This window comes from Kineococcus arenarius subsp. arenarius (genome assembly GCF_050871845.1).
In the GTDB taxonomy this organism is placed as follows: domain Bacteria; phylum Actinomycetota; class Actinomycetes; order Actinomycetales; family Kineococcaceae; genus Kineococcus.
The window spans coordinates 1-45,719 of sequence record NZ_JBJLSE010000022.1; the positions used below are offsets into that span (position 1 = coordinate 1).

At 75.5% G+C, this 45,719-nt stretch carries 39 protein-coding genes, 1 tRNA gene, 1 pseudogene and 1 riboswitch; of the genes and pseudogenes, 32 read left to right on the forward strand and 9 right to left on the reverse strand.

Annotation, left to right across the window (positions count from 1 at the left end):
- Nucleotides 1-189: 189 nt before the first annotated feature.
- Both ACRYM0_RS07850 and ACRYM0_RS07855 read left to right on the forward strand, forming a co-directional pair.
- Entirely contained in the window at nucleotides 190-318 is a 129-nt protein-coding gene (locus ACRYM0_RS07850; protein WP_432503770.1) for a hypothetical protein, read from the forward strand.
- 131 nt (nucleotides 319-449) lie between these two features.
- Nucleotides 450-1,124 carry a glutaminase gene (locus tag ACRYM0_RS07855; protein WP_432503773.1) on the forward strand — a complete coding sequence of 225 codons (675 nt, stop codon included), beginning with the start codon at nucleotides 450-452 and terminating at the stop codon, nucleotides 1,122-1,124.
- A 20-nt stretch (nucleotides 1,125-1,144) separates the two neighbouring features.
- Here ACRYM0_RS07855 and ACRYM0_RS07860 read toward each other — a convergent pair whose 3' ends face one another.
- Nucleotides 1,145-2,062, reverse strand: a complete 918-nt coding sequence (locus tag ACRYM0_RS07860) for a hypothetical protein (RefSeq protein ID WP_432503775.1) — start codon at nucleotides 2,060-2,062, stop codon at nucleotides 1,145-1,147.
- 312 nt (nucleotides 2,063-2,374) lie between these two features.
- Here ACRYM0_RS07860 and ACRYM0_RS07865 point away from each other — a divergent pair, with 312 nt between their 5' ends.
- Nucleotides 2,375-4,876: a rhamnogalacturonan lyase gene (locus ACRYM0_RS07865; protein WP_432503777.1), complete on the forward strand. Its 2,502-nt coding sequence runs from the start codon at nucleotides 2,375-2,377 to the stop codon at nucleotides 4,874-4,876.
- 16 nt (nucleotides 4,877-4,892) lie between these two features.
- On the opposite strand, the gene ACRYM0_RS07870 is transcribed toward ACRYM0_RS07865, so the two are convergent.
- Complete coding sequence (locus ACRYM0_RS07870; protein WP_432503779.1) at nucleotides 4,893-6,329, reverse strand: DUF2079 domain-containing protein; 1,437 nt, start codon at nucleotides 6,327-6,329, stop codon at nucleotides 4,893-4,895.
- Nucleotides 6,330-6,503: 174 nt separating this feature from the next.
- Here ACRYM0_RS07870 and def point away from each other — a divergent pair, with 174 nt between their 5' ends.
- The 13 genes and pseudogenes from def to ACRYM0_RS07935 all read left to right on the forward strand — a co-directional run bounded on the left by def (nucleotide 6,504) and on the right by ACRYM0_RS07935 (nucleotide 18,868).
- Complete coding sequence (def, locus tag ACRYM0_RS07875) at nucleotides 6,504-7,049, forward strand: peptide deformylase (RefSeq protein ID WP_432503781.1); 546 nt, start codon at nucleotides 6,504-6,506, stop codon at nucleotides 7,047-7,049.
- Nucleotides 7,049-7,978: a methionyl-tRNA formyltransferase gene (fmt, locus tag ACRYM0_RS07880; protein ID WP_432503783.1), complete on the forward strand. Its 930-nt coding sequence runs from the start codon at nucleotides 7,049-7,051 to the stop codon at nucleotides 7,976-7,978. The genes def and fmt overlap by 1 nt, the downstream gene beginning before the upstream one ends.
- Nucleotides 7,975-9,561 carry an RsmB/NOP family class I SAM-dependent RNA methyltransferase gene (locus tag ACRYM0_RS07885; RefSeq protein ID WP_432503785.1) on the forward strand — a complete coding sequence of 529 codons (1,587 nt, stop codon included), beginning with the start codon at nucleotides 7,975-7,977 and terminating at the stop codon, nucleotides 9,559-9,561. The genes fmt and ACRYM0_RS07885 overlap by 4 nt, the downstream gene beginning before the upstream one ends.
- 77 nt (nucleotides 9,562-9,638) lie before the next feature.
- On the forward strand, nucleotides 9,639-10,682 hold the full coding sequence (locus tag ACRYM0_RS07890; protein WP_432503787.1) for an alpha-hydroxy acid oxidase: 1,044 nt from the start codon (nucleotides 9,639-9,641) through the stop codon (nucleotides 10,680-10,682).
- A 95-nt stretch (nucleotides 10,683-10,777) separates the two neighbouring features.
- Nucleotides 10,778-13,084, forward strand: a complete 2,307-nt coding sequence (gene treS / locus ACRYM0_RS07895) for a maltose alpha-D-glucosyltransferase (RefSeq protein WP_432503790.1) — start codon at nucleotides 10,778-10,780, stop codon at nucleotides 13,082-13,084.
- 65 nt (nucleotides 13,085-13,149) lie between these two features.
- Nucleotides 13,150-13,815 (forward strand): ribulose-phosphate 3-epimerase, encoded by a 666-nt coding sequence (gene rpe, locus ACRYM0_RS07900; RefSeq protein ID WP_432503792.1) that lies wholly within the window; start codon nucleotides 13,150-13,152, stop codon nucleotides 13,813-13,815.
- Nucleotides 13,816-13,937: 122 nt separating this feature from the next.
- A riboswitch (FMN riboswitch) is annotated at nucleotides 13,938-14,066 on the forward strand.
- Nucleotides 14,067-14,278: 212 nt separating this feature from the next.
- Nucleotides 14,279-15,370, forward strand: coding sequence for a bifunctional diaminohydroxyphosphoribosylaminopyrimidine deaminase/5-amino-6-(5-phosphoribosylamino)uracil reductase RibD (ribD, locus tag ACRYM0_RS07905; RefSeq protein WP_432503841.1), 1,092 nt, complete (start codon nucleotides 14,279-14,281; stop codon nucleotides 15,368-15,370).
- Complete coding sequence (locus ACRYM0_RS07910) at nucleotides 15,351-15,992, forward strand: riboflavin synthase (protein ID WP_432503794.1); 642 nt, start codon at nucleotides 15,351-15,353, stop codon at nucleotides 15,990-15,992. Before ribD ends, ACRYM0_RS07910 begins: the two co-directional genes overlap by 20 nt.
- A 23-nt stretch (nucleotides 15,993-16,015) precedes the next feature.
- Nucleotides 16,016-16,630, forward strand: a pseudogene (ribB, locus tag ACRYM0_RS07915) (3,4-dihydroxy-2-butanone-4-phosphate synthase); the annotation flags it as partial.
- Nucleotides 16,631-16,659: 29 nt separating this feature from the next.
- Complete coding sequence (ribH, locus tag ACRYM0_RS07920; protein ID WP_432503796.1) at nucleotides 16,660-17,139, forward strand: 6,7-dimethyl-8-ribityllumazine synthase; 480 nt, start codon at nucleotides 16,660-16,662, stop codon at nucleotides 17,137-17,139.
- Between the two features lie 84 nt (nucleotides 17,140-17,223).
- On the forward strand, nucleotides 17,224-17,487 hold the full coding sequence (locus ACRYM0_RS07925; RefSeq protein WP_432503798.1) for a phosphoribosyl-ATP diphosphatase: 264 nt from the start codon (nucleotides 17,224-17,226) through the stop codon (nucleotides 17,485-17,487).
- Between the two features lie 53 nt (nucleotides 17,488-17,540).
- A complete protein-coding gene (gene hisG, locus ACRYM0_RS07930; RefSeq protein WP_432503843.1) occupies nucleotides 17,541-18,386 on the forward strand; it encodes an ATP phosphoribosyltransferase in 846 nt (281 codons plus the stop codon).
- Nucleotides 18,383-18,868: a PH domain-containing protein gene (locus tag ACRYM0_RS07935; RefSeq protein ID WP_432503800.1), complete on the forward strand. Its 486-nt coding sequence runs from the start codon at nucleotides 18,383-18,385 to the stop codon at nucleotides 18,866-18,868. Before hisG ends, ACRYM0_RS07935 begins: the two co-directional genes overlap by 4 nt.
- A 48-nt stretch (nucleotides 18,869-18,916) precedes the next feature.
- On the opposite strand, the gene ACRYM0_RS07940 is transcribed toward ACRYM0_RS07935, so the two are convergent.
- The gene (locus ACRYM0_RS07940; RefSeq protein WP_432503802.1) at nucleotides 18,917-19,555 is read right to left on the reverse strand and encodes a nucleoside/nucleotide kinase family protein; all 639 of its coding nucleotides are present in this window, start codon (nucleotides 19,553-19,555) and stop codon (nucleotides 18,917-18,919) included.
- Nucleotides 19,556-19,597: 42 nt separating this feature from the next.
- Nucleotides 19,598-20,887 (reverse strand): GNAT family N-acetyltransferase, encoded by a 1,290-nt coding sequence (locus tag ACRYM0_RS07945; protein WP_432503804.1) that lies wholly within the window; start codon nucleotides 20,885-20,887, stop codon nucleotides 19,598-19,600.
- A gap of 86 nt (nucleotides 20,888-20,973) precedes the next feature.
- Between ACRYM0_RS07945 and hisF the strand changes: the two genes are divergently transcribed.
- The gene (gene hisF, locus ACRYM0_RS07950; RefSeq protein ID WP_432503807.1) at nucleotides 20,974-21,747 is read left to right on the forward strand and encodes an imidazole glycerol phosphate synthase subunit HisF; all 774 of its coding nucleotides are present in this window, start codon (nucleotides 20,974-20,976) and stop codon (nucleotides 21,745-21,747) included.
- Between the two features lie 43 nt (nucleotides 21,748-21,790).
- Here the strand turns inward: hisF and ACRYM0_RS07955 are convergent, their stop codons facing one another.
- Nucleotides 21,791-22,438, reverse strand: coding sequence for a TIGR03085 family metal-binding protein (locus ACRYM0_RS07955; RefSeq protein WP_432503809.1), 648 nt, complete (start codon nucleotides 22,436-22,438; stop codon nucleotides 21,791-21,793).
- Between the two features lie 177 nt (nucleotides 22,439-22,615).
- Here ACRYM0_RS07955 and hisI point away from each other — a divergent pair, with 177 nt between their 5' ends.
- The 10 genes from hisI (at nucleotide 22,616) to ACRYM0_RS08005 (ending at nucleotide 35,248) form a co-directional block, all read left to right on the forward strand.
- Entirely contained in the window at nucleotides 22,616-22,966 is a 351-nt protein-coding gene (hisI, locus tag ACRYM0_RS07960) for a phosphoribosyl-AMP cyclohydrolase (protein WP_432503845.1), read from the forward strand.
- Nucleotides 22,963-23,556, forward strand: a complete 594-nt coding sequence (locus ACRYM0_RS07965; RefSeq protein WP_432503811.1) for a Trp biosynthesis-associated membrane protein — start codon at nucleotides 22,963-22,965, stop codon at nucleotides 23,554-23,556. Before hisI ends, ACRYM0_RS07965 begins: the two co-directional genes overlap by 4 nt.
- A gap of 59 nt (nucleotides 23,557-23,615) precedes the next feature.
- Nucleotides 23,616-23,894, forward strand: a complete 279-nt coding sequence (locus ACRYM0_RS07970; RefSeq protein ID WP_432503812.1) for an HGxxPAAW family protein — start codon at nucleotides 23,616-23,618, stop codon at nucleotides 23,892-23,894.
- Nucleotides 23,895-23,937: 43 nt separating this feature from the next.
- Nucleotides 23,938-24,762: an indole-3-glycerol phosphate synthase TrpC gene (gene trpC, locus ACRYM0_RS07975; RefSeq protein ID WP_432503814.1), complete on the forward strand. Its 825-nt coding sequence runs from the start codon at nucleotides 23,938-23,940 to the stop codon at nucleotides 24,760-24,762.
- A gap of 59 nt (nucleotides 24,763-24,821) precedes the next feature.
- On the forward strand, nucleotides 24,822-26,081 hold the full coding sequence (gene trpB / locus ACRYM0_RS07980) for a tryptophan synthase subunit beta (protein WP_432503847.1): 1,260 nt from the start codon (nucleotides 24,822-24,824) through the stop codon (nucleotides 26,079-26,081).
- The gene (gene trpA / locus ACRYM0_RS07985; protein WP_432503815.1) at nucleotides 26,078-26,941 is read left to right on the forward strand and encodes a tryptophan synthase subunit alpha; all 864 of its coding nucleotides are present in this window, start codon (nucleotides 26,078-26,080) and stop codon (nucleotides 26,939-26,941) included. The genes trpB and trpA overlap by 4 nt, the downstream gene beginning before the upstream one ends.
- Nucleotides 26,942-27,063: 122 nt before the next feature.
- Nucleotides 27,064-27,924 (forward strand): DsbA family protein, encoded by an 861-nt coding sequence (locus ACRYM0_RS07990; protein ID WP_432503817.1) that lies wholly within the window; start codon nucleotides 27,064-27,066, stop codon nucleotides 27,922-27,924.
- Nucleotides 27,921-28,934: a prolipoprotein diacylglyceryl transferase gene (gene lgt / locus ACRYM0_RS07995; protein ID WP_432503819.1), complete on the forward strand. Its 1,014-nt coding sequence runs from the start codon at nucleotides 27,921-27,923 to the stop codon at nucleotides 28,932-28,934. Before ACRYM0_RS07990 ends, lgt begins: the two co-directional genes overlap by 4 nt.
- A 229-nt stretch (nucleotides 28,935-29,163) precedes the next feature.
- The gene (gltB, locus tag ACRYM0_RS08000; protein WP_432503822.1) at nucleotides 29,164-33,795 is read left to right on the forward strand and encodes a glutamate synthase large subunit; all 4,632 of its coding nucleotides are present in this window, start codon (nucleotides 29,164-29,166) and stop codon (nucleotides 33,793-33,795) included.
- A complete protein-coding gene (locus tag ACRYM0_RS08005) occupies nucleotides 33,788-35,248 on the forward strand; it encodes a glutamate synthase subunit beta (RefSeq protein ID WP_432503824.1) in 1,461 nt (486 codons plus the stop codon). The genes gltB and ACRYM0_RS08005 overlap by 8 nt, the downstream gene beginning before the upstream one ends.
- A 24-nt stretch (nucleotides 35,249-35,272) precedes the next feature.
- Here ACRYM0_RS08005 and ACRYM0_RS08010 read toward each other — a convergent pair whose 3' ends face one another.
- Both ACRYM0_RS08010 and ACRYM0_RS08015 read right to left on the reverse strand, forming a co-directional pair.
- Nucleotides 35,273-36,187, reverse strand: coding sequence for an FRG domain-containing protein (locus ACRYM0_RS08010; protein ID WP_432503826.1), 915 nt, complete (start codon nucleotides 36,185-36,187; stop codon nucleotides 35,273-35,275).
- The gene (locus tag ACRYM0_RS08015) at nucleotides 36,184-36,591 is read right to left on the reverse strand and encodes a hypothetical protein (RefSeq protein WP_432503828.1); all 408 of its coding nucleotides are present in this window, start codon (nucleotides 36,589-36,591) and stop codon (nucleotides 36,184-36,186) included. The genes ACRYM0_RS08010 and ACRYM0_RS08015 overlap by 4 nt, the downstream gene beginning before the upstream one ends.
- Before the next feature lie 154 nt (nucleotides 36,592-36,745).
- Here ACRYM0_RS08015 and pyk point away from each other — a divergent pair, with 154 nt between their 5' ends.
- Nucleotides 36,746-38,185 carry a pyruvate kinase gene (pyk, locus tag ACRYM0_RS08020; RefSeq protein WP_432503830.1) on the forward strand — a complete coding sequence of 480 codons (1,440 nt, stop codon included), beginning with the start codon at nucleotides 36,746-36,748 and terminating at the stop codon, nucleotides 38,183-38,185.
- A gap of 68 nt (nucleotides 38,186-38,253) precedes the next feature.
- On the opposite strand, the gene ACRYM0_RS08025 is transcribed toward pyk, so the two are convergent.
- Nucleotides 38,254-38,327: transfer RNA gene (locus tag ACRYM0_RS08025), tRNA-Leu, on the reverse strand.
- A 111-nt stretch (nucleotides 38,328-38,438) separates the two neighbouring features.
- Between ACRYM0_RS08025 and ACRYM0_RS08030 the strand changes: the two genes are divergently transcribed.
- The 3 genes from ACRYM0_RS08030 to polA all read left to right on the forward strand — a co-directional run bounded on the left by ACRYM0_RS08030 (nucleotide 38,439) and on the right by polA (nucleotide 42,786).
- Nucleotides 38,439-39,056 carry an ANTAR domain-containing response regulator gene (locus tag ACRYM0_RS08030; RefSeq protein ID WP_432498757.1) on the forward strand — a complete coding sequence of 206 codons (618 nt, stop codon included), beginning with the start codon at nucleotides 38,439-38,441 and terminating at the stop codon, nucleotides 39,054-39,056.
- Between the two features lie 243 nt (nucleotides 39,057-39,299).
- Nucleotides 39,300-39,923: a GNAT family N-acetyltransferase gene (locus ACRYM0_RS08035; RefSeq protein WP_432503832.1), complete on the forward strand. Its 624-nt coding sequence runs from the start codon at nucleotides 39,300-39,302 to the stop codon at nucleotides 39,921-39,923.
- A gap of 76 nt (nucleotides 39,924-39,999) precedes the next feature.
- Nucleotides 40,000-42,786, forward strand: a complete 2,787-nt coding sequence (polA, locus tag ACRYM0_RS08040) for a DNA polymerase I (protein ID WP_432503834.1) — start codon at nucleotides 40,000-40,002, stop codon at nucleotides 42,784-42,786.
- Nucleotides 42,787-43,095: 309 nt separating this feature from the next.
- On the opposite strand, the gene ACRYM0_RS08045 is transcribed toward polA, so the two are convergent.
- A complete protein-coding gene (locus ACRYM0_RS08045) occupies nucleotides 43,096-43,962 on the reverse strand; it encodes a class I SAM-dependent methyltransferase (protein ID WP_432503836.1) in 867 nt (288 codons plus the stop codon).
- A 208-nt stretch (nucleotides 43,963-44,170) separates the two neighbouring features.
- On the opposite strand from ACRYM0_RS08045, the gene rpsA reads away from it, so the two are divergent.
- Entirely contained in the window at nucleotides 44,171-45,685 is a 1,515-nt protein-coding gene (gene rpsA, locus ACRYM0_RS08050) for a 30S ribosomal protein S1 (protein ID WP_432503839.1), read from the forward strand.
- Nucleotides 45,686-45,719: the final 34 nt, after the last annotated feature.

Below are 45,719 nucleotides of genomic sequence, written 5' to 3' on the forward strand. Positions count from 1 at the left end.
CGCCTGCACTCCAGCCTGGGCTACATCCCGCCCGCCGAAGCCGAGGCCGCCCACTACGCTGCGATCATCGCGGCCCAACCGGAGCCGCGACCCGTTTGAAGACGGCAGAAAAGCCGTGACGCTTCACAGACCGGTTCCAAGCCGCCGGCCAGCGCGTTGCAGGGCGCGATCAGCTTCATGGTCTTCCTGGTGGCGATGGCTGTCCTGGGTGTGGGCCTGGGGCACCTGCTGCACAGCTACCTCCTCGGTGCGGGTGCTGGAGTGCTGCTCGCCTCGGCCATCACGGCGACCAGCGCGTGGGCGCGTCGGCGCCAGTAGTTCCCCGCACGCTGCTGGTGCGATCACCGGCGGTGGAAAGCGCGCAGCGGTTCCGACGTCGCTCCCGTGCGTGCGACTGCCCCCGCGTGCGGCTGCCTCTTCGATGACGGGGGCCCTGAGAGCACGTGCCCGTGAACCGCACCGCCGATGCCCGCCACCACGACCTCGACGACCTGCGCGAGCGCGTGCGCGTCGAGCGTGGCGGACGGCGCGACGACAGCACCCCGCAGCTCGCGGCGGCCGACGCCGAGCTGTGCGCGCTCGCGCCGGTGCTGTCCGACGGCACCGTGCGAACCGGCGCGCAGGCCGACGTGGCCGTCAGCGTGCAGTCGGCCGTCAAGCCGTTCCTCTTCGCGCTGGCGCTGCTCGACACCCGGGGGCGGGCGCTGGAGCGCATCGTGCGAGGGCTGTCGGCGTTCGCCGCCCGCGACCTCGACGTCGACATCGCCGACAGCGAGCACCTGCTGGGCGATCGCAACCACGCCCTGGCGCACCTCATGCGCGCCGAGGGGACCTTGCGCGTCGGTGCCGACGACGCCGTCGCGGTCCACGCCCGTGCCTGCGCGGTGCTGGTCGATGCGCGCGTGCTGGCCGTCAGGGGCGCGACGTCGGCGTCGGGGGGCCGCAACCCGGTCCCCGGGGAGCAGGTGGTGCCGCCCGAGGTGGCGCGCGACGTCGTGTCGATCATGGCCACCGTGATCAGCCCACCCCTGGACGAGCAGGGCACCAGCGTGCGTGGGCGCATCGCCTGCGAGGAGCTCAGCGCCGACCTCGGCCTGCACGTCTTCGGCTCGCGCGCGCTCTGAGGGCCGGGGGTCGGGAACGCTCACGCAGGGGCGCCGATCGGCGCGCGCCGCCGCACCCGCCGCCGCGTCAGGCGGTGCGCCACCAGGGCCCCGGCCCCGGCTGCGAGCAGGACCCCGGTGGCGTGCAGCAGCAGCGGCGGCTGTCCACGGTCGGCGCGCGGCACCGCGAGGACGTGCTCGGCGCGCTGGGTGAGCCCGGTGGCCAGCTCGAAGTCGACGACCGCGTAGTCCCCGCTGCCGGTGGGCACCCGAGTGAACGGTCGTGCGGCACCGGTGCCCAGGTCCACGCTCGAGACGGTGAAGTCCACGTCCGTGGCGCTGCTGCTGGCGCCCACGTCCTGCACCAGCACCTCGCCGGACGAGCGCCACGCCAGCAGCGCGTCGCCTGCCACCGGCGCGGGCACCGTGGCGGCCTCCTCCTCGGAGGCGGCGAGGAAGGCCACCTCCCCGTCGCGCTGCACGGCCAGCAGTCGCCCGTCGGGGGAGAAGGCCGCGGAGATCGCCTCCCCGGCTCCCGGCACCGGCTCGGTGCGCCCGCTGGCCACGTCGAGCACGAGGAGCTGCCCGGAGTGGCCGGGGCCGCCGAAGGGGTGCGCCGGGCCGGTGGGGGACAGGTACGCCAGGCGCCGCGAGTCCGGCGACCACGCCAGGGGCAGCGCGGCGCTCGCGTCGGGGAGCGGGAGGGTGCGCACGTCGCCGGTGGCGGCATCGACCAGGGCGACGTCGGCCGGCTCGGGTGCACCGGTTCCCACCACGCTGGTGGGAGCGCCGGCGTCCCAGTCGCCGACCGCGACGGTGGAACCGTCCGGGGACAGCGACATCGGCGCCGCATCGCCCTGGGTGTCGGGGGCACCGCGCTCCATCGCGGTGCTCAGGCGGCGGGCGCTGGCGCCGTCCGCCCCCAGCACGAGGGCTTGCGGGACGTCCATGAACTCCACGCCCAGGCCCTACTGGTGGACGGCCAGGACGCGTCCCGCCGGCGCGGCGTCGAGCGAGCCCGTGCGGTAGCTGTAGCCGGGCAGTCGCGCGGGCACGATCGCCCCGGCCCACCCGCGCACGGCGAGGAAGTGATCACCGTCCGTGGTCAGTGATGCAGCACTCCCCGAGCCCCGCACCGCTCGGGCAAGCGCTTGCCAGGACGGTTCGCGGCCTCGTACGGTCGATCGCACCGGGAGGGCCGTACGCCGCTGAACCGTTTCGCGACGACGGCGTCGCGTGGACCGGGCCCACCCACGGACGAAGGACGGGCGATGAGGCTTCTCCCACGTGCGAGCACCGGCCGGGCGCTCCTGTGCGGCGGCGTCGGCGCCGCGCTGCTGCTGGGTTCGGCCACCGGCACCGCCGGCGCGAACCCCGCACCGCAGCACGCGGGCGCCAGCACCGGCGTCCAGCTCGAGTGGCTCGACCGCGGCCTGGTCGCGGCCGCCACCGAGCGCGGCGTGTTCCTGTCGTGGCGGCTGCTGGGCCACGAGGTCACCGGCGCCACGGCGCAGGGCGACACCGGCCCCGCGTTCCGGGTCTACCGCGACGGTGCGCTCGCGACGACCGTCACCGGCAGCACGAACTGGCTGGACACCGCCGGCGGCGCGAGCTCGCGCTACCGCGTGGTGCCCGTCGTCGACGGCCGCGAGGCCGGCCCGGTGGGGGAGGCGACCCCCTGGGGCGGGGCGTCCCTGGACGTGGCGCTGCGCAAGCCGGCCGACGGAACCACCCCGGCGGGGGAGGCGTACACCTACTCCGCCAACGACGTCAGCGCCGCGGACGTCGACGGCGACGGGCAGCTGGAGCTCGTCGTGAAGTGGGACCCCTCGAACTCCAAGGACGTCTCCCAGGTCGGCTACACCGGGACCACGTACCTCGACACGTACGAGCTGGACGGCACCCTCCTGGCCCGTTTCGACCTCGGCGTGAACATCCGCGCCGGCGCCCACTACACCCAGTTCCTGGTGCAGGACTTCGACGGCGACGGCCGCGCGGAGCTGATGCTCAAGACCGCCCCGGGCACCTCCAGCACCCGCTACATCCACGGGGAGGCGGCCGGCACCCGGCCGATCACGCTGCTGCCGCAGGACGTGGCGGCGGGCGTGACCCACGCCGACGACTACCGGCTCAGCGCCGCCGGCTACCGCGAGCACCTCATCGGGGTGCTGCGCGGCTGGCACGCCCACCCCGAGGTCGTCGCCGGGCGCTGGCCGGCCACGGTCGAGCAGGCCCTGGGCCTCGAACCCCGCTACTCGTACCCCCTCTCGCAGGCCGACGCCGCCGCGCTGGCCGACCACTTCATCGACGTCTACGCACCCGCCCGCTCCTCCCGCAACGCGCTGCGGGCCTTCGAGGGTTTCGTCCTCACCGGCCCCGAGTACCTCACCGTCTTCGACGCCGGCACCGGCGATGAGCTGCAGACCGTCGCGTACGAACCCGGCCGCACCGACGGCGGGCTGATGTGGGGCGACTACGCCATGTCCCGCATCGAACCGGGCAACCGCGTCGACCGGTTCCTCGCCGGCGTCGCCCACCTCGACGGCGAGCACCCCTCGGCGGTCTTCGCCCGCGGCTACTACACGCGCACCGCCCTGGTCGCCTACGACTGGGACGGTGAGCGGCTGAGGCGGCGCTGGTCCGTCGGCAGCGGTTTCACCCCCATGACCAACCCCTTCGACGACAGCCCGCACGGGCGCGACGGCACCGACCCGGTGTACGGGACCCTCACCACGCAGGGTTTCCACTCCCTCAGCGCTGCCGACGTCGACGGCGACGGCCGGCACGAGATCGTCTACGGCTCCGCCACAATCGACGACGACGGCTCCCTGCTGTACTCCTCCTTCGACACGCTGCCCGAGGGCTCGGCGGACCCCGGTGCGAACGCCAGGCTCGGCCACGGCGACGCCCTGCACGTCACCGACATCGACCCCGACCGCCCGGGCCTGGAGATCTTCACCGTCCACGAGGGCGGCACCTCGGCCCCGTACGGCAACGCGCTGCGCGACCCCGCCACCCGCGGCATCGAGGTGTGGGCCTCCATGCCGAACGGCACGGACGGTTCCGGCCTGCTCAGCGCCCGGGGCGAACAGATCGCCCCCACCACGCCCGGGACCAACCAGTCGATCCGCTGGGCCGCCGACGGCACCACCCAGATCGTCGAGGGCTCCGGCGACGCCACCCCCGTCGTGGTCGACCGCGACCGCGGGGTCCTGCTCACCGCGACCGGCACCCGCACGAACAACGGCACCAAGGGCAACCCGGCCCTGGTCGCCGACGTCCTCGGCGACTGGCGCGAGGAACTGGTGCTGCGCACCACCGACAGCACGGCGCTGCGGATCTTCCTCAGCACCGAGGTGAGCGACCGCGCGGTGCGCACCCTGCTGCACGACGCGCAGTACCGCGACGAGGTCGCCCGGCAGCAGACCGGCTACGACCAGCCGACCCACCCCGGCTTCTACCTCGCCTCCGACACCGACTTCACGCAGGTGCCCGCACCGGACGTGCTCGCCCCCACCCCGGCGGTGCTCGGCAACCGCCTGGCGCAGCTGTCCACCGCCGGCGAGGTCACCGGACCGGTGGTGAAGATCCTGCGCGCGCACGCCCGCAACGCGCAGCGCCACCTCGAGCGCGGCCGCACGGACCAGGCCGGGCGCGAGTTGCACCGCTTCCTGGACCGGCTCGAGCAACCCCCGGGCAGCAGCCGGGTCGATGAGCACGCGCAGCGGGTCCTGCGGTACACCGCCACCTCCGCGCTCACCGCGCTGGGCTGAGCGCCGGGCGCAGCCCTCAGCCCGGCAGGTGCACCACGACCGTGTCGCCGGTGCGCTGCACCCGCACCCCCGGCAGCGCGGCCACCTCCGCCAGCCACGCCAGCTTCCCCGCGCGCGAGACACCCGTGGACGCGCGCGAGGCGTCCAGGACCACCACGTCCGGCAGCCGCTCCAGCGGGGCGTCCACCGACCAACCCACCACGTCGTGCCCACCGCCGGCCTCGCCCAGCAGGTACGGGCCGGAGGTGTTGTCCGCCGCCAACCGCGAACCGGCCGGCAGGGCCGCGGTCGCCGCACGCACCTGCTGCACGTACGGGCCCGCCCGCCAGGTCGACGCCTGCCACGGCACCGACAGCGACCCCACCGGCAGCACCCACGCCGTCGTGGCCGCGCTCGCCGCCGCCGCCAGCACCGCCAGGGGCACCACCGCCCGCGGCCGGCGAGCGCGCACCCGGCGCAGCACGTCCACCAGCGCCACCGCGGCCACCGGCACCAGCACCGCCCCGTAGTGCAGCCCCGGCGACCAGTACGACGGCGTCACCGAGACCAGCCGCCACGCCAGCGTCGGCACCGCCAGCAGCGCCACCGGCGACGCCACCCACAGCACCCCGGCCCCCACCACGGTGGTGAGCACCAGCACCGCCCGCGCGCGCAGCGCCTCACCGGCCGGCACCGGATCCGGCGCGACCGCGGTGCGCGCGCTGCCCCCGAACGCGGCCAGCCGGCTCAGGTCGTGCGCGGGGTCCACCACCAGCATCGTCGCGAACGCCACCACCACCCCGACCGCCGCCGCCGCAGCCACTGCCAGGCCCAGCCGGCGCCGCCCGCGCAACCACAGCAGCACCGCCACCACCGCCACGGTGGCGCCCATGTCCTCCTTGACCAGCAGCAGCGGCAGCGACCACAGCGCCGCCGCGCCGTGCCGGCCCTCCAGCAGCGCGGTGGCGCACAGCGCCAGCAGCGGCACGGCCAGGCACACCTCGTGCACGTCGAAGCGCGCCGCCGCCAGTGCCCCGTGCGCCAGCGCCGTGCCCACCGCCACCGCCGCCGCGGCCGGCCGCGGCAGGTGCCGCACCGCGCAGCGCGCCACCAGCGCCGTGCCCAGCCCCAGCAGCAGCGCCTGCGCCAGCACCAGCGCCCGCGGGTCCGGCCAGAGCGCCCACACCGGCCCGAACACCGCCGTGGCGGGGGAGAAGTGGTCACCCAGCAGCGGCGTGCCGCCCAGCACCGAGGAGGTCGGCAGCTGCAGGCGCGCCCACGAGGCCGCCGACTGGCTGAAGATGCCCAGGTCGTAGTTCGTGGCGTCCCCGCGGTGGAAGTGCCCCAGCCCGATGCTCGCGCACAGCAGCGCCGACAACGCCCCGGCCAGCACCACCAGGACCCCACCGGCACCGGTGAGCGGCCGCGGGACCGGGGCGCGGGGGACGGGCAGGGGGCTGCGCAGCGCGGTCATCGCCGTCGATGATGCCGCCGCCGCGACGCGCGGCCGACCACGGCCCCACCCCGGCCCCACCACGGCCCGCCCGGGCCCACCCCCGCCGGCACCTAGACTCCTGGTGCCGCCCGCGCCCGCAGCGCCGGCCGGCACCCCAGCACACCCACCCAGCCCCAGCCCGCGAGGAGCCCCGTGGCAGTCCAGCCGATCCGCCTGTTCGGCGACCCGGTCCTGCGCCAGCGCGCCGAGGAGGTCACCACCTTCGACAAGGAGCTGCGCAAGCTCGTCAAGGACCTGGAGGACACCATGCTCGCCGCCCCCGGCGCCGGGCTGGCCGCCCCCCAGCTGGGCGTGGGCCTGCGCGTGTTCACCTACCACGCCGACGGCGAGCTGGGCCACCTCGTCAACCCCGTCCTGGACCTGTCCGAGGAGTGCCAGGACGGCGACGAGGGCTGCCTGTCCTTCCCCGGCATCGTCGCCGACACCCGCCGCTCCCTGCACGTGGTCGCCAAGGGCTTCGACCAGCACGGCGAGCCCATCACCGTCACCGGCTCGGAGTTCAAGGCCCGCGCCATCCAGCACGAGACCGACCACCTCGACGGGGTGCTGTTCATCGACCGCCTCGACAAGGCCCAGCGCAAGCTCGCCCTGAAGGCCGTGCGTGAAGCCGAGTGGCTCGGCCAGGGCACCCCCCGGGTCAAGGTCTCCCCCCACGCCACCTTCGGGCAGGCCCGCTAGTGCGCCTGGTCGTGGCCGGCACCCCCGACGTCGCCCTGCCCTCCCTGGAGGCGCTGCTGGCCTCCACCCACGAGGTCGCCGCCGTCGTCACCCGCCCCGACGCGCGCGCCGGGCGCGGCCGGCGCGCCGCCGCCTCACCCGTGGCCACCCGCGCCCGCGACGCCGGCCTGCCGGTGCTGCAACCGCCCACCCCGCGCGACCCGGCGTTCCTGGCGCAGCTGGCCGAGATGGCCCCCGACGCCTGCCCCGTGATCGCCTACGGCGCCCTGGTGCCGCCCGCCGCGCTCGGCGTGCCCCGCCTGGGCTGGGTGAACCTGCACTTCTCCCTGCTGCCCGCCTGGCGCGGCGCCGCCCCCGTCCAGCGCGCCCTCATGGCCGGCGACGACGTCACCGGCGCGTGCGTCTTCCAGCTCGAGCAGGGCCTGGACACCGGCCCGGTCTACGGCTGCCTGACCGAACCGGTCGGGCAGCGCGACACCGCCGGCGACCTGCTGACCCGCCTGGCGCGCAGCGGCGCGCAGCTGCTGCTCGACGTGCTCGACGCGATGCAGGCCGGCACCGCGCACGCGGTGCCGCAACCGGCCGACGGCGTCAGCCTCGCCCCGAAGATCACCGTGGAGGAGGCGCGCGTGGACTGGAACGCCCCCGCCGCCGCCGTGGACCGGCACGTGCGCGCCTGCACCCCCGACCCGGGCGCGTGGACCACCTTCCGCGGCGAGCGCCTGAAGCTGGCCCCCGTGCTGCCCCTGCCGCCCGGGGACGAGCAGGCGCCCGCACCGGGCCGCGTCGCGGTGGGCAAGCGCCGGGTCCTGGTGGGCACCGGCGCCGGAGCGGTCGAGCTGGGGCACGTCCAGCCGGCCGGCAAGCGGGCCATGCCCGCGCTGGACTGGGCCCGCGGCGCGCGGCCCGAGGACGAGGAGCTGCAGTGACCCCCGGAGCCGACCGACCGGCATCGCGACGACCCGCCCAGCGCGGCGGGCAGGGCGGCGGGCAGGGCGGCGGGCAGCGCGGCGGGCAGGGCCCGGACCCGCGCGGCGCTCGCGGCCCCGCCCGCGCCGGTGGCAGCGGCGAGCAGACCCCCCGGCGCGGGGTCAAGCCCGACCGCTACACCCGCGTCGACGAGGCCCGCCGCGTGGCCTTCGCCGTGCTGCGCGCGGTCGACGAGGAAGACGCCTACGCCAACCTGGTCCTGCCGCAGCTGCTGCGCCAGCGCCGCCTGGGCGGGCGCGACGCCGCCTTCGCCACCGAGCTGGCCTACGGGGTGCTGCGCGGGCGCGGCACCTACGACGCGCTGCTGGCCACCGTCGTGGACCGCCCCTTCACCGACCTGGACCCCGGGGTGCTGGACGCGCTGCGCATGGGCGCGCACCAGCTGCTGGCCATGCGGGTGCCCGACCACGCCGCGGTGGCCACCACCGTGGCCCTGGCCCGCGCCGAGCTCGGTGCCGGCCCGGCCGGTCTGGTCAACGCCGTGCTGCGCAGCGCCGTGGGCCGCGAGCTGGACGAGTGGCTCGAGCAGGCCGCGCCCCCGGCGGACACCGACGAGGGCCTGGCGGTGCGCACCTCGCACCCGCAGTGGGTGGTGCGTTCCCTGCGCGAGGCGCTGCGCGCCCACGGCCACGACGCCGCCGAGCTGGGTGAGCTGCTGGCCGCGGACAACGCCCCGGCCGCGGTGGCCCTGACCGTCCTGCCCGGCCTGGCCACCCCGCAGGAGCTGCTCAGCGACGACCGCGCCCTGACGGTGCGCCCGGGGCGCTTCTCGCCGACCGCGGTGCTGCTCGAGCGCGGCGACCCCGGCCTGGTGCCCGCCGTGCGCGCCGGCCGCGCCCGCGTGCAGGACGAGGGCAGCCAGCTGGTCGCGCACGTGCTGGCCGCCGCCGACGTCGACGGGCGCGACGAGCGCTGGCTGGACCTGTGCGCCGGCCCCGGCGGCAAGGCAGCCCAGCTGGCCGCCACCGCCGTGCAGCGCGGCGCGCACCTGACGGCCGTGGAGGTCGCCCCGCACCGCGCGCAGCTGGTGCGCCAGGCGCTGTCCGCGCTGCCGCAGGGCCCGGGCGGAGCCGTCGAGGTGCGCGTGGGCGACGGGCGCGAGGTCGGCGCCGACGAGCCCGGCACCTACGACCGCGTCCTGGTCGACGCGCCCTGCACCGGCCTGGGGGCGCTGCGCCGCCGGCCGGAGGCGCGCTGGCGGCGCACCCCGGCCGACCTGGGCACCCTCGGCCCGCTGCAGCGCGCCCTGCTGGGCTCGGCGGTCGACGCGCTGCGCCCCGGCGGGGTGGTGGCCTACGCCACCTGCTCGCCGGTGCTGGCCGAGACCCGCCTGGTCGTCGACGACGCGGTCAAGGCCGCCGCCAGGCGCGGGGTGGTCCTGGAGCGGCTGGACACCCCGGCGGTGCTGGCCCGCGTGGCCCCCGGCATCGAGCACGCCGCGGCCGGCACCGCGGTGCAGCTGTGGCCGCACACCCACGGCACCGACGCCATGCACGTGGCGCTGCTGCGCCGCACGTCCTGAGCGCGCCGCCGCACGGGTCGAGCGGCGGTGCGCGCGCCGCGGGCCCGCGCGCGGGGTGCGGCGGGCAGGATGGCCCGGTGACCTGGGTCGAGGACGTCCACCGCCGCGCCGACGAGCAACTGCCCGACTACGTCGCGGAGTACTTCGCCACCGCCGCCGGGCACGGGCAGTGCCAGCGCGAGGGCCTGGCGGCGTGGGAGGCGCTGCGGCTGCGGCCCAGCGTGCTGCGCGACACCAGCCGCGTGAACACCGCCACCACCGTGCTGGGCACCGCGGTGTCCATGCCCGTGCTCGTGGCCCCGATGGCGCAGCAGGTGGCCGCCCGCCCCGAGGGGGAGGTGCTCACCGGGCGCGCCGTCGCCGCCGCCGGCACCCTGCTGGGGGTCTCCACCAACACCGGTGTCGCCTTCGCCGACGTCACCGCCACCGGTGCGCCCTGGTGGTACCAGGTCTACGTCATGCAGGACCGCGCCCTGACGCAGCTGCTCGTCGAGCGCGCCGCCGCCGCCGGGGCCTCGGCCCTGGTGCTGACCGTGGACACCACCGCCCTGGCGCCCGCACTGCCCGGGGTGGAGCCCACCGAGTGGCCCGACACGTACCGCAAGGCCCGCGTGGTCAACCTCACCGACGCCGAGCGCGCGGCCGCGGGCCCGCACGCGCTGCGCACCGCGGAGGACCTGAACCCCGACGTCATCGGCTGGCTGCGGGAGGTCTCCGACCTGCCGGTGGCCGTCAAGGGCGTGCTGACCGCCCGCGACGCGCGCCGCTGCGTGGACGCCGGCGCCGACGCCGTGATCGTCTCCACCCACGGCGGCCGGCGCCTGGGCACCTCGATCACCAGCGCCCGCGCCCTGCCCGAGGTCGTCGCCGAGGTCGGCGACCAGGTCGAGGTGCACGTCGACTCCGGCGTGCGCGAGGGCTCGCACGTCGTGGCGGCCCTGGCGATGGGCGCGCGCGCCGTGCACGTGGGCCGGCCGGTGCTGTGGGGGCTGGCCGCCGACGGGCAGGACGGCGTGGCCGCCGTGCTGGAGCGGCTGCGCGCCGACCTGGTCACCACGCTGCGCCAGGTGGGCGTGGGCGACGTCGCGCAGCTGCGAGCCGCGGACGTCGCGCACCCCTGAGCTCGGCGCGCGCCACGCCGGGACGCGCTCGAGGTGCGCGCAGCGCCCGGTGCCAGCAGCGTGGGACCCCGACCGCACCAGCAGGAGGAAGACCCGTGCCGCTCGAACCCGACGCCCCCGCGCAGGACGCCGACCACGACACCGACCACGAGGTCGTGGAGATCACCTACGACGAGCAGCGCTACCCCGCGCGCCCGCAGCGGCTGCGGGCGCGCGCGCAGCTGCGCGGCGGACCGGGCGCCTCGCGCCGCATCGCCGACCCGCGCGCCGCCGACGGCTCCAACCCCGCCTACGTGCAGTGGCTGGTGGGGCAGTCGATGCTCGCCGACGCCGACGTGCTCTCGCGGCAGCTGTCGGGGCAGCCGGCGATGTGGCGCAACCCCTACGCGCGCCCGGACGCGCGGCGCGCCCTGGCCACCGCCTCGGTGTGGTTCACCGCCTACCCCATCTCCCTGATCACCAGGCCGGGGGAGTCCTTCCTGGCCTCCCTGGGCAGCGACGAGCTGTGGCGCGCGTTCCAGGACATCGGCATCGACGCGGTCCACACAGGCCCCGTCAAGCGCGCCGGTGGGCTGACGGGGTGGAACGAGACCCCCAGCGTCGACGGGCACTTCGACCGCATCAGCACCCACATCGACCCGCTGTTCGGCACCGAGGAGGAGTTCCGGGCGGTGTGCGAGGTCGCCGAGCGCCACGGCGGCAGCGTCATCGACGACATCGTGCCCGGTCACACCGGCAAGGGCGCCGACTTCCGCCTCGCGGAGATGGCCTACCGCGAGTACCCGGGCATCTACCACATGGTGGAGATCCCCGAGGAGGACTGGCACCTGCTGCCCGAGGTGCCCGCCGGCGCCGACGCCGTCAACCTCGACGCCCGGGCCGAGCACGAGCTGGCCGAGCACGGCTACATCATCGGCGCCCTGCAGCGCGTCATCTTCTACGCGCCGGGCGTGAAGGAGACCAACTGGTCGGCCACCGCCCCGGTCACCGGTGTGGACGGCAAGGTGCGCCGCTGGGTGTACCTGCACTACTTCAAGCAGGGCCAGCCCTCCATCAACTGGCTGGACCCCACCTTCGCCGGGATGCGCCTGGTCATCGGCGACGCCCTGCACTCCCTGGGCGACCTGGGCAGCAGCGCGCTGCGCCTGGACGCCAACGGGTTCCTGGGCGTGGAGAAGTCCGCCGAGGGCCTGCCGGCGTGGTCGGAGGGCCACCCCCTCTCGCACGCCGCCAACCACGTCATCGCCGGCACCGTGCGCAAGGTCGGCGGGTTCACCTTCCAGGAGCTGAACCTGACGATGGAGGACATCCGCGACACCGGCCGCGTCGGCGCGGACCTGTCCTACGACTTCGTCAACCGCCCCGCCTACCACCACGCCCTGGCCACCGGCGACACCGAGTTCCTGCGCCTGACGCTGCGCACGTCCCTGGAAACCGGCGTGGAACCCGTCAGCCTGGTGCACGCCCTGCAGAACCACGACGAGCTGACGTACGAGCTGGTGCACTGGGCCACGCTGCACAGCCAGGACACCTACCCCTTCCGCGGCCGCGAGACCACGGGGGCGGAACTGGCCGAGACGGTCCGCGCGGACCTGCTGGCCCACCTGACCGGCGAGGCCGCCGACTACAACCACGTCTTCACCACCAACGGCATCGCCTGCACCACCGCGTCCGTCATCGCCGCCACGCAGGGCCTGCGCACCCTGGACGACGTCGACGACGAGCACGTGGAGGGCATCCGCCGCGCCCACCTGCTGCTGGCGATGTTCAACGCCTGGCAGCCGGGCGTGTTCGCCCTGTCCGGCTGGGACCTCACCGGCACCCTGCCGGTGCCGGCCGGGCAGGTCCGCGACCTGATCGAGGGCGGCGACACCCGCTGGGTGCACCGCGGCGCCCACGACCTCATGGACGTCGCCCCCGAGGCGGCCGCCTCCGCCTCCGGCATGCCGCGCGGGCGCGCGCTGTACGGCTCCCTGCCCGAGCAGCTGACCTCCGAGACGTCCTTCGTGGCCGGGCTGCGCGGGGTGCTGTCCGTGCGCGCCAAGCACGGCATCGCCGCCGCCACCCAGATCGACGTCCCGCCCGTGGCGCACCCCGGCATGCTCGTCATGGTCCACCGCCTCGACGACGGCGACCCGACCCGCACCGACGCGCCCGTGCAGGTCACGGTGCTGAACTTCACCGGCGAGACCATCGAGGGCACGGTGCGCTCCGACGCCCTCGAACCGCGCCACGCCGTCGTCGACGCCGCCACCGGCGGGGAGATCGGCTGGGTGGACGACCTGCGCAGCTTCGGGGTGTGGCTGGGCCCCTACGCGGGGCTGTTCCTGGTGCTCACCGCCCCCGGCGAGCAGGACGCCGCCGTGCACGGCCAGACCCTCGGCCGGCCCGAAGGCTCCTGAGACCCACCGGCGCCCGCGCCCCGGCCGCACCGGCCGCACCGCGCGGGCGCCGCTAGGGTCGCGCCGTGACGATCCAGGTCAACCCCAGCATCCTGTCCGCCGACTTCGCCAACCTGGCCGCGGAGCTGGAGCGCATCTCCACCGCCGACGCCGCCCACGTGGACGTCATGGACGGGCACTTCGTGCCCAACCTGACCCTGGGCCTGCCGGTCGTCGAGGCGCTGCGCAAGGTCTCGCCCGTCCCGCTGGACTGCCACCTGATGATCGAGGCGCCCGACCGCTGGGCGCCGGCCTACGCCGAGGCCGGCGCCCAGGGCGTCACCTTCCACGCCGAGGCCGCCACCGCCCCGGTGCGCCTGGCCCGCGAGCTGCGCGCCGCCGGGGCGCGCGCGGGCCTGGCGCTGCGCCCGGCCACCCCGCTGGAGCCGTTCGTGGACCTGCTCGGCGAGTTCGACATGCTGCTGGTGATGACCGTCGAACCCGGCTTCGGCGGGCAGTCCTTCCTGGACGTGACGCTGCCGAAGATCCGCCGCGCCCGCGCCGCCATCGGCGCCTCCGGCCTGGACGTGCGCCTGCAGGTCGACGGCGGCGTGTCCACCTCCACCATCGAGCGCGCCGCCGAGGCCGGCGCCGACGTCTTCGTCGCCGGCTCGGCCGTCTACGGCGCCGAGGACGCCGCCGGCGCCGTGGAGGAGCTGCGGCGCCTGGCCACGGCCGCCTGCGCGCCCTGACCCCTGCGCGCACCGGCGGCGCTGCCCGCACCGTGCGCGTGGCACACTGACGCGACCGGCTGCCCCGCACGGGGCACGCCGCACCAGCGAGACCAGAAGCAGGACCAGCAGGACCGAACGACACGCGTGCTCCGGGGTCGGTGCAAGTCCGAACCGGCGGTGACAGTCCGCGAGCCCCCACCTCGGTGGCGGGCCGACCCGGTGCAACCCCGGGACCGACGGTGAGAGTCCGGACGGGAGGCGGCACGCGGGTCGTGCGCTCGCCCCTGCGCGCGCCGGTGGCTCCGCCGCCGCGCGCCGCGCCGGTGCGCCCGCACGGCCCGGGCCGGTGGTGCGCTCACGCACCACCGGCGGCCTCCGCACCCCCCTCGGAGCGCCCGACGGCGCGAGAGCGAGGAACGCGGTGCCCCACACGCAGCACCCGGCGCAGCCCGGGGACCGGCGCGCGGCCGAGGCCGCCGCCATGCGCCGCGCCCTGCAGCTGGCCGCGCGCGGCCCGGCCACCGGCCCCAACCCCCGCGTCGGGTGCGTCCTGCTGACCCCCGACGGGCACGTCCTGGCCGAGGGCCACCACCGCGGCGCCGGCACCGCGCACGCCGAGGCCGCCGCCCTGGCCGAGCTCGCCGCCCGCGGCGCCGGCGCGGCCGGCTGCACCGCCGTGGTCACCCTCGAGCCGTGCACGCACACCGGGCGCACCGGCCCCTGCGCGCAGGCCCTGCTCGCCGCCGGCGTCGCCCGCGTCGTCATCGCCGACACCGACCCCAACCCCACCGCCGCCGGGGGAGCGGACCTGCTGCGCCGCGCCGGCGTGGACGTCGAGGTCGGCCTGCTCGCCGAGGCCGCGCACGCCCTGAACGAACGCTGGGCCGCAGCCGTGGCGCGCGGGCGCCCCTGGGTGACGTGGAAGTTCGCCGCCACCCTCGACGGGCGCTCGGCCGCCGCCGACGGCACCAGCCGCTGGATCACCTCCGCACCCGCCCGCGCGGACGTGCACCGTCTGCGCGCCGGGCACGACGCCGTCCTGGTCGGCACCGGCACCGCCCTGGCCGACGACCCCGCCTTGACCGTGCGCGCCGCCGACGGCACCGGGGAGGGCGGCGGCCCGCAGCCGCTGCGCGTGGTCGCCGGCCTGCGCGAGCTGCCCGCCGGCGCGCGCCTGCGCGACGGGCGCGCCGAGCTGGTGCACGTGCGCACCCGCGACCCGCACGCCGTCCTCGCCGTCCTCGCCGCCCGGGAGGTGCGCACCGTCCTGCTCGAGGGCGGCCCGGCGCTGGCGGCCGCCTTCGCCCGCGCCGGCCTGGTCGACGAGGTCGTGGCCTACCTGGCCCCGGCGCTGCTGGGCGCCGGCCCGGCCGCCGTGGCCGACCTGGGCGTGGGCGGCATCGCCGACGCCCTGCGCCTGGACCTGGCCCCCGGGCCGGAGGCCGTGGTGCGCGTGGGCGAGGACGTGCGCGTCACCGCCCGCCCCCGCGCCCGCCGCGCCGTCGAGCGCGCCCCCGATCCGTCCCACCCGCCCGTCGTCGAGGAGGTCGCCCGTGTTCACCGGGATCGTTGAGGAGGTCGGCGAGGTCGTCGCCGTGGAGCGCGGCGCCGACTCCGCACGGCTGAGCGTGCGCGGCCCGCTGGTCACGTCCGACGCCGTGCACGGCGCGTCCATCGCCGTGGACGGGGTGTGCCTGACGGTCGTGGACCAGCCCGAGCCGGCCGTGTTCACCGTCGACGTCATGGCCGAGACCCTCGCGCGCAGCTCCCTGCGCGACGTCGCCCCCGGCCGGCGCGTCAACCTCGAGCGCGCCATGGCCGCCTCCTCCCGCTTCGGCGGCCACGTCGTGCAGGGCCACGTGGACGGCACCGGCACCGTGCGCTCGCGCACCCCCGGCGAGGCGTGGGAGGTGGTGCGCATCGGCATCGGCGAGGAGCTGGCCCGCTACGTGGTGGAGAAGGGCTCGATCACCGTCGACGGCACCTCGCTGACCGTCTCCGCCGTCAGCGCCGTGGACGACCCGGACCCGTGGTTCGAGGTCTCCTTGATCCCCACCACGCTGCAGCTGACCACCCTGGGGGCGCGCGCGGTGGGCGGTGCGGTGAACCTGGAGGTCGACGTGCTGGCCAAGTACGTCGAGCGCATCACCGCCGGCCTGGCCGCCCGCGCGAGCGCGGCGGGGGAGCGCAGGTGAGCAGCACGAGCGTCACCAGCGCCGTGAGCGCCGCGCTGGAGGCGCTGCGCGCCGGCCGGCCCGTCCTGGTCACCGACGACGCCGACCGGGAGAACGAGGGCGACGCGGTCCTGTCCGCGGCGCTGGCCACCGACGAGTGGATCGGCTGGACCGTGCGGCACACCTCCGGGATGCTGTGCGCGCCCATGCCCGCCGAGCGCGCCGAGGCGCTGGCGCTGCCGCGCATGGTCGAGCGCAACGAGGACTCCCTGCGCACCGACTACACCGTCAGCTGCGACGCCGCCGCCGGGATCACCACCGGCATCTCCGCCGCCGACCGCGCCCGCACCGCGCGCGTGCTGGCCGACCCCGCCGCCGTCCCGGGCGACCTGGTGCGCCCCGGGCACGTCTTCCCGCTGCGCGCACGCCCCGGCGGGGTGCTGGAGCGCCCCGGGCACACCGAGGCCGCCGTGGACCTGTGCCGGCTGGCGGGCCTGCCGCCGGTGGCCGTCATCGCCGAGCTCGTCGAGGACGACGGCTCGATGTCGCGCTGGGAGCAGATCACCGAGCTGGCCCGGCGGCACGAGCTGCCGGTGCTGACCATCGCCGACCTGCGCGCGCACCTGCGCGCGGGCACCCCGCAGGAACCCCCCACCCCGCAGGAACAGCACACCCCAGGAGGAACAGCGTGAGCGGAGACGGCAGCCCCGAGATCGAGGTGGACGGCAGCGGCCTGAAGGTGGCCGTGGTCGCCGCCCGCTGGCACGCCGAGGTCATGGACGGGCTGCTGGCCGGCGCCCGCCGCGCCCTGGCCGACTCCGGGGTCGACGAGGTCACCGAGGTCCGCGTGCCCGGGGCCTTCGAGCTGCCCGTGGCCGCCGCCCGCCTGGCCCGCACCGGCCACGACGCCGTCGTGGCCCTCGGCGTCGTCATCCGCGGCGGCACCCCGCACTTCGAGTACGTGTGCGACGCCGCCACCGCGGGGCTGACGCAGGTGGCCGTGAGCACCGGCGTGCCCGTCGGCTTCGGCGTGCTCACCGTCGACAACGAGGCCCAGGCCCTGCACCGCGCCGGCCTGCGCGGCTCGGGCGAGGACAAGGGCCGCGAAGCCGTCCTGGCCGCGCTGGAGACGGTCGTGGCGCTGCGCGAGGTCGCCCGCCTGCGCTGAGGCGCGCCGGTCCGGTCCCCGCCGCCCGCGCGGGGGCCGGACCCGCACCGGTGCGCTGCAGCGCACCGCCTAGACTCCCGCCACGTGAAGACCTTCGACGGCCTGTTCGCCGAGCTGACGGACAAGGCCCGCACCCGCCCGGCGGGCTCCGGCACCGTGGTGGAGCTGGACGCCGGCGTGCACGCCATCGGCAAGAAGGTCGTCGAGGAGGCGGCCGAGGTGTGGATGGCGGCCGAGCACGAGTCCGCCGAGCGCACCGCCGAGGAGGTCTCCCAGCTGCTGTACCACCTGCAGGTGCTGATGATCGCCCGCGGTCTCACCCTCGACGACGTCTACGCCCACCTCTGAGCACACCTCCGAGGTCCCCCGAGTCCCCCGTGAGCGTCCCCGAGAGGAAGTCCGTGCTGCGCATCGCCGTCCCCAACAAGGGGTCGCTGTCCGAGGCCGCCAGCGCGATGCTGCGCGAGGCCGGCTACAACCAGCGCCGCGAGGCCAAGGAACTCCTGCTGGACGACCCCGAGAACAACGCCCAGTTCGTCTTCCTGCGCCCGCGCGACATCGCCCTGTACGTCGGCTCGGGCACCCTGGACGTCGGCATCACCGGCCGCGACCTGCTGCTGGACTCCCGCGCCCCCGCCGACGAGGTCCTGCAGCTCGGCTTCGCGCGCAGCACCTTCCGCTTCGCCGGGCGCCCCGGCGCCGCCTCCTCCGTGGCCGACCTGCAGGGCCGGCGCATCGCCACCAGCTACTCCGGCCTGGTCGGCGACCACCTGGCCGAACACGGCGTGTCCGCCGACGTCGTCCACCTGGACGGGGCCGTGGAGACCGCCGTGGCCCTGGGCATCGCCGACGTGATCGCCGACGTCGTGGAGACCGGCACCACGCTGCGCGCCGCCGGCCTGGAGGTCTTCGGCGAACCCGTCATGCGCTCCGAAGCGGTCCTGGTGCGCTCGCGCGGCGCCCAGGCCGACCCGGCCGTCGACGTCCTCGTGCGCCGCCTGCAGGGCGTCCTGGTCGCCCGCCAGTACGTGATGGTGGACTACGACTGCCCGCAGGACCTCGTCGAGCGCGCCATCACCGTCACCCCCGGCCTGGAGTCGCCCACCGTCTCCCCGCTGGCCCGCTCCGGCTGGGTCGCGGTGCGCGCCATGGTGGAGCGCTCGGCGACCAACCGCGTCATGGACGAGCTGTACGACGTGGGCGCGCGCGCCATCCTCGTCACCAGCATCCACGCCTGCCGCCTGTGAACGAGCCCACCTCCCGGCAGCGCCGCGGCGGCACCGCGCCCGAGGACGCCCCGTTCCGCCCGCGCCGGGCCCGCCCGGTGGGCCTGGCCGTGGCCGCCGGGCTGGCCGTGGTCCTGGTCGGCATGGCCGTGGGTCTGTCGCTGGCGGAGAGCACGGACTGGACCGTGGCCGACTCCGCGCTCACCGCCGTCTTCGGGCTCCTGCTGTGCGGCGGGATCGTGCGGGTGGTCTCGGTGCGCGCGGTGCCCACCGAGGAGGCGCTGGTGGTGCGCAACGTCGTGCTGACCCACCGGGTGCGCTGGGACGAGGTGACCGGCGTGCGCTTCGGGCGCGACGACCCGTGGCTGGTCCTGGACACCGGTGACGGCGAGGAGCTGGCCGTCATGGCCGTGCAGCGCGCCGACGGCGAGCACGCCCGCGCCGAAGCGCAGCGCCTGGCCCGCCTGGTGCGCCGGCGCGCCCCGCACGCCCTGCGGGACTGACGCGCCGCCCCCGCGCCCACCGCCGCCCCTCGACTCGCCCGGTGCCCCTCAGCCGCGCAGGACGCGCCAGCGGAGCCCGGGGGCGGCGGACCCGCCCGGCGGGTCGCTGCTGAGCACCACGTCCGCCGCGGCGCGCGCGTCGCACCGGGCGAACAGCGCCCGCTCCTGCGCCGCCCAGCGGTGCCAGTGCGGTGCGAACACCTCCCCGTCGCGCTGTAGCGCCCGCCGCCGGCGCACCCGTTCGCCGGCGCCCACCCACACCAGCAGCTGCGGGCGCACCCGCGTGCACCCGGCCCCCACCCCCTCCACGACCAGCACCGGCGCCACCGGCACCGGAACGCGCGCACCGGGGCGCCCGGCGGCCCAGTCCCAGCGCGGCGGGCTCGCCGCCCGCCCCTGCCGCAGCGGCACCAGGACCTCCCGCTCCAGCAGCCGCACCCCCGCCTCCAGCCCGTCCCACCCCGGGTAGAGCTCGTCCAGGTGCAGCACCGGCGCCGCCAGCCGCGCCCCCAGCAGCTGCGCCAGGTGCGTCTTGCCGCTGCCCGAACGCCCGTCCACCGCCACCACCCGCGGCCCCGCCCCCGGAGCCGGCCCCGGAGCCGGCCCCGCCGCCCGGGCGGCCAGCAGCTCCAGCACCGCCCCGGCGTCCAGCGCCCCGCCCGCGGGCACCTCAGGCGAGCCGGGCACCGCTGGGACCACGCCAGGCACCGCTGGGACCACGCCGGGCACCTAGAACCACGTCGGGCACCACGGCTCCTGCTCGGTGGTCAGCATCGAGTGCAGCCGCCGCACCGCCTCCGCCGAGCCCGCCACCCGCCCCGCGCGCGCCAGCGCGAGCGCCGAGGTGCCGCCCAGCAGCAGCGCCCCCAGTTCCGCCGCACCCAGCACCACGTCCGGCTCGCGGGTCGTCGCGGTCACCTCCGCGCACGTCCACCCGTCCTGCCCGCAGCGCTGCGCGTCCACGTGCAGCAGCGCCGTCGCCCCCGCCGCCCCCTGCGGATCCACCACCCGCAGCACCAGCGTGCCGCCGCCCAGGTAGCGCCGCGCCGCCAGCGCCCCGACCACGTCCAGCGGCCGCACCCACAGGAAGTCGTCCACCGCACCGCGCTGCACCGCCCGCGGGTCCTCCAGCAGCAGCGGCAGCAGCTCGTCCACCGGGCGGTCCTTCGCGGTGACCGTGCGCACCCAGTCCAGCGAGAGCACGAACTCCCACAGGTCCCGGTAGGCGCCGGCGTCGGCCGCGTGCAGGTCCAGCACCCGCGCCGAGCAGCGCGAGACCCGCCCGGCCCACTCCTCGACGACCTCGTACACCGCGTACCCGTCCGCCACCCCCGCCGCGTCGCGGTGCAGCACCACGTGCGCGCTCGGCCCCAGCGCCCGCGACCCGCCCGGGCGCGTCCACTGCCGCCACCACGTCTCCTCGCGCGCCAGCCCGCCCGGCCGCGCCCGCCGCGACGCGTCGTGCACCACCGCCAGCTCCGGCCACGCGACCGACGCCGGCACCAGCTCCAGGCGCCCGGACCCGCGCGGGGCGTCCGGGCGGAAGCGGCACGAGCGCGCGTCCACCGACAGGCTCACCGACGCCGTGGCCGCCCCGAACCCGAAGCGCCCGTAGATCGGCGCCTCGGCCGCGATCAGCGCCGCCAGCGCGTGGCCCTGCTCGCGCGCCCGCCGCAGGTCCGCGTCGATCATCCGGCGCAGCAGCCCGCGGCGCCGGTGCGTGGGCAGCACGCTCACCGACGAGACCGCGTTCACCGGCACCGGACCCGCGCCCGGCAGGGTCAGCTGCGCGTCGAACGAGCGGTACGTCGCCACCCACCGGCCCGCGTCCACGACCCCCGACAGTCGTTGCCCGGCCACCCGCTCCGCGGCCTCGCGCGCCCAGCGCTCCTCGTCCTGCGGTGCCGGGGCCGGCTCCAAGAACGCCACGCGCGGCACCTGCCGCCAGGCCGCCACCGCCTCGACGTCGGCGGGGTCGACCTGCTGCAGCGGCAGGGCACCGGCGTCCAGGCTCGTCACCCGAGCGACGCTACCGGCGCACCGCCCCGGCCCTCTCCCCGCCCGGGCGCGACCGGGCAGCGCCGCGCGCCCACTACCCTCCTGCCGTGAGCGTCGCCGTGCGTGTGATCCCCTGCCTCGACGTCGACGCCGGCCGCGTGGTCAAGGGCGTCAACTTCGCCGACCTGCGCGACGCCGGCGACCCCGTCGAGCTCGCCCGCCGCTACGACGCCGAGGGCGCCGACGAACTCACTTTCCTGGACGTCACCGCCTCCTCCGCCTCCCGGGAGACCACCTACGAGGTCGTCGCCCGCACCGCCGAGCAGGTCTTCATCCCCCTGACCGTCGGCGGCGGCGTGCGCTCGGTCACCGACGTCGAGCGCCTCCTGCGCGCCGGCGCCGACAAGGTCGGCGTCAACACCGCCGCCATCGCCCGCCCCGAGCTCATCACCGAGATCGCCGAGCGCTTCGGCTCGCAGGTCCTGGTGCTCTCCGTCGACGCCCGCCGCACCCGCCCCGGCGAACCGGCCACCCCCTCCGGGTACGAGGTCACCACCCACGGCGGTCGCCGCGGCACCGGCCTGGACGCCGTGGACTGGGCCGTGCGCGCCGCCGAGCTCGGCGCCGGGGAGGTCCTGCTGAACTCCATGGACGCCGACGGCACCGGCGCCGGCTTCGACCTGCAGATGCTCACCGCCGTGCGCGCCCGCGTCAGCGTCCCCCTCATCGCCAGCGGCGGCGCCGGCGCCGTGGAGCACTTCGCCCCCGCCGTGGCCGCCGGCGCCGACGCCGTCCTGGCCGCCAGCGTCTTCCACTTCCAGCAGCTGACCATCGGCCAGGTCAAGGACGCCCTGCGCACCGCCGGCGCCCCCGTGCGCTGAGCCCTCGCCGCGGGCCCGGCGCGGGCCCGCGGCGGGAACCGCCTCAGCCCGCGGGGAACGCCGCCTCGAAGGCGCGCACCGCCTCGGGGCCGCCGTCCACCTCCACCAGCGCCCGCGAGCGGCGCCCGAACGCGTGCAGCAGCAGCTCCTGCGGCTCACCGCGCACCGCCACCGAGACCGCGCCGCCGCGCACCACCGCCCGCGGACCCCGCGGCACCACCAGCACCACGCCCACCGGCGAGCGCCGGTACGCCGCGCGGCCCACCAGCCGCACCGACCGCCACAGCCCCTCGGACTCCTCCCGGCCCAGCGACCGCGGCTGCCACCCCTCCTGCGCGCGCCGCACGTCCTCGCGGTGCACGAAGAACTCCAGCGAGTTCACCGCCGCCGCCACCGGCCGCCACCGCGCCGGGCTCACCGCCGGCGGCCCCGAGCGCACCCGCTGCACCAGCGCCTCGAACGGCTCCTCCCGCCAGCGACCCTGCACCCGCTCGGCGTGCGCCCCCAGCGCCGGCACCGCCCGCCCCAGCGCGTGCCCGGCCAGCACGTCCGGGCGCCCGTCGCGCACCGCCAGGTGCACCAGCAGGTCCCGCACCGCCCACCCCTCGCACAGCGTGGGCGCTCGCGGGCCGGCGCGCAGCGCGTCGTCGCACAGTCCGTCGCGTTCTCGGGCGGCATCGGGTCCGGGCACGGCGCGATGCTCGCACAGGCCGGTGCGACGATGGGGCCCGTGCCCGCCGAGACCACCCCCGCACCCACCAGCCCCCGCGGCGCCGCCCCCACCGGACCCGCCCGACCCGCCGGTGAGCCCGCCGACCAGCCCGCCGACCAGCCCGCCGGTGCGCCCGGCACCTCGGCGCCCGCGGCGCTGGACCCGGCCCTGGCCGCCCGCCTCAAGCGCGACCCGGCGGGCCTGGTGTGCGCGGTGGTGCAGCAGCACGACACCCGAGAAGTGCTCATGGTCGCCTGGATGGACGACACCGCCCTGGCGCTGACCCTGAGCACCGGCCGGGCCACCTACTGGTCGCGCAGCCGCGGCGCGCTGTGGCGCAAGGGCGACACCTCCGGGCACGTGCAGCTGGTCAAGCGCGTCTCGCTGGACTGCGACGGCGACGCGCTGCTGGTCGAGGTCGACCAGGTCGGTGCCGCCTGCCACACCGGTGAGCGCACCTGCTTCGACGCGGCCGAGCTGCCCGTGCGCGCGAGCGCCGGCGCGTGAGCGCCCGCGGGCGCGCGCCGGTGCTGCTGACCGCGGCCGCCGGAGCGGTCGTGGCCCTGGCCGCCGGGGCGCCGACCTGGGTCCTGGGGCGGGCCGAGACCGCCGCCGGGCTGCGCGAGGTGGCCGCCGCCGGCCGCACGGCCGCCCCGCTGGCCACGGCGCTGGCGCTGGTGGCGCTGGCGGCCGTCGTGGCCTGCTCGCTGGGGCGGCGCACCGCCCGGACCCTGGCCGCGGTGGTCCTGCTGCTGGCCGGGGCGGGCGTGGCCGTGTCGGCCGGCGCCGTGCTGACCTCCCCGCAACCGGCCCTCAGCGCGGCGGCGCGGGCCGTCAGCGGCCGCAGCGACCCGCAGCTGCAGCAGGTGCGCACCCGCCCCTGGCCGCTGGTGTGCGCCGCCGGCGGGGCGCTGTGCGCCGTCGCCGGCGCGGCCGCGCTGGTGCGCGGGCGGGCCTGGAGCGCGCCCAGCCGCCACGAGCGCGACGCCGCTGCGGTCCCCGCGGCGGGCAGCGCCCGCGCGGGCGCGGCACCCGTCCCGGCGGACCCGGCGGCCGCCTGGGACTCCCTCTCGCGCGGTGACGACCCGACCCGGTGAACGCCGCCGGGACGGGTACCGTGGGAACCCCAGCGCCACCACGTCCGAGGAGCACGACCGTGACCAGCCAGCAGCCCGGGACCACGCACGCCGACGCCGACGTCGTCGAGGAGCACGGCCACGGCCACAGCGTCGCGGCCTGGGCCGGCGTGTGCACCGCCTTCGCCGGCTTCTTCATCCTGTGCCTGGCCGTGGTGTTCACCACGCTGGTGTGGGGCATCGTCGGCGGCGTGCTCGTGGTGGCCGCGCCCGTCGTGGGCTACGTCCTGTCCAAGGCCGGCCACGGCGTGAAGAACGCCGCCGGGCGCCCCGCCGGCGCCAGCCGCCCCCGCCACTGATCCGCGCACCGGGCCCACCGGCGCGGGGACTACCCTGCACAACGTGACCGTCCTCGACGACATCCTCGCCGGAGTGCGCGAAGACCTCGCCCAGCGGCAGGAGCGCACCACGCTGGCCGAGCTGAAGGAGCGCGCGCACCGGCAGGTGCCCGCCAAGGACGCCGCCGCGCTGCTGCGCCCGCGCGACAGCGACCAGCGCGGGGTGAAGGTCATCGCCGAGGTCAAGCGCGCCAGCCCCTCCAAGGGCCCCCTGGCGCAGATCCCCGACCCGGCCGAGCTGGCCCGCCAGTACGAGCTCGGCGGCGCCACCGTCATCAGCGTGCTCACCGAGCAGCGCCGCTTCGGCGGCAGCCTGGACGACCTGCGCGCGGTGCGCTGCGCCGTCGACGTCCCGGTGCTGCGCAAGGACTTCGTCGTGGGCTCCTACCAGCTCTGGGAGGCGCGCGCCTGGGGCGCCGACGTGGTCCTGCTCATCGTCGCCGCCCTGGAGCAGGAGGCCCTGGTCTCCCTCGTCGAGCGCACCCACTCCCTGGGCATGACCGCCCTGGTGGAGGTGCACACCGCCGAGGAGGTCGAGCGGGCCGTGGCCGCCGAGGCCCGCGTCATCGGCGTCAACAACCGCGACCTGAAGACCCTGCAGGTGAACAACTCCACCTTCGCCGAACTGGCGCCCCTCATCCCCGCCGGAGTCGTCAAGATCGCCGAGTCCGGCGTGCAGGGCCCCCACGACGTCGTCGAGTTCGCCCGCGCCGGCGCCGACGCCGTCCTGGTCGGCGAGACCCTGGTGCGCGGCGACGACCCGCGCCGCGCCGTGGCCGACCTCGTCGCCGCCGGCGCCCACCCGGCCGTGCAGGCGGTGCGCCCGTGAGCACCCCCACGTCCACCAACGAGTCCACCAGCGGGCCCACCAGCACGCCCGGCGCCACCCTGTCCGCCGAGCGCGGCCCCTACTTCGGCGCCTTCGGCGGGCGCTTCGTGCCCGAAGCCCTCGTCGCCGCCCTCGACGAGATCGAAGCGGCCCACACCGCCGCCATGGCCGACGAGTCGTTCCTGGCCGAGCTCGCCGAGCTGCACCGCACCTACTCCGGCCGGCCCAGCATCCTCACGCCCGTGCCGCGCTTCGCCCAGCACGCCGGCGGCGCCACCGTGCTGCTCAAGCGCGAGGACCTCAACCACACCGGCTCGCACAAGATCAACAACGTGCTCGGCCAGGCCCTGCTGACCCGGCGGATGGGCAAGAGGCGCGTCATCGCCGAGACCGGCGCCGGCCAGCACGGCGTGGCCACCGCCACCGCCGCCGCCCTGATGGGCCTGGAGTGCACCATCTACATGGGCGAGGAGGACACCCGCCGCCAGGCCCTCAACGTCGCCCGCATGCGCCTGCTCGGCGCCACCGTCGTGCCCGTCACCGCCGGCAGCCGCACCCTCAAGGACGCCGTCAACGAGGCCTTCCGCGACTGGGTCGCCTCCGTGGACGAGACCCACTACGTCTTCGGCACCGTCGCCGGCCCGCACCCCTTCCCCGTGCTGGTGCGCGACTACCAGCGCGTCATCGGCCTGGAGGCCCGCGCCCAGGTCACCGAGCTGACCGGCCGCCTGCCGGACGCGGTCTGCGCCTGCGTGGGCGGCGGCTCCAACGCCATCGGCATCTTCCACGCCTTCCTCGACGACCCCGGCGTGCGCCTGTACGGCTTCGAAGCCGGCGGCGACGGCATCGACACCGACCGCCACGCCGCCTCCATCACCGGCGGCTCCCCGGGCGTCTTCCAGGGCGCGCGCCAGTTCGTCCTGCAGGACGAGGACGGCCAGACGGTCGAGTCGCACTCCATCTCCGCCGGCCTGGACTACCCCGGCGTGGGGCCGGAGCACTCCTGGCTGGGCGCCTCCGGGCGCGCGCAGTACCGCCCCGTCACCGACGCCGAGGCCATGGACGCCTTCAAGCTGCTGTGCCGCACCGAGGGCATCATCCCGGCCATCGAGAGCGCCCACGCCCTGGCCGGCGCGCTGCGCGTGGGCCGCGAGCTGGGCCCGGACGCCGTGCTGCTGGTGAACCTGTCCGGCCGCGGGGACAAGGACGTGGACACCGCCGCCCGCTGGTTCGGGCTCGTCAGCGACGCCGACCTGGTGGCGTCGGAGGCCGAGCGCGTCGCCGACGCGCCGCAGGACACCGAGGGGTCGGGCTGGTGAGCACCACGAGCGTGGGCACGGACACGAGCAGCACGAACGGCGAGAGCGGAGCCGCGGCGCGCCCGGGCACCGCGGCGGCGGCCGTCGACCGCGCCAGGGCCCAGGGCCGCGCGGCCCTGGTCGCCTACCTGCCGGTCGGCTTCCCCGACGTGGACGCCAGCATCGCCGCGGCCAAGGCCGCGGTGGCCGGGGGAGCGGACGTCGTGGAGCTGGGCCTGCCCTACTCCGACCCCACGATGGACGGGCCCACCATCCAGCGCGCCGTGGACGTCGCCCTGCGCGCCCGCACCCGCCCCGCGCACGTCCTGCGCGCCGTCGAGGAGGTCGCCGCGACCGGCGCCGCGGTGCTGGTGATGACGTACTGGCCCCCGGTGGACCGCTACGGCGTGGACCGCTTCGCCGCCGACCTCGCCTCGGCCGGCGCCGCCGGGCTCATCACCCCCGACCTCATCCCCGACGAGGCGGGCCCGTGGCTGGCCGCCAGCGACGAGCACGACCTCGAACGCGTGTTCCTCGTGGCGCCCAGCTCCACCGACGCCCGCCTGACCTCCACGGCCGCGGCCTGCCGCGGGTTCGTCTACGCCGCCTCCACCATGGGCGTGACCGGCGCCCGCACCAGCGTGGGCGCCGGCGCCGCCCACCTCGTGCAGCGCACCCGCGCCGCCGGCGCCCAGCGCGTCTGCGTGGGCCTGGGCGTGTCCACCCCCCAGCAGGCCGCCGAGGTCGCCCGCTACGCCGACGGCGTCATCGTCGGCTCGGCCTTCGTCGCCCGCCTGCTGGACGCCGGCTCGGCCGCCGCCGGCGCCCGCGCCGTCGGCGAGCTCGCCGAGCAGCTCGCCAACGGCGTGCGCGGGGCCTGAAGCCGCCGGGAACCACCGAGCACCACGACCGACCCGACCACCACGAACGAGCCGGCCCCGCGCGGTTCGGCCACGACCCGGGAGCCCGCCGCACCGCACGGGCACCCGCGAGGGGACGAACGTTGAGCAAGAAGCGACCCGGGGGCCACCCCGCCCGCGCCGGGCAGGCCCAGGACGCCGCCGAGGCCCGCCGCGCCAAGGCCGCCGCGCTGCGCCAGCGCGAACTGGCCCGCGAGCGCAGCCGCCGCGTCCTGCTGATCAGCGTCGCCGTCCTGCTCGTCCTGGCGCTCGCGGCCGTCGTGGCGGTCCTCGTCGCCCGCGAGCGCGAGGACTCCACCACGGCCACCACCGAGGGCCTGACCCCGCCCTCGGCGACCGGCCCGGACGGCGGCTACCTGCTGGCCGGCGAGGCCGCCGCGGGCGCTCCCACCCTGGACGTCTGGCTGGACTACCAGTGCCCGTACTGCGCGCAGTTCGAGGCCGCTGCCGGGGGGACCCTGCAGGAGCTGGCCGCCTCGGGGCAGGCGCGCGTGGTGGTGCACACCCTCAGCTTCCTGGACGACAACCTCGGCAACGACGCCTCCACCCGCGCCGCCGAGGGCGCCGCCGCCGCCGACGCCCAGGGCCGCTTCGCGCAGTACGGCGAGGAGGTCTTCGCCCGCCAGCCCGGCTTCGGCGACAACCCCGGCAGCGAGGGCGACGGCTACACCGACGAGGAGCTGCGCGCCGCCGCCGAGGCCGCCGGCGTGGGCGACCTGGACGCCTGGCAGCGGGCCGTCGAGGACGACACCTACCTCGGGTACGTGCAGCGCGTGCAGGGGTCCATGGCCGAGGCCGGGGTCGAGGGCACCCCCACCGTGCAGATCACCCCCGCCGACGGTGAGACCCGCGCCCTGGACCCGGAGCAGCTGCTGGGCTCCGGCGTGGAGGACTACCTGCGCGAGCAGGTCGCGGCCGCCACCACCGGCACGGCCGCCCCGTGAGCGCGGCGCTGGCCGCCGCCGTGCCGGCGGCCCTGCCCAGCCCCACCCAGAGCGTGTGGCACCTGGGCCCGGTGCCGCTGCGCGCCTACGCCCTGTGCATCCTCGCCGGGATCGTCGCGGGCCTGTGGATCACCAGCCGCCGCTGGCGCGCCCGGGGCGGTCGCGCCGACTTCCCCCTGGACGTGGCGGTGTGGGCGGTGCCGCTGGGCGTGGTCGGCGCCCGCATCTACCACGTCATCACCTCCCCGGAGGCGTACTTCGGTGCCGGCGGCGAGCCGGTGCGGGCGCTGTACGTGTGGGAGGGCGGCCTGGGCATCTGGGGCGCGGTGGCCGCCGGCGCGCTGGGCGCCTGGATCGCCTGCCGGCGCGCCGGGTACCGCCTGGCGCCCTTCGCCGACGCCTGCGCCCCCGGCCTGCTGGTGGCCCAGGCCCTGGGCCGCTGGGGCAACTGGTTCAACAACGAGCTGTACGGGCGCGCCACCGACGTCCCGTGGGCGCTGACGATCCACGACTGGGACGAGGTCGCCGGCCGGGCGATCACCGGCGCCGACGGCCAGCCGGTGGTGCTGGGCACCTTCCACCCCACGTTCCTGTACGAGTCGCTGTGGTGCCTGCTCTCGGCCGCGCTCATCGTGCTGGCCGACCGCCGCTGGCGGCTGCGGCACGGGCAGGCCTTCGCCCTGTACGTGGCCCTGTACACCGCGGGGCGCTCGGTCACCGAGGCGCTGCGCATCGACCCCGCCAACGAGATCGGCGACCTGCGCGTGAACCAGTGGGTCGCCGCGGTCGTCTTCCTCGTCGCGGTCGTCGCGCTGGTCCTCTCGCGCCGCCGCCACCGCGGCGAGCAGCACGACGCGGGTGGTCGGGACGAGCCGCTGGAGCGGGTACCCTCGCCGCAGTCGCCAGCGCCCACTCCTGCCGCTGGTGACGCTGAGCCGCAGGCCGGTGAACCGATCGTTACCGAGTCTCCGCGGCCGTCCTCACGGGAGCACGACCACCCGTCATCGTGATGATCCGGTGACGTTCCCGTGCGAATGAGCACGGGTTCGTGGGCGTTACAGTGAGGTGAACGCGGGCCAGCGCCGTCCCCCGTTCAGGGGTGTGCACCCACCAGGCGCACCACCCCTGACCCCGCGCGGACCACCACCGGCCGCTCGGGGCCACGCTCGAAGAGACCCGTCGAGAGACCCCCTGTCCATCGAGGTCCTCCCGGACCTCTCTCCGAGGACGGTGCACCGCATGACGCAACCCCTCGCGCAGACCACCGCGCAGACCACCGGGCACACCACCGCGCAGTCCACGCAGGCCACTCAGGCCACTCAGTCCGTGCGGCCGCTGCCCTTCTCCGCGTTGCCGCCGGACGCCGGCCTGTACGAGCGCGACAACGAGAAGGACGCCTGCGGCGTGGCCTTCGTGGCCACCATGCGCGGCGAGCCCGGCCACGACATCGTCGAGCACGCCCTGACGGCGCTGCGCAACCTGGACCACCGCGGCGCGGTGGGTGCGGAGACCAACACCGGTGACGGCGCCGGCATCCTCACCCAGGTCCCCGACGAGTTCCTGCGCGCCGTGATGGCCGAGCAGGGCGTCGAGCTGCCGGCCAAGGGCGCCTACGCCGCCGGCAACGCCTTCCTGCCCCTGGACGCCAGCGAGCGCGCCGAGGCCGTCGCGCGCATCGAGCAGCTGGCCGACGAGGAGGGTCTGCGCGTGCTCGGCTGGCGCGAGGTGCCCGTGACCGCCGACCTGGTCGGCGCCCAGGCCCGCGCCTGCATGCCCCACTTCGCGCAGCTGTTCCTGGCCGGCGAGGCGGGGGAGAGCGGCATCGACCTGGACCGGCGCGCCTACCCGCTGCGCAAGCGCGCCGAGCGCGAGCTGGGCGTGTACTTCCCCTCCCTGTCGGCGCGCACCATGGTCTACAAGGGCATGCTGACCACCGGGCAGCTGGAGCCGTTCTTCCCGGACCTGTCCGACCGCCGCTTCACCAGCGAGCTGGGCCTGGTCCACTCCCGCTTCTCCACGAACACCTTCCCCTCCTGGCCGCTGGCGCACCCCTTCCGCACCATCGCCCACAACGGCGAGATCAACACCGTCAAGGGCAACCGCAACTGGACCGCCGCGCGCGAGTCCACGATGAGCACCCCGCTCATCCCCGGCGACGTGCAGCGCCTGGGGCCGGTCTGCGCCACCGAGGGCTCCGACTCCGCCTCCTTCGACGAGGTCCTGGAGCTGCTGCACCTGGCCGGGCGCTCCCTGCCGCACGCGGTGCTGATGATGATCCCCGAGGCGTGGGAGAACAACACCGAGATGGACCCGGCCCGCCGGGCCTTCTACGAGTTCCACTCGATGTTCTCCGAGCCGTGGGACGGCCCGGCCAACCTCACCTTCACCGACGGCACCCTCATCGGCTGCGTGCTCGACCGCAACGGCCTGCGCCCCTCGCGCTACTGGGTCACCGACGACGGCCTGGTCGTGCTCGCCAGCGAGGTCGGCGTCCTGGACCTCGACCCCGCCTCGGTCGTCAACCGCGGTCGCGTCGCCCCGGGCAAGATGTTCCTCGTCGACACCGCCCGCGGGCGCATCGTCGAGGACGACGAGATCAAGGCCGAGCTCGCCGCCGCCCAGCCCTACGCCGAGTGGCTGAAGAACGTCGTGCACCTGGGCGACCTGCCCCCGCGCGAGCACGTCGTGCACACCCACGCCTCGGTGGCCCGCCGCCAGCAGACCTTCGGCTACACCGAGGAGGAGCTGCGCCTCATCCTCGCCCCGATGGCCCGCGCCGGCGCCGAGCCCATCGGGTCCATGGGCTCGGACACCCCCCTGGCGGTGCTCTCCGAGCGCCCCCGGCTGCTGTTCGACTACTTCACCCAGCTGTTCGCGCAGGTCACCAACCCGCCGCTGGACGCCATCCGCGAGGAGCTCGTCACCTCGCTGATCACCATCGCCGGGCCCCAGCAGAACTTCCTGGCGGCCTCCCCGGCGCACTGCCACCAGCTGGTCCTGCCCTTCCCGGTCATCGACAACGACGAGCTCGCCAAGATCGTCCACATCGACCGCGACCGCCGCAACCCGGGCCGCACCACCCACACCGTCAAGGGCCTGTACCGCGTGGCCGGCGGCGGTGCGGAACTGGCCCGGCGCATCGAGGAGATCCGCGCGGAGGTCTCGCGCGCCATCGCCGACGGCGCCGTCTTCGTGGTGCTGTCCGACCGCGACTCCACCGCCGAGCTGGCCCCGATCCCCTCGCTGCTGCTGACGTCCGCGGTGCACCACCACCTGGTGCGCCAGAAGCTGCGCACCCAGGTCGGCCTGGTCGTCGAGGCCGGCGACGTGCGCGAGGTCCACCACGTGGCCCTGCTGGTGGGCTACGGCGCCGCCGCCATCAACCCCTACCTGGCCATGGAGACCGTCGAGGACCTGGCCCGCAACGGCGTCATCCCCGGCGTGGACCCGGCCACCGCGGTGAAGAACCTCATCAAGGCCCTCGGCAAGGGCGTGCTGAAGGTCATGTCCAAGATGGGCATCTCCACCGTCGCCTCCTACCGCGGCGCGCAGGTCTTCGAGGCCCTGGGCCTGTCGCAGACCCTCGTCGACGAGTACTTCACCGCCACCACCTCGCGCCTGGGCGGGGTCGGTCTCGACGTGCTCGCCGAGGAGGTCGCCCGCCGCCACCGCCTGGCCTACCCCGTCGAGGGCCAGGAGCGCGCCCACCGCCGCCTGGAGACCGGTGGGGAGTACCAGTGGCGCCGCGAGGGCGAACCGCACCTGTTCGACCCCGAGACCGTCTTCCAGCTGCAGCACTCCACCCGCCAGCGCAACGAGGAGCTGTTCCGCAGCTACACCCGCCGCGTGGACGAGCAGGCCGCGCGCCTGATGACCCTGCGCGGGCTGCTGCAGCTCAAGAAGGGCGTGCGCGAGCCCGTCCCCGTCGACGAGGTCGAGCCGGTCAGCGAGATCGTCAAGCGCTTCTCCACCGGCGCGATGAGCTACGGCTCCATCAGCCAGGAGGCCCACGAGGTCCTCGCGATCGCCATGAACCGCCTCGGCGCCCGCTCCAACTCCGGCGAGGGCGGTGAGGACGTCGAGCGGCTGTACGACCCCGAGAAGACCTCGAAGGTCAAGCAGATCGCCTCCGGCCGCTTCGGCGTGACCAGCAACTACCTCTCCTCGGCGACCGACCTGCAGATCAAGGTCGCCCAGGGCGCCAAGCCCGGCGAGGGCGGGCAGCTGCCCGGGCACAAGGTCTACCCGAACATCGCCAAGACCCGGCACTCCACCCCCGGCGTCGGGCTCATCTCCCCGCCGCCGCACCACGACATCTACTCCATCGAGGACCTCGCCCAGCTCATCCACGACCTGAAGAACTCCAACCCCGCGGCGCGCGTGCACGTCAAGCTCGTCTCCGAGGTCGGCGTCGGCACGGTCGCCACCGGCGTGTCCAAGGCCAAGGCCGACGTCGTGCTGATCTCCGGGCACGACGGCGGCACCGGTGCGGCCCCGCTGACCAGCCTCAAGCACGCCGGCGGCCCCTGGGAGCTCGGCCTGGCCGAGACCCAGCAGACCCTCGTCGTCAACGGCCTGCGCGACCGCATCTCCGTGCAGGTCGACGGGCAGCTGAAGACCGGCCGCGACGTCGTCGTGGCCGCCCTGCTGGGCGCCGAGGAGTTCGGCTTCGCCACCGCCCCGCTGGTCGTCTCCGGCTGCATCATGATGCGCGTGTGCCAGCTGGACACCTGCCCGGTCGGGGTGGCCACCCAGAACCCCGAGCTGCGCGCCCGGTTCACCGGCAAGGCCGAGTACCTGGTGACGTTCTTCGAGTACCTGGCCCAGGAGGTGCGCGAGTACCTCGCCCAGCTGGGCTTCCGCTCCCTGCAGGAGGCCGTCGGCCACGTCGAGGTCCTCGACACCCGCCGGGCGGTGTCGCACTGGAAGGCGGCCGGGCTGGACCTGGCCCCGATCCTGCACGCCCCCGCGGCCCCGGCCGGCACGGCCCTGCACCAGACCCAGACGCAGGACCACGCCCTGGAGAAGGCGCTGGACCACGTCCTCATCGAGCGCGCCAGCGCCGCCCTGCGCGACGGCACCCCGGTGAAGATCGAGGTGCCGGTGCGCAACGTCAACCGCACGATCGGCACGCTGCTGGGCCACGAGGTCACCAAGGCCCGGGGCGAGGAGGGCCTGCCCGAGGGCACCATCGACATCACCCTGACCGGTTCGGCGGGGCAGTCGCTGGGCGCGTTCCTGCCGCGCGGCATCACCCTGCGCCTGTTCGGCGACACCAACGACTACGTCGGCAAGGGCCTGTCCGGCGGCACCGTCGTGGTGCGCCCGGACCGCGCCAGCGGCTCGCGCGAGCGCGACATCGTCGCCGGCAACGTCATCGGCTACGGCGCGACCTCCGGGTCGATCTTCCTGCGCGGGGAGGTCGGCGAACGCTTCTGCGTGCGCAACTCCGGCGCCACCGCCGTGGTCGAGGGTGTCGGCGACCACGCGCTGGAGTACATGACCGGTGGCGAGGTCGTGATCCTGGGCCGCACCGGGCGCAACGTCGCCGCCGGCATGTCCGGTGGCCTGGCGCACGTGCTGGACCTGAAGGAGTCCCGCGTCAACCGCGACATGGTCGACGTCGAACCCCTGGACGACGAGGCCGCCGCCCGCGTGCACGACCTGCTCGTCGCCCACCGCGAGCACACCGAGTCCCCGCTGGCCGCCAAGCTGCTGGCCGACTGGGGCACCGCCCGCCGGCGCTTCTCCACGATCGTCCCGCGCGACTACCGCCGCGTCCTGCAGGTGCGCGCCCGAGCCGTCAGCGACGGGCTGGAGCCGGACTCCGAAGCCGTGCTGACCCGCATCATGGAGGCTTCCCATGGTTGATCCCCGCGGTTTCCTGAAGGTCCGCGACCGCGAACTGCCCCCGCGCCGCCCCGTGCCGCTGCGCCTGATGGACTGGCGCGAGGTCTACGAGAAGCAGAGCCAGGACCAGTTGCAGCGCCAGGCCGGGCGCTGCATGGACTGCGGCATCCCCTTCTGCCACAACGCCTGCCCGCTGGGGAACCTCATCCCCGAGTGGAACGACCTCGTCAGCCGCGGCGACATGCACGAGGCCATCGAGCGCCTGCACGCCACGAACAACTTCCCGGAGTTCACCGGCAAGCTGTGCCCGGCGCCGTGCGAGTCCGCCTGCGTGCTGGGCATCAACCAGCCGCCGGTCACCATCAAGCAGGTCGAAGTCATGATCGCCGAGACGGCCGCCGACAACGGCTGGATCGAGCCGCGCCCGCCGGAGCGGCTGACCGGCAAGACCGTCGCCGTGGTCGGCTCCGGGCCCGCGGGCCTGGCCGCCGCCCAGCAGCTGACCCGCGCCGGTCACACCGTCGCCGTCTACGAGCGCGACGACAAGATCGGCGGGCTGATGCGCTACGGCATCCCCGAGTTCAAGATGGAGCGTTCCGTCCTGGACCGGCGCCTGGCGCAGATGGAGGCCGAGGGCACCCGCTTCCGCACCGGGGTGGACATCGGCACCGACATCACCGGCGAGCAGCTGCGCGAGCGCTACGACGCCGTCGTGGTCGCCACCGGCGCCACGCAGTGGCGCGACGTGGACCTGCCCGGCCGCGAGCTGTCCGGCATCCACCAGGCCATGCAGTACCTGCCCCCCACCAACCGCACCGCGGTGGGCGAGCCGCGCCCGGACGACTACATCGACGCCGCAGGCCTGGACGTCGTCATCATCGGCGGCGGCGACACCGGCTCGGACTGCTACGGCACCGCGCTGCGCCAGGGCGCCCGCTCGGTCACCCAGCTGGACATCTACCCCAAGGCACCGGGGGAGCGCTCCGAGAACGAGCCGTGGCCCACCATGCCCAAGGTGTTCAGCCTCTCCTCCTCCCACGAGGAGGGCGGGCAGCGGAAGTTCTCCGCCAGCACCCGCGCCCTCATCGGCGACGAGCACGGCCGCGTCAAGGCCCTGCGCATCGTCGAGGTGGTCAAGGTCGACGGCGTCTGGACGCCGGTGGAGGGCACCGAGCAGGACCTGCCCGCCCAGCTGGTGCTGCTGGCCATCGGTTTCACCGGCCCCGAGCACGGCGGCCTGGTCGAGCAGCTGGGCCTGGTGGCGGACGAGCGCACCCGTTTCACCCGCACCCCCGGGTACGCCACCTCCACCCCGGGGGTGTTCGTGGCCGGCGACGCCGGGCGCGGGCAGTCCCTGATCGTGTGGGCCATCGCCGAGGGCCGCGCCTGCGCGGCCGCGGTCGACGAGCACCTCATGGGCGACACCGCCCTGCCCGCGCCCATCCGCGCCGACGCCGCCCCGCTGACCGCCTGAGCGCCCTGCTCCGGCCCGCCGCGCTCACCAGCGCGGCGGGCTGGAGTAGTAGCGCGTCAGCCACCGGCTCAGCCCGTCCAGCCCGGGGAAGAGCACCCGCTCGGTCACGTTGGCCTGGTCCAGGCGCTCACGCACCACCGGCTTCAGCGCCGCGGGCACGACCACCTTGCGCACCAGCGGCGGCTGCGTCCGCGCCAGCCACTCGTCGGTCCGCTGGCGCGGGCAGGACAGCACCGAGAAGCTCGCGTACTGGTTGACGATCCGCTCGTCCAGCGACGGCGGCTCGAAGAACACCATGAAGGGCTCTGCGTCCAGGGCGTCGAAGCGCGCCAGGGTGGGAGCCACCTGCCCCAGCAGGTCCACGGTGAACGCCGTGCCCCCCGACTCCCGCAGCGCCCCGCGCACCCGCTCGGGCAACCGCTCGTGCGCGGCGACGAAGTCCGCGCTCCACACCGCCCCGTCCTCGTCGTGGCGCGCCACGTCCGCGGTGGCGAAGTGCAGCGCCACCAGCGGCGAGTACGTCCAGTCCAGCACCCGGGTGGGCAGGCCGTGGTGCTGCGCCAGCGTCAGCCACTCCCAGTCGCTCTCCTGCTGACCGAACGGCACCCGCGAGTACTTGCGGAAGTTGCGCAGCAGGTCCGTCTCGCGCTCCACCCGGCCCAGCCGCTGCACCGACGTCAGCAGGCCGTACCCGGCGCACGCCAGGCCCCGGTGCACCACGTTGGAGTGGTAGCGCCCCGCCCGCTGCGGCCACGGCTCGGAGAACAGCACGTCCTGCAGCTGCGTCCACGTGCGCGGCACGACCGTCTCGACCGCGGGGTGCTCCCCGTCCTGCACCGAACCCTCCACCACCGATCCGTCCGCCCAGCCCCGCCCGGACCCGTCCAGCCCGGACCCGTCCAGCCCCGCCGGCGGGCCGGCGGCGGGGGAGGGGCTCACCAGCCGGCGACGGTCTCCCGGTCGTACACCCACACCGCGGAGTCGCTGATCACGGTGACGTCCGCGGCGTGCCCGGCCAGGCCCCGCTCGGCCGCCGCCTGCTCCACCTTCACCAGCGCCCGCTGCGCGGCGCTCTCGGCGTCCAGACCGTCCCCGTCGACGCTGATGACCACGTCGTGCTCCGGCGCGTGCACCGACTCGATGCGCGGGTGCGCGGTGCGCAGCGCCGCCACCAGCTCCTGCAGCGCGCCGCCGGGCCAGTCGGCGTCCGCGTGCAGCCGCACGTAGACGGCGTACTCGTGCTCGAGGTCGGCCACGCCCTCCTCGATCAGCTCGTCGATCTCCCGGTCCACCGCGGTCCCCAGCACCACGTCGTCGCTGCCCGTCCCCGTTCCCGTCGTCATGGCAGCAAGCATGGACCAGCCGCGCGCCGGCGCACCCCGGGGGGCGGGGCCGGCGGTGACGGGCCGGTGACCGCCCGGTGAGCAGGCGGCGAGCGCACGGGCCCGGACGCGCCCCGCGCAGCGCGCCGACCCCGGGGCGGCATAGGGTCGTGCCATGCGCAGAGCGAAGATCGTCTGCACCCTCGGGCCCGCCGTCGCCGGCCCCGAGCGGTTGCGTGCCCTGGTGGACGCCGGGATGGACGTCGCCCGGATGAACCTCAGCCACGGTTCCCACGAGGACCACCGGGCCAACTTCGAGGGGGTGCGGGCCGCCGCGGAGGCCACCGGACGCTCCGTCGGCATCCTCGCCGACCTGCAAGGCCCCAAGATCCGCCTCGGGCGGTTCGCCGACGGCCCGCACGACCTCGCCGTCGGTGACGTCTTCACCATCACCACCGAGGACGTCGTGGGCACCAAGGACGTGTGCTCCACCACCTACAAGGGCCTGACCGGCGACGTGTCGGTCGGCGACCGCATCCTCATCGACGACGGCAAGGTCGGCCTGGACGTCACCGCCGTCGACGGCCCCCGCGTGGTCACCCGGGTGAGCGTGCCCGGGCCGGTCAGCAACAACAAGGGCATCAACCTGCCCGGCGTCGCGGTCAGCGTGCCCGCCCTGTCCGAGAAGGACGTGGAGGACCTGCGCTTCGCGCTGCGCCTGGGCGTGGACATGGTCGCCCTGTCCTTCGTGCGCTCCGCGGCCGACGCCGACGACGTCCACAAGATCATGGACGAGGAGGGCGTGACCGTCCCGGTCATCGCCAAGGTCGAGAAGCCGCAGGCGGTGCAGAACCTGCGCGAGGTCGTCGCCGCCTTCGACGGCATCATGGTCGCCCGCGGCGACCTCGGCGTCGAACTGCCCCTGGAAGAGGTCCCCCTCGTCCAGAAGCGCGCCATCGAGCTGGCCCGCCGCCAGGCCAAGCCCGTCATCGTCGCCACCCAGATGCTCGAGTCGATGATCACCGCCCCGCGCCCCACCCGCGCGGAGGCCTCCGACTGCGCCAACGCCGTCCTGGACGGCGCCGACGCGCTGATGCTGTCGGGGGAGACCAGCGTGGGCACCTTCCCCTACGAGGCCGTGCGCACCATGGCCCGCATCATCGAGAACACCGAGACCCACGGCGCCGAGCGCATCGCCCCCCTGGGCAGCACCCCGCACACCAAGGGCGGTGCGGTCACCCTGGCCGCCTCGGAGATCGGCAAGCAGCTCGACGCCACCCTGCTGGTCACCTTCACCCAGTCCGGCGACTCCGCGCGCCGGCTGTCCCGGCTGCGCTCGCCGATCCCGCTGCTGGCGTTCACCCCCGAGCACGCCACCCGCCGCCGCCTCGCGCTCAGCTGGGGCATCGAGCCGCACCACGCCCCGTTCATCAGCACCACCGACGAGATGGTCAAGGCCCTGGACCAGCGCCTGCGGGAGATGGGCCGCTGCGCCGAGGGCGACCTCATCGTCATCGTCGCCGGTGCCCCCCCGGGCATCGTGGGCTCCACCAACGCCGTGCGCGTGCACCGCATCGGCGACGCCACCGCGGGGGTCTCCTCGGCCTACGCCTGAGCCGACCCGCACGCGAACGGGCCCGCACGCCCCCTCGAGGGGGAGTGCGGGCCCGTTCGCGCGCGCGGTGCCCCGGGTGGGATTCGAACCCACACTGGATCGAGTTTGAGTCGATTGCCTCTGCCGGTTGGGCTACCGGGGCGCACCGCCGGCACCCGCGGGTGCCGGTCCGGCCACCCTACCGGTCCACGCACCGCGCCCGGCGGGGTGACGGGGCTCCGACGCGCCGACACCGGCCCACTAGGATGAGGGCGTGACCAACACTTCCGACACCGCCGCGACCCCGTCCTCCACCGCTCGCCGGGTGGTCGTCGCGGAGGACGAGGCGATCATCCGCCTCGACATCGTGGAGATGCTCCGGGAGGCCGGCTACGACGTCGTCGGCGAGGCCGGCGACGGCGAGCAGGCGGTCGCCCTGGCCGAGGAGCACAAGCCCGACCTGGTCGTGATGGACATCAAGATGCCCGTCCTGGACGGCATCTCCGCGGCCGAGCGCATCGTCAAGGCCCGCATCGCGCCCGTCGTGCTGCTGACCGCCTTCTCCCAGGCCGAGCTCGTCGAACGCGCCCGCGACGCCGGCGCCATGGCGTACGTCGTCAAGCCCTTCACCTCCGCCGACCTGCTGCCCGCCGTGGAGATCGCCGTCAGCCGGCACCAGCAGATCATGGCCCTGGAGGACGAGGTCGCCGACCTCGCCGACCGCTTCGAGACCCGCAAGCTCGTCGACCGCGCCAAGTCCAAGCTGCAGACCCAGTTCGGCATGAGCGAACCCGAGGCGTTCCGCTGGATCCAGAAGACCTCCATGGACAAGCGCCTGACGATGCGCGAGGTCGCCACCACGGTCATCAACGCCGGCGACGACCGCTCCTGACCACCCCCCGCTCCACCCCCGCAACACCCCCGCAGCACCCCCGCTCCACCCCTGAGGACGGCCCGGGCACCACCGCCGGTGACCGGGCCGTCCCCACCGGTGCACCACCCGGGTGAAAGCACCCACCACCACCCCCCGGGGCCCACCCGGATCTTCCGCTCAGCCCCGCGAAGGCCCTAAGGTCCCCTCAGCCGCGAGCGCGGCGACCGGAAGCGGGGGCCCGGTCCTTTCGAGGAGGACGCCGTGCCGAGACCTGCCGTGGTGGTGCGCGAAGCCGCGGCCACCGACGTGGAAACCCTGATGGACCTCTACGCCTCCGCACGCTTCGACGCCGGTCAGCTGCGCGCCTCCGTCGACAGCGTGCGCACCCGCCTCCGGCACGCCCTGACCGACGGCTCCGTGCGCGTCCTGCTGGCCACCGTGGCCGGTGAACCCGTCGGCTACGCCCTGCTGACCTCCTCACCCCTGCTGCCCCTGGGCGGCTGCGCCGGCCCCAGCATCGAGCACCTGCACGTGGTGCCCGAGCACCGCCGCCGCGGCGTCGGCCGCGCGCTGCTGCGCCGCGCACTGCAGCTCGCCGAAGCCGAGGGCGCCGAGCAGCTGGCCTGCACCGCACTGCCCGGCGACCGCGACTACACCCGCTACCTGGCCCGGCTCGGCTTCGCCCCCGTCGTCGTGCGCCGCGCCGCCCCCCTGACCGTGCTGCGCCGCCGCCTGGCCCTGGACGGCTCCACCGCCCGCGACGCGCACAGCTCCGGCGTCGTGGCCCGCCGCCGCTCCCTGCGCGCCCGCCTGGCCCGCAGCACCGCGCTGCCCACCCCCCGCGACAGCACCGGACCCCTGCCCGACGCCACCCCCGTCAGCTGACCCCCCAGCACCCCGCCGGCCCGGCCCCAGCGCTCCCGCACCCCGCGCGTCGCACCCCCTGACTACCCTGACCGGCGTGACCCCACCTGCCGCGTCGACGTCCCGCCGCGCCACCAGCCGCACCCCCCAGCAGACCCGCCCCCGCCTGCTGCTGGTCGACGGCCACTCCCTGGCCTACCGCGCCTTCTACGCCCTGCCCGTGGACAACTTCGCCACCAGCACCGGCCAGCCCACCAACGCGGTGTACGGGTTCACCTCCATGCTCATCAACGTCCTGCGCGACGAGGAGCCCACCCACCTCGCCGTCACCTTCGACGTCTCGCGCTCCACCTTCCGCACCGAGGCCTACGCCGACTACAAGGCCACCCGCCTCAAGAGCCCCGACGAGTTCCGCGGCCAGGTCGAACTCGTCAAGGAAGTCCTCGCCGCCCTGCGCGTGCCCGTCGTCGAGAAGGAGGGGTACGAGGCCGACGACGTCATCGCCACCCTCACCGAGAACGCCGTCGCCGCCGACTACGAGGTCCTCATCTCCACCGGCGACCGCGACGCCCTGCAACTCGTCCGCGACGGCGTCACCGTCCTGTACCCGCGCAAGGGCGTCTCCGACCTGCTGCGCATGACCCCCGACGTCGTCACCGAACGCTACGGCGTACCCCCCGAGCGCTACCCCGACCTCGCCGCCCTCGTCGGCGAGACCTCCGACAACCTGCCCGGCGTGCCCGGCGTCGGCCCCAAGACCGCCGCCAAGTGGATCGGCACCTACGACGGCCTCGACGGCGTCATCGCCCACGCCGACCTCATCAAGGGCAAGGCCGGCGAGAGCCTGCGCGCCCACCTCGACGGCGTCATCCGCAACCGGCGCCTGAACGCCCTCGTGCGCGACCTCGACCTCACCGTCCACGTCGAGGACCTCGTGCGCCGCCCCTGGGACCGCGAACAGGTCCACACCGTCTTCGACGGCCTGGAGTTCCGCGTCCTGCGCGACCGCCTCTTCGCCACCCTCGAAGCCGCCGAACCCGAGGCCGAAGCCGGCTTCGGCGTCGACGGCGCCGTCCTCCTCGACGACGAGGTCGCCACCTGGCTCACCGAGCACGCCACCGGCCCCACCGGCCTGCACGTCAGCGGCCAGTGGCACCGCGGCACCGGCGACGTCACCGGCCTGGCGCTCGCCGGCGCCGACGGCGTCGCCGCCTGGCTGGACCCCACCACCCTCACCCCCGAGGACGAACGCGCCCTCGCCGCCTGGCTGGCCGACCCCGCGGCCCCCAAGCTCGCCCACGACGTCAAGGGCCCCAGCCACGCGCTGGCCGCCCGCGGCTGGCCCCTGGCCGGCGTCGTCATGGACACCGCCCTGGCCGCCTACCTGTGCCGCCCCGACCAGCGCAGCTACGACCTCGCCGACCTCGCCGTGCGCCACCTCAAGCGCGAACTGCGCGCCGAGACCCCCAGCACCCCCGCCGGCACCGCACCCGCCGCCGGCGACGACGAGCAGCTCACCCTCGACGCCGGCGACGGCCCCGTCGGCGCCGACCTGCAGGCCCGCGCCGAGGAGGGCATGGTCCGCGCCCTGGCCGTCACCGAGCTCGCCGACGTCCTGGCCGCCGAGCTGGAGACCCGCGGCGGCACCCGCCTGCTGCACCAGGTCGAGCTCCCCCTCGTCGACGTCCTCGCCCGCGCCGAACGCACCGGCATCGCCGTCGACGACGACCTGCTCGCCGACCTCGAGAACCACTTCGCCGACCGCGTCGCCCAGGCCCAGCGCCAGGCGCACGAGGTCATCGGCACCGAGATCAACCTCGGCTCACCCAAGCAGCTGCAGACCGTCCTCTTCGAGCAGCTCGCCATGCCCAAGACCAAGCGCACCAAGACCGGCTACACCACCGACGCCGACGCCCTGGCCTCCCTCTTCGTCAAGACCGGCCACCCGTTCCTGCAGCACCTGCTCGAACACCGCGACGCCTCCCGCCTGCGCCAGACCGTCGAGGGCCTGCGCAAGTCCGTCGCCGACGACGGCCGCGTCCACACCACCTTCCAGCAGATGATCGCCGCCACCGGCCGCCTCAGCTCAACCGACCCCAACCTGCAGAACATCCCCATCCGCACCGACGAGGGCCGCCGCATCCGCGCCGCCTTCGTCGTCGGACGCGACCACGACGGCACCACCTACGACAGCCTGCTCACCGCCGACTACTCCCAGATCGAGATGCGCATCATGGCGCACCTGTCCGGCGACACCGGCCTCATCGCCGCCTTCACCTCCGGCGAGGACCTGCACCGCTTCGTCGGCAGCCGCGTCTTCCGCGTCGAACCCGCCGACGTCACCCCCGACATGCGCGCCAAGATCAAAGCCATGTCCTACGGCCTGGCCTACGGGCTGTCCGCCTTCGGCCTGTCCAACCAGCTGAAGATCACCACCGAAGAGGCCCGCAGCCTCATGGACGACTACTTCGAACGCTTCGGCGGCGTGCGCGACTACCTGCACGGCGTCGTCGACGAAGCCCGCCGCGTCGGCTACACCGAGACCATCATGGGCCGGCGCCGCTACCTGCCCGACCTCACCAGCGACAACCGCCAGCGCCGCGAGATGGCCGAGCGCGCAGCCCTCAACGCCCCCATCCAGGGCTCGGCCGCCGACATCATCAAGGTCGCCATGCTCGACCTCGACACCGCCCTGCGCGACGCCGGACTGCGCTCGCGCCTGCTCCTGCAGGTCCACGACGAACTCGTCCTCGAAGTCGCCCCCGGCGAACGCGACCAGCTCGAACACCTCGTGCGCACCACCATGGCCGGAGCAGCCGACCTCGCCGTCCCCCTCGACGTCTCCGTCGGCGCCGGACGCTCCTGGCACGAAGCCGGCCACTGACCACGCCCCGGCACCGGCGGACCCGACACCCCCGGCAGGGGTGCCCGGGCCCGCCGGCCCCCTGCCCGGCGCCGACGGCGCGCGGACCCAGGACCTGACCGGCGACCTCCCCTACGGCCAGGGCTTCAACGCCAACGGCGTCCGGGCGCTGGTCGACGGCCGCTCCGGGCTCCCGCCCGCCGAGGCCGCGACCGCCGACCACCAGGTCGTGCGCGTGTACCTGCCCCGCGCTGAACCCGCCACCTCCGCGGGGACCCGCGGGGGAGCGGCGCCCCGGGCCACCCGCGCACCCCGTGCCCGGGCGGTCCCTCAGCCCGCCGCCCGCCCCGGCACCGTGCAGCACAGCACCAGCGTGCCCGGCACCAGCTCCCCCCGCAGCCGGCTCCACCCGCCCCACACCGCGTCCCCAGCCGCCCACTCCGGCTCCACCAGGTCCTCCAGCACCAGCCCCGCACCCCGCACCAGACGCACCCAGTCACCCACCGTCCGGTGGTGCTCGGCGTACGTCACCACCTCAGCACCCCCACCACCGCTGTCCGTCTCCACGTACGGACGGCGGTCGAAGTACGAGTGGTGCACCCGCAACCCCTCCGGCCCCGGCACGTCCGGCAACGCCCACCGCACCGGGTGCGGCACGCTCGCCACCAACCGCCCACCCGGCCGCAGCACCCGCACCACCTCCACCAGCACCCGCTCCACGTCCGCCACGAACGGCAACGCCCCGTACGAGGTGAACACCACGTCGAACACCCCCGACGCGAACGGCAGCACCCGCGCGTCGCACTGCACCAGCGGCGTCACCACCCCCGCCTCCGCGTCCGCGGCGACCCCCTGCGCCAGCATCCCGCCCGACAGGTCGCTGGCCACCACCCGCGCCCCGCGCCCCGCCAACCACCGCGAGCACTGCGCCGCCCCGGCCCCCACCTCCAGCACGCGCAGACCCCGCACGTCCCCCAGCAGCCCCGCGTCCTCCTCGCGCAACCCCTCCGGCCCCCACACCAGGTCCGAACCCACCCGCGCGTCCCCCAGGAACGCACCGTGCTCGGCCCGGTAACCCACCGCCTCGCGGTCCCACCAGCCGCGCTGGGCCGCCACCACCTCCCGGGCCCCCACCGCCCGGCGCCGCACCGCGAACCCGCCGCCCACCACGTCCTCGTCCACCTCGTCCTCGCCCACCGCCGCATCCTCCCAGCGGCCCCGACCCCGCGGCGCTCGCGGGCGCGCGGGGGAGCGGGGGTGCTTTGCCTGGGGGCAGCAGCGCCGGTAGGCTTGAACGGCGAGCGTCCGCCCCCGGTTCCACGACATGTTCCGAGGTCCGCGCCCGTGGCGGCCGGGAACCCCCGGGCGTGACCCTTCGACTGTCCCTGACGGAGCCCCTACCTCCATGACGACCACGACGACCGCTCCGGCGAGCGCCACCCCTCAGATCGCGATCAACGACATCGGATCGGCTGAGGACTTCCTCGCAGCGGTCGATGCCACCATCAAGTACTTCAACGACGGTGACATCGTCTCCGGCACCATCGTGAAGGTCGACCGTGACGAGGTCCTCCTCGACATCGGTTACAAGACCGAGGGCGTCATCCCCTCGCGCGAGCTCTCCATCAAGCACGACGTCGACCCCAACGAGGTCGTCGGCGTCGGCGACGAGGTGGAAGCTCTCGTCCTCCAGAAGGAGGACAAGGAAGGCCGCCTGATCCTGTCCAAGAAGCGCGCGCAGTACGAGCGCGCCTGGGGCACGATCGAGGCGAAGAAGGAAGCCGACGAGGTCGTCGAGGGCACCGTCATCGAGGTCGTCAAGGGTGGTCTCATCCTGGACATCGGCCTGCGCGGCTTCCTGCCGGCGTCGCTGGTGGAGATGCGCCGCGTGCGCGACCTGCAGCCCTACGTGGGGCAGAAGATCGAAGCCAAGATCATCGAGCTGGACAAGAACCGCAACAACGTGGTCCTGTCCCGCCGCGCCTGGCTCGAGCAGACCCAGTCGGCGGTCCGCCAGAACTTCCTCACGACCCTGCAGAAGGGTCAGGTCCGCTCCGGCGTGGTCTCCTCGATCGTCAACTTCGGCGCGTTCGTCGACCTGGGCGGCGTGGACGGCCTGGTGCACGTCTCCGAGCTGTCCTGGAAGCACATCGACCACCCCTCCGAGGTCGTCGAGGTCGGCCAGGAGGTCACCGTCGAGGTGCTCGACGTCGACATGGACCGCGAGCGCGTGTCCCTGTCGCTGAAGGCCACCCAGGAAGACCCGTGGCAGCAGTTCGCCCGCACCCACGCCATCGGCCAGGTCGTGCCGGGCAAGGTCACCAAGCTCGTCCCGTTCGGCGCGTTCGTGCGCGTCGACGACGGCATCGAGGGCCTGGTGCACATCTCCGAGCTGGCCGAGCGCCACGTCGAGGTGCCCGAGCAGGTCGTCCAGGTCAACAGCGACATCTTCGTCAAGGTCATCGACATCGACCTCGAGCGTCGCCGGATCTCCCTCTCGCTGAAGCAGGCCACCGAGTCCCTCGCCGCCGCCGGCGACGAGTTCGACCCGTCGCTGTACGGCATGGCCGCCGACTACGACGAGCAGGGCAACTACAAGTACCCCGAGGGCTTCGACCCCGAGACCAACGACTGGCTCGAGGGCTACGAGGCCCAGCGCGAGGAGTGGGAGACGCAGTACGCGCTCGCCCACGAGCGCTGGGAGGCGCACCGCCGCGTGGTCGCCGAGCAGGCCGAGGCCGAGGCCCGCGCCGAGGCCGAGGGCGTGCCGGCTGCGGCGTCCTCCTCCGCGGCGTCCTCGTCGTCGAGCTCCGGCTCGGCCCCGTCCTCCTACACCTCGGAGGCTCCCGAGGCCGCGGGCACCCTCGCGTCCGACGAGGCCCTGGCCGCCCTGCGCGAGAAGCTCACCGGCGGGCAGTGACCCACCCGGCCGGGACCGTGCCCCGCACGGTCCC

Excerpts from the sequence above, each read along its gene's own strand:
- ACRYM0_RS07865 (WP_432503777.1), top strand. The coding sequence starts at position 2,375 with ATGAGGCTTCTCCCACGTGCGAGCACCGGCCGGGCGCTCCTGTGCGGC.
- ACRYM0_RS07870 (WP_432503779.1), bottom strand. The coding sequence starts at position 6,329 with ATGACCGCGCTGCGCAGCCCCCTGCCCGTCCCCCGCGCCCCGGTCCCG.
- ribD (WP_432503841.1), top strand. The coding sequence starts at position 14,279 with ATGCGCCGCGCCCTGCAGCTGGCCGCGCGCGGCCCGGCCACCGGCCCC.
- gltB (WP_432503822.1), top strand. The coding sequence starts at position 29,164 with ATGACGCAACCCCTCGCGCAGACCACCGCGCAGACCACCGGGCACACC.
- ACRYM0_RS08005 (WP_432503824.1), top strand. The coding sequence starts at position 33,788 with ATGGTTGATCCCCGCGGTTTCCTGAAGGTCCGCGACCGCGAACTGCCC.
- ACRYM0_RS08015 (WP_432503828.1), bottom strand. The coding sequence starts at position 36,591 with ATGACGACGGGAACGGGGACGGGCAGCGACGACGTGGTGCTGGGGACC.
- pyk (WP_432503830.1), top strand. The coding sequence starts at position 36,746 with ATGCGCAGAGCGAAGATCGTCTGCACCCTCGGGCCCGCCGTCGCCGGC.
- rpsA (WP_432503839.1), top strand. The coding sequence starts at position 44,171 with ATGACGACCACGACGACCGCTCCGGCGAGCGCCACCCCTCAGATCGCG.